The organism is Kitasatospora sp. NPDC087271 (assembly GCF_044744605.1).
Lineage (GTDB): Bacteria > Actinomycetota > Actinomycetes > Streptomycetales > Streptomycetaceae > Kitasatospora.
This window is the reverse complement of the sequence record NZ_JBIUYQ010000003.1, coordinates 226,558-284,105: the sequence shown is the minus strand read 5'-3', so window position 1 is coordinate 284,105 and position 57,548 is coordinate 226,558. Positions and strand designations below refer to the sequence as shown.

Annotated in this window: 47 protein-coding genes (2 of these 47 only partly in view); 34 read left to right on the top strand and 13 right to left on the bottom strand. The window is 72.9% G+C overall.

Annotated features, from left to right (window positions below; genetic code table 11):
- Positions 1–1,274, top strand: the 3' portion of a protein-coding gene (locus ACIO9K_RS07700; RefSeq protein WP_400327773.1) for a sporulation protein. The gene continues 118 nt to the left of window position 1, outside the view; the window shows 1,274 of its 1,392 coding nt (coding positions 119–1,392); its start codon lies off the left edge, out of view; it ends in the stop codon at positions 1,272–1,274.
- Positions 1,275–1,296: 22 nt separating this feature from the next.
- Here ACIO9K_RS07700 and ACIO9K_RS07695 read toward each other — a convergent pair whose 3' ends face one another.
- Positions 1,297–1,890, bottom strand: a complete 594-nt coding sequence (locus ACIO9K_RS07695; protein WP_400327771.1) for a TetR/AcrR family transcriptional regulator — start codon at positions 1,888–1,890, stop codon at positions 1,297–1,299.
- Between the two features lie 125 nt (positions 1,891–2,015).
- Here ACIO9K_RS07695 and ACIO9K_RS07690 point away from each other — a divergent pair, with 125 nt between their 5' ends.
- The 10 genes from ACIO9K_RS07690 to ACIO9K_RS07645 all read left to right on the top strand — a co-directional run bounded on the left by ACIO9K_RS07690 (position 2,016) and on the right by ACIO9K_RS07645 (position 14,092).
- The gene (locus ACIO9K_RS07690; RefSeq protein ID WP_400327769.1) at positions 2,016–3,143 is read left to right on the top strand and encodes an FAD-dependent oxidoreductase; all 1,128 of its coding nucleotides are present in this window, start codon (positions 2,016–2,018) and stop codon (positions 3,141–3,143) included.
- Between the two features lie 631 nt (positions 3,144–3,774).
- The gene (locus tag ACIO9K_RS07685) at positions 3,775–4,833 is read left to right on the top strand and encodes a DUF4190 domain-containing protein (protein ID WP_400327767.1); all 1,059 of its coding nucleotides are present in this window, start codon (positions 3,775–3,777) and stop codon (positions 4,831–4,833) included.
- Positions 4,834–4,915: 82 nt separating this feature from the next.
- Positions 4,916–5,392, top strand: coding sequence for a hypothetical protein (locus tag ACIO9K_RS07680; RefSeq protein WP_400327765.1), 477 nt, complete (start codon positions 4,916–4,918; stop codon positions 5,390–5,392).
- Positions 5,393–5,856: 464 nt separating this feature from the next.
- Positions 5,857–6,642, top strand: a complete 786-nt coding sequence (locus tag ACIO9K_RS07675) for an alpha/beta fold hydrolase (RefSeq protein ID WP_400327763.1) — start codon at positions 5,857–5,859, stop codon at positions 6,640–6,642.
- 53 nt (positions 6,643–6,695) lie between these two features.
- The gene (locus ACIO9K_RS07670) at positions 6,696–7,661 is read left to right on the top strand and encodes a 3-oxoacyl-[acyl-carrier-protein] synthase III C-terminal domain-containing protein (protein ID WP_363622043.1); all 966 of its coding nucleotides are present in this window, start codon (positions 6,696–6,698) and stop codon (positions 7,659–7,661) included.
- Positions 7,655–9,346 (top strand): AMP-binding protein, encoded by a 1,692-nt coding sequence (locus ACIO9K_RS07665; protein WP_400327760.1) that lies wholly within the window; start codon positions 7,655–7,657, stop codon positions 9,344–9,346. The genes ACIO9K_RS07670 and ACIO9K_RS07665 overlap by 7 nt, the downstream gene beginning before the upstream one ends.
- Positions 9,343–10,338, top strand: coding sequence for an NAD-dependent epimerase/dehydratase family protein (locus ACIO9K_RS07660; RefSeq protein ID WP_363622039.1), 996 nt, complete (start codon positions 9,343–9,345; stop codon positions 10,336–10,338). Before ACIO9K_RS07665 ends, ACIO9K_RS07660 begins: the two co-directional genes overlap by 4 nt.
- 37 nt (positions 10,339–10,375) lie before the next feature.
- On the top strand, positions 10,376–10,648 hold the full coding sequence (locus tag ACIO9K_RS07655; RefSeq protein WP_400327758.1) for an acyl carrier protein: 273 nt from the start codon (positions 10,376–10,378) through the stop codon (positions 10,646–10,648).
- Positions 10,645–11,868, top strand: a complete 1,224-nt coding sequence (locus tag ACIO9K_RS07650; RefSeq protein WP_400327756.1) for a beta-ketoacyl-[acyl-carrier-protein] synthase family protein — start codon at positions 10,645–10,647, stop codon at positions 11,866–11,868. Before ACIO9K_RS07655 ends, ACIO9K_RS07650 begins: the two co-directional genes overlap by 4 nt.
- Complete coding sequence (locus ACIO9K_RS07645) at positions 11,840–14,092, top strand: MMPL family transporter (RefSeq protein ID WP_400327754.1); 2,253 nt, start codon at positions 11,840–11,842, stop codon at positions 14,090–14,092. The genes ACIO9K_RS07650 and ACIO9K_RS07645 overlap by 29 nt, the downstream gene beginning before the upstream one ends.
- Positions 14,093–14,216: 124 nt before the next feature.
- Here the strand turns inward: ACIO9K_RS07645 and ACIO9K_RS07640 are convergent, their stop codons facing one another.
- Positions 14,217–15,284, bottom strand: a complete 1,068-nt coding sequence (locus ACIO9K_RS07640; RefSeq protein ID WP_400327752.1) for a hypothetical protein — start codon at positions 15,282–15,284, stop codon at positions 14,217–14,219.
- 229 nt (positions 15,285–15,513) lie between these two features.
- Positions 15,514–16,074, bottom strand: coding sequence for a hypothetical protein (locus ACIO9K_RS07635; protein ID WP_363622031.1), 561 nt, complete (start codon positions 16,072–16,074; stop codon positions 15,514–15,516).
- 294 nt (positions 16,075–16,368) lie between these two features.
- On the opposite strand from ACIO9K_RS07635, the gene ACIO9K_RS07630 reads away from it, so the two are divergent.
- Positions 16,369–17,298 (top strand): hypothetical protein, encoded by a 930-nt coding sequence (locus tag ACIO9K_RS07630; protein ID WP_400327750.1) that lies wholly within the window; start codon positions 16,369–16,371, stop codon positions 17,296–17,298.
- Positions 17,299–17,469: 171 nt separating this feature from the next.
- Here ACIO9K_RS07630 and ACIO9K_RS07625 read toward each other — a convergent pair whose 3' ends face one another.
- Complete coding sequence (locus ACIO9K_RS07625) at positions 17,470–18,219, bottom strand: hypothetical protein (protein ID WP_400327748.1); 750 nt, start codon at positions 18,217–18,219, stop codon at positions 17,470–17,472.
- A 51-nt stretch (positions 18,220–18,270) separates the two neighbouring features.
- Positions 18,271–19,581, bottom strand: a complete 1,311-nt coding sequence (locus ACIO9K_RS07620) for an MFS transporter (protein WP_400327746.1) — start codon at positions 19,579–19,581, stop codon at positions 18,271–18,273.
- A gap of 698 nt (positions 19,582–20,279) precedes the next feature.
- Between ACIO9K_RS07620 and ACIO9K_RS07615 the strand changes: the two genes are divergently transcribed.
- A complete protein-coding gene (locus ACIO9K_RS07615) occupies positions 20,280–21,269 on the top strand; it encodes a hypothetical protein (protein WP_400327744.1) in 990 nt (329 codons plus the stop codon).
- Between the two features lie 38 nt (positions 21,270–21,307).
- Here ACIO9K_RS07615 and ACIO9K_RS07610 read toward each other — a convergent pair whose 3' ends face one another.
- On the bottom strand, positions 21,308–22,660 hold the full coding sequence (locus ACIO9K_RS07610) for a tol-pal system YbgF family protein (protein ID WP_400327742.1): 1,353 nt from the start codon (positions 22,658–22,660) through the stop codon (positions 21,308–21,310).
- A 336-nt stretch (positions 22,661–22,996) separates the two neighbouring features.
- Here ACIO9K_RS07610 and ACIO9K_RS07605 point away from each other — a divergent pair, with 336 nt between their 5' ends.
- From ACIO9K_RS07605 to ACIO9K_RS07560, 10 genes are all read left to right on the top strand, one after another.
- Positions 22,997–24,076: an ACP S-malonyltransferase gene (locus ACIO9K_RS07605; protein ID WP_400327740.1), complete on the top strand. Its 1,080-nt coding sequence runs from the start codon at positions 22,997–22,999 to the stop codon at positions 24,074–24,076.
- A complete protein-coding gene (locus ACIO9K_RS07600) occupies positions 24,073–26,010 on the top strand; it encodes a hypothetical protein (protein ID WP_400327738.1) in 1,938 nt (645 codons plus the stop codon). The genes ACIO9K_RS07605 and ACIO9K_RS07600 overlap by 4 nt, the downstream gene beginning before the upstream one ends.
- A gap of 17 nt (positions 26,011–26,027) precedes the next feature.
- Complete coding sequence (locus ACIO9K_RS07595) at positions 26,028–27,140, top strand: 3-oxoacyl-ACP synthase III family protein (protein ID WP_400327736.1); 1,113 nt, start codon at positions 26,028–26,030, stop codon at positions 27,138–27,140.
- A 29-nt stretch (positions 27,141–27,169) separates the two neighbouring features.
- Positions 27,170–28,009 carry an SDR family NAD(P)-dependent oxidoreductase gene (locus tag ACIO9K_RS07590; protein WP_400327734.1) on the top strand — a complete coding sequence of 280 codons (840 nt, stop codon included), beginning with the start codon at positions 27,170–27,172 and terminating at the stop codon, positions 28,007–28,009.
- Positions 28,006–29,136, top strand: coding sequence for a beta-ketoacyl-ACP synthase 3 (locus ACIO9K_RS07585; protein WP_400327732.1), 1,131 nt, complete (start codon positions 28,006–28,008; stop codon positions 29,134–29,136). The genes ACIO9K_RS07590 and ACIO9K_RS07585 overlap by 4 nt, the downstream gene beginning before the upstream one ends.
- Complete coding sequence (locus tag ACIO9K_RS07580; protein WP_363622012.1) at positions 29,133–29,498, top strand: phosphopantetheine-binding protein; 366 nt, start codon at positions 29,133–29,135, stop codon at positions 29,496–29,498. Before ACIO9K_RS07585 ends, ACIO9K_RS07580 begins: the two co-directional genes overlap by 4 nt.
- The gene (locus ACIO9K_RS07575; RefSeq protein WP_400327730.1) at positions 29,495–30,739 is read left to right on the top strand and encodes a beta-ketoacyl-[acyl-carrier-protein] synthase family protein; all 1,245 of its coding nucleotides are present in this window, start codon (positions 29,495–29,497) and stop codon (positions 30,737–30,739) included. The genes ACIO9K_RS07580 and ACIO9K_RS07575 overlap by 4 nt, the downstream gene beginning before the upstream one ends.
- Positions 30,740–30,819: 80 nt before the next feature.
- Positions 30,820–31,173, top strand: a complete 354-nt coding sequence (locus tag ACIO9K_RS07570; RefSeq protein WP_400327728.1) for an antibiotic biosynthesis monooxygenase family protein — start codon at positions 30,820–30,822, stop codon at positions 31,171–31,173.
- A 127-nt stretch (positions 31,174–31,300) separates the two neighbouring features.
- A complete protein-coding gene (locus ACIO9K_RS07565) occupies positions 31,301–32,119 on the top strand; it encodes a maleylpyruvate isomerase family mycothiol-dependent enzyme (RefSeq protein ID WP_363622004.1) in 819 nt (272 codons plus the stop codon).
- Between the two features lie 366 nt (positions 32,120–32,485).
- Positions 32,486–33,949, top strand: a complete 1,464-nt coding sequence (locus tag ACIO9K_RS07560) for a DUF4157 domain-containing protein (RefSeq protein WP_400327726.1) — start codon at positions 32,486–32,488, stop codon at positions 33,947–33,949.
- A 273-nt stretch (positions 33,950–34,222) separates the two neighbouring features.
- Here ACIO9K_RS07560 and ACIO9K_RS07555 read toward each other — a convergent pair whose 3' ends face one another.
- The 4 genes from ACIO9K_RS07555 to ACIO9K_RS07540 form a co-directional block, all read right to left on the bottom strand.
- Positions 34,223–35,392, bottom strand: coding sequence for a pyridoxal-phosphate dependent enzyme (locus ACIO9K_RS07555; protein WP_363622000.1), 1,170 nt, complete (start codon positions 35,390–35,392; stop codon positions 34,223–34,225).
- A gap of 530 nt (positions 35,393–35,922) precedes the next feature.
- Complete coding sequence (locus ACIO9K_RS07550) at positions 35,923–36,459, bottom strand: hypothetical protein (protein ID WP_400327724.1); 537 nt, start codon at positions 36,457–36,459, stop codon at positions 35,923–35,925.
- Positions 36,434–37,006, bottom strand: coding sequence for an SMI1/KNR4 family protein (locus ACIO9K_RS07545; protein ID WP_400327722.1), 573 nt, complete (start codon positions 37,004–37,006; stop codon positions 36,434–36,436). The genes ACIO9K_RS07550 and ACIO9K_RS07545 overlap by 26 nt, the downstream gene beginning before the upstream one ends.
- A complete protein-coding gene (locus ACIO9K_RS07540) occupies positions 37,000–37,668 on the bottom strand; it encodes a DUF1963 domain-containing protein (protein WP_400327720.1) in 669 nt (222 codons plus the stop codon). The genes ACIO9K_RS07545 and ACIO9K_RS07540 overlap by 7 nt, the downstream gene beginning before the upstream one ends.
- A gap of 594 nt (positions 37,669–38,262) precedes the next feature.
- On the opposite strand from ACIO9K_RS07540, the gene ACIO9K_RS07535 reads away from it, so the two are divergent.
- Entirely contained in the window at positions 38,263–39,414 is a 1,152-nt protein-coding gene (locus ACIO9K_RS07535; protein ID WP_400327718.1) for a DNA gyrase subunit B, read from the top strand.
- Positions 39,415–39,757: 343 nt separating this feature from the next.
- Positions 39,758–40,462, top strand: a complete 705-nt coding sequence (locus tag ACIO9K_RS07530) for a TetR/AcrR family transcriptional regulator (RefSeq protein WP_363581175.1) — start codon at positions 39,758–39,760, stop codon at positions 40,460–40,462.
- A gap of 199 nt (positions 40,463–40,661) precedes the next feature.
- Here the strand turns inward: ACIO9K_RS07530 and ACIO9K_RS07525 are convergent, their stop codons facing one another.
- The 3 genes from ACIO9K_RS07525 to mgtA all read right to left on the bottom strand — a co-directional run bounded on the left by ACIO9K_RS07525 (position 40,662) and on the right by mgtA (position 46,926).
- Entirely contained in the window at positions 40,662–42,299 is a 1,638-nt protein-coding gene (locus tag ACIO9K_RS07525) for an amidohydrolase (RefSeq protein ID WP_400327716.1), read from the bottom strand.
- Positions 42,300–42,335: 36 nt separating this feature from the next.
- On the bottom strand, positions 42,336–43,754 hold the full coding sequence (locus tag ACIO9K_RS07520) for an APC family permease (protein ID WP_400327714.1): 1,419 nt from the start codon (positions 43,752–43,754) through the stop codon (positions 42,336–42,338).
- Positions 43,755–44,181: 427 nt separating this feature from the next.
- Positions 44,182–46,926 (bottom strand): magnesium-translocating P-type ATPase, encoded by a 2,745-nt coding sequence (gene mgtA / locus ACIO9K_RS07515; RefSeq protein WP_400327712.1) that lies wholly within the window; start codon positions 46,924–46,926, stop codon positions 44,182–44,184.
- Between the two features lie 429 nt (positions 46,927–47,355).
- On the opposite strand from mgtA, the gene ACIO9K_RS07510 reads away from it, so the two are divergent.
- From ACIO9K_RS07510 to ACIO9K_RS07470, 9 genes are all read left to right on the top strand, one after another.
- Positions 47,356–48,072, top strand: a complete 717-nt coding sequence (locus tag ACIO9K_RS07510) for a VIT family protein (RefSeq protein WP_400327710.1) — start codon at positions 47,356–47,358, stop codon at positions 48,070–48,072.
- 559 nt (positions 48,073–48,631) lie between these two features.
- Positions 48,632–49,693 (top strand): carbamate kinase, encoded by a 1,062-nt coding sequence (locus tag ACIO9K_RS07505; RefSeq protein WP_400327708.1) that lies wholly within the window; start codon positions 48,632–48,634, stop codon positions 49,691–49,693.
- Positions 49,690–52,089, top strand: coding sequence for a phosphoketolase (locus ACIO9K_RS07500; RefSeq protein ID WP_400327706.1), 2,400 nt, complete (start codon positions 49,690–49,692; stop codon positions 52,087–52,089). Before ACIO9K_RS07505 ends, ACIO9K_RS07500 begins: the two co-directional genes overlap by 4 nt.
- Before the next feature lie 210 nt (positions 52,090–52,299).
- A complete protein-coding gene (locus ACIO9K_RS07495) occupies positions 52,300–52,461 on the top strand; it encodes a YqaE/Pmp3 family membrane protein (protein ID WP_363581191.1) in 162 nt (53 codons plus the stop codon).
- A 39-nt stretch (positions 52,462–52,500) separates the two neighbouring features.
- Positions 52,501–53,532: a YihY/virulence factor BrkB family protein gene (locus ACIO9K_RS07490; protein ID WP_400327703.1), complete on the top strand. Its 1,032-nt coding sequence runs from the start codon at positions 52,501–52,503 to the stop codon at positions 53,530–53,532.
- 202 nt (positions 53,533–53,734) lie between these two features.
- Complete coding sequence (locus ACIO9K_RS07485) at positions 53,735–55,063, top strand: NAD(P)/FAD-dependent oxidoreductase (protein ID WP_400328051.1); 1,329 nt, start codon at positions 53,735–53,737, stop codon at positions 55,061–55,063.
- 5 nt (positions 55,064–55,068) lie between these two features.
- Positions 55,069–55,848 carry a DUF1365 domain-containing protein gene (locus tag ACIO9K_RS07480; protein WP_400328049.1) on the top strand — a complete coding sequence of 260 codons (780 nt, stop codon included), beginning with the start codon at positions 55,069–55,071 and terminating at the stop codon, positions 55,846–55,848.
- Positions 55,845–57,131, top strand: a complete 1,287-nt coding sequence (locus ACIO9K_RS07475) for a class I SAM-dependent methyltransferase (protein ID WP_400327701.1) — start codon at positions 55,845–55,847, stop codon at positions 57,129–57,131. Before ACIO9K_RS07480 ends, ACIO9K_RS07475 begins: the two co-directional genes overlap by 4 nt.
- A 67-nt stretch (positions 57,132–57,198) precedes the next feature.
- Positions 57,199–57,548 carry the beginning of a DUF1295 domain-containing protein gene (locus tag ACIO9K_RS07470; protein WP_400327699.1) on the top strand. Its footprint extends 484 nt past the window's final position, so 350 of the gene's 834 nt are visible here — the first part of the coding sequence; the start codon lies at positions 57,199–57,201; its stop codon lies beyond the right edge, outside the window.

Below are 57,548 nucleotides of genomic sequence, written 5' to 3'. Positions count from 1 at the left end.
AAGCCGGGCTGACCACGACCTACACGCACACGTCCGTTGCGAACTGGACGGCGCGCGGCATGGTGCCGGACTGGCCCGTGCCGAAGCTGCTGGCCCGGGCGATCGGCGAGCGGCTCGGCCGGCCCGTGGAACTCGGCGAGATCGGTATGGCCGATGCCGGGACACCGGACGCCGCGATGGGGTGGGATTTCCCGAGGGACCCCGCCGAGGCCGTGCGCACGGCCACTTCGTTCTGGAGCAGCGTGAACCGCCGAGACTTCCTCACCGGTGCGGGCTTCGCCGTCTCCGCGTTCACCACCCCGGTCACCCGCTGGCTGGTCACCCCCGCCGACGACACCGCCGCCCACCGCGGCCGCGGCCGGGTCGGCGCCGCAGACCTCGCCGAACTGCGGGACGCCGCAGACGAGGCCCGGCGCTGGGACTCCAGATACGGCGGCGGGAACTGGAAGGCCGACTCCGTCACCGCCTGCCTCCGGGAACGCGCGGTCCTGCTCCTGAACGGCTCCTTCGGCGACGAGGTCGGCCGCCAACTGTTCTCCGTGACAGCCGAGTTGTCCCGCCTGGCGGGCTGGACCGCCTTCGACGTCGGCCAACACGACGTCGCTCAACGGCACTTCATCCAGGCCCTCCGCCTGGCCCGGGCCGGCGGCGACGTCCAGCTCGGCTGCTATGTCCTGACCACGATGGCCATGCAGACCCTGCTGAGGGGATTCGCCGGCGAGGCCATCGACATGACCCAGGGCGCCTTCGAGCGGGCCAAGGGCCGGGCAGCCCCCAGGGTGCTCGCGTTCACCAAGCTCATCGAGGCCCGGGCCCACGCCCGGGACGACGACGCCCGGGCCGCCTCCGCCGCGCTCGCCGCCTCCGAGAGCCTGCTCGACCAGGCCCGCGACGGCGCCGAGGAGCCGGCGTGGATCGACTTCTACCACCACGCGCGGCTCTCGGCCGACGCCGCCGAGATCTTCCGCGACCTGAAGCACCCCGAGGCCGCCCTCGCGTGGAACGCGCAGGCCGCCGCCATGCCGCCCGGGGTGTTCACCCGCTCGGTCGGGATGCGGCTGGCCATCGTCGGAACCGCCCACCTCCAGAGCAAGGAGCTGGACCAGGGCCTCGCGCTCGGCCACCAGGCCGTCGACATCCTCGCCCGTGTCCAGTCCAGCCGGGCCAAGGACTACGTCCGCGAGTTCAACACCGCGCTCACCCCTTGGCGCCGCGAGCCGCGGGTCGTCGAGTTCCTCCGGCGGACCGGCAAGGAACTCGGCGTCGCGGCATAGGGCGAGAGGCCGCGCGGCCGGGTCAGGTGCCCGGGTGGGAGGCTGCCCAGCCGTGTTCGAGCAGGGCGAAGGCCTCGTCGGCGGCTCGGCGCGGTTCGGCGTGCCGCAGGATGAGGCTGCGGCTCTCAAGGGCGAAACGGGCGAGGGCGGCGCAGCTGACGTCGTCCGCGGGGGCGTTGACGGCCTCGGCGATGGCTCGTGCCAGGGCGGTTTCGTGGCGCGTCCACATGCGGTGGGCGTAGTCGCGCAGTGCGGGGGTCTCCTGCACCATGCGCGTGAAGTCGGCGAACCGCGGGTCCGCGGTGTGGACGGCGAACTGGGTCTGCGTCAGCAGGAGGTGCTCGCGCAGCGCCTGCGGGATCGACGTGCCGGGGGTGCGTTCGCGTACGGCGGCGACGAGTGCTGCTTCGATGTCGTCCTCCTGGTCGAAGACCAGGGCTTCCTTGCCGGAGAAGTGCTTGAACAGGGTGGTCACCGAGACGTCGGCGGCCTCGGCGACGTCCTTGACGCCGACCTGGTCGTAGCCGTGTTCGAGGAAGAGGTCGAGTGCGGCGTCGGCCAGGGACTGGCGGGTCTGGGCCTTCTTGCGCTCGCGGCGCCCGGTCGGTTCGGTCACGTGCCCACCATACCGACATAGTGCATCCGCTGCAAAAGTTTAGTCGTTGCGCTTATTTAGCGAGTGTGCTTTCTTGGTGGTGTCGGGCCTCCCAACGGCCCACCCACCTCCCGAGGGGCACTCCCATGAACTCTGCCCGCAATCCCCGTGATCCCCGCCGTCCCCGCATCGCGATCGTCGGCGCCGGCCTCGGCGGCCTCACCTGCGCCCGGGTCCTGCAGCAGCACGGTCGCTCCGTCACCGTCTTCGAACGCGAGGCATCCGCCGGCGCCCGCCCGCAGGGCGGCACCCTCGACCTGCACGCCGACACCGGCCAGGCCGCCCTGCGCGCGGCGGGGCTCCTCGACCGGTTCCACGCCCTCGCCCGCCCCGAAGGAGACGCGTGGCGCGTGCTCGACTTCGCCACCGCCGCGCTCCTGGCGCAGCAGGGGCCTTCCGCCGACGGCGGCCGGCCGGAGATCGACCGGGGCCAACTGCGCGGCCTGCTCCTGGACTCGATCGCCGAGGGCACGGTGCGATGGGACCGCGCCGTCAGCGGGGTCACCCCGCTGGCGGACGGCACCTGCCGGCTGCGCTTCGGTGACGGAACCGCCGAGGACTTCGACCTGGTGGTCGGTGCCGACGGCGCCTGGTCGCGCGTCCGCCCGGCCCTGTCGCCCGCCGTACCCGGCTACACCGGTGTCACCTTCGTCGAGACCGGATTCGACCACTGCGACACCCGTCACCCCGACCTCGCGCGGCTGGTCGGCAGCGGATCGATGCTGGCGAAGGGCGTCGGCAGGTCCCTGGTCGCCCAGCGCAACAGCAACGGCCACATCCGCGCCTACATCGCGCTGCGCGTGCCGGAGGACTGGCACACGGCCGCCGGTATCGACCTCGGCGACCAGCGGGCCGTGCGGACGCACCTGCTGAAGGCGTTCGACGGCTGGGACGAGAGCCTGCGCCACGTCCTGCGCGACAGCGACAGCGGGTTCGTCAGCCGGCCCCTGTTCGTCCTGCCCGCCTCGCACACCTGGCAGCACGTCCCCGGCGTCACGCTGCTCGGCGACGCCGCGCACCTGATGCCCCCGGTCGGACTGGGTGCCAATCTCGCCATGCTCGACGGTTCCGACCTCGCCCACGCCCTCGCCACCGAACCCAGCGTCGACGACGCCGTCCGCGCCTACGAGAGCATCATGCTGCCGCGCTCGATCGAGGCCGCGACGGGCAGCGCGCAGGGACTCGACCACCTCGTTCCCGCGACGGCCCCCTGAACCGACTCCACTCGGGCTCTGACTGTCTCAGCTCAGGCACCGGCTGTTCGGGCGCTCACGGCTGGAGTCGTCCGGGGCGGGTCGAGCGACTGTCGGCTTCCACGGGCTGTCCGGGCCCTTTGGTCGCTGCGTATTCACGCAGGTCAGGGCGGCGGCAGGGACTGAAGCGACTGAGACTGGGGATTGGGTGCACGTTGTCGCTCGGGGTGGGTGCCCGTCCCGGCGCGGTCGGGCGGCCGGCGACTCCGCCGTGGAGTGGTCGCGGGCGGTGAGGATGACGTGGTAGCCCTGTTCGGCGAGCTCGCGGGCGACGGCGAAGCCGAGTCCGGCCGGACGGCTGGTCCCGGTGAGGAGTGCGGTCCTGATGGCCGTGGCGGGTGTTTCCCTTTCAGGTGGCTCGGCCGTTCCTGGTTTGAGCTTGGACCGTGACGTCGGAGCTGTCACCGGGCACCTGTATGTTGATCACCCGCCGACCCTGTCGGTGTCCCGTCCCGGGGTGTCGACGTGCGGGTCCGGCCTGGGGTGGTGATCGCTTCGCGGAAATCCGGTCGCTGTCGTCGGGGGATCAGGTGATCCTTTGGCGTCGAGGCTGAACAGCCGCTCATCGTCTCAAGCGCTTGAAGGATTTTGCATGACCGTTCCTGCCCTGCCTGACAGCCCGCAGTCCGCCGAGGAGCCGGCCGACACCAACGCATGGGCGGCACCGAGCCCGGGTCAGGGTGAGGGCGAGGCCCGGGGTCAGGGCGAGGCCACGGTGCCTGCCCCGACCGCCACCCCCGCCCCTGCTGCGCCCCCCGCCGCGCCCCCAGTCGCGGCTCCGAACGTCCCGTACTGGCCGCCGTACGCGTATCCGATGCCGGCGCCGCAGCCTCGCAACGGGCTGGGCACCGCGGCCATGGTGCTCGGGATCGTCGGTGGCGTCCTCAGCCTGGCCGTCATCTTCTTCTGGCTGTCCTGGCTGCCGGCCCTGCTCGCCGTGGTCTTCGGTGCCATCGGCCTGGGCTACGTCCGCAAGGGCCTGGCGACCAACCGGGCGATGGCGCTCGCGGGCGTGATCCTGGGCATTTCCGGTCTGCTGGTCTCGGTCGGCGCCGGGGTGTTCGTCGTGACGCGGGTGCAGGCGGCCGACGAGGAACGGCGGGCGGAGGAGAACGCCGCGCGCGCTCGCGCCGATGCCGCGACTCAGGCCGCCAACGAGCGGGCGGCGAAGGAGCGGGAGCGGATCGAGGCCGAGCGGAAGAGGGCCGAGGCCGAGCAGGAGAAGGCGGCCGCGGACGAGAGGACCCGGCGCCTGTCGTTCGGCCAGTCCTACACGTACGGGGACGGCCTGAAGGTCACGATGGCCGCGCCGACGCCGTACGTTCCGAGTGACAGCGTGTCGGACACCCCCAAGAACGCCAAGATCATCCAGGTGAGGATCACCGTCGTCAACACCGGGTCGGAGGAGGTCTCGCTCAACGGGTCGGGGCTGCCCACCATCAGGGACGCCAAGGGCAACCTCGTCTTCACGCTGATCGACGGAAGCGGACGGATGAAGATCCTCAAGGGCTCGCTGGCCCCGGGCGAGGAGGCCACCGGTCTGACGGCGTACGCCCTGCCGGGCAGCGCGGCCGACCGGTTCTCCGTCCAGTTCGACTACGGTCTCGGGCGGCTGCGCAAGGACGTCATCTGGTCCGGCTCTCCGAGCTGACCCGGGGCCGCTCCCAGCAGAGACCGGGGCGCGGCACGTGCCGCGCCCCGGCCCGGTGCCGTGGGAGCCTCGGAGCTTGAATTTGAGGAGGAACCTGCTGCCCGGCAGGCTGCTGGGGTGCGTGGTGCTGCAGTTCGTGATGTCGGACCCAGGGGTGAGGGAGCCGGAGACGGAGACACCGGGCAGGACGGCGCTGTCGAGGGTGACCGTGCCGGCGTTCAGGCTGGGGCCGCAGTTCTTCACCAGGAACTTCTCGATGGTGCCGTCGTTCAAGGACACGTTGGTCGCGGTGGGGGTGTCGCAGATCGGCTGGGTGTTCTCGGCTGTGCCCTTTCCGACGCAGGCGAGCCGGAGCAGCAGGTCGGCCCGGGGTTCGGCGGCCCCGTTGGCCCCGTCGGTCGCGACCGGTGAGTCGGCGGCGACCGCGGCCGGGGCGGACTGCGGGAGGAACGCGGCCGTGGTGGTGGCCAGGGCGAGCGGGACGGTGGTGAGCCGCCGGCGCCGCACCGAGAGGCGCCTGGTGCGCGGCCCGGACAGTGCGCCCTGGGCAGTGGGCTGATCGCCCATAACGTCCTCCTTTGTTTGTGTGTACGAACTGCTGGTGTCGGAATCGTCGCCGGGGGACTGTCGTGCGATTCGGGCGGGCCGGATTCGCCTTTGCGGTGCGATATTGATCCGTCTGTCGCAGTGCGCCCGGGATTTCCTGCGAAGTCGCCTTTTTGCTACCACGGATCGTGAACGATCTTTGCTGTCAGGCAGTCGGGGGACGGCGGCGTGTACTTGCCGGGTCTTCCGTCGGCGCCGGGTTACGTTCTGCGGCAGACCTTTTCGGTGTCGGCCCGTCGGACCGCCCAGCGGATAAAAAGGGGAGACCCAGTGCTGCCCAGTCCACCCCTCCCGCCCGGCGGCCGACGAGCCCCGGCCGCGGATCGCCTGCCCGGTTTTCCGGGCACGGAGCACTGGCGGCGTGAGGAGAGATCCGGACTGCACTACGTCGACCACGGATCCGGCGACGTCGTGCTCATGTTGCACGGAAATCCGACGTGGGGATATCTGTGGCGGCGTCTGGTCACTGGGCTGGCCGGGAATTTCCGCTGCGTCGTGCCGGACCAGCTGGGCATGGGGCTCTCCCAGCGCAGGAACGGTGCCGGTCCGATTCCGCTCGCGGAGCGGCTGGAGCACCTCGACGCGCTGGCGGCCCACCTGATCGAGCAGCGCCGGGCGCCGTCGGCGGGCTGGACCCTGGCGGTACACGACTGGGGAGGGCCGATCGGCCTGGCCTGGGCGAGGCGGCATCCCGGGTTGGTCACGAAGCTGGTCGTGCTGAACAGCGTGGGTTTCCGCTGGCCCGAGGGCTACCGGCTGCCGCGCTCGCTGGCCCTGCTGCGCGACGTCCGACCGCTCGGCGAAGCGGCGCACCTGCTGAACCTCTTCCCCCGGGCGGCGCTGCGGGCCGGGGTGGTCCGGCCGCTGCCCGCCGAGGTCCGTTCCGCCTACCTGCGGCCGTACCGCGGAGCGTGGCAGCGCCGCGCGGTGCGGGACTTCCTGCGGCAGATCCCGCGCAGCGGCGCGGATCCCGCCTGGTCCCTGGTCGATCCCGGTGACGACAGCGCCGACCTCGCCGGGCTGCCGGTGTTCATCGGCTGGGGCCTGCGCGACCCGGTGTTCACACCGCTCGTCCTGCGGGAGTGGCGGCGCAGACTCCCGCACGCCGAGGTGCACGCCTTCGCCGACGCGGGCCACTTCGTCCTGGAGGACGCCGGCGATTCCCTGATCAGGCCGCTTCGGCGCTTCCTGTCCACGCGATGACGAACCATCACGGAAAGGTGCCCATGCCCTCGCCCCACAGCAGGATCGGTCTCGTGCGGGTCCATGTCCCCGAGGCCCGCCAGAGTTCCCGCGAGATCGAGGAGGAACTGCGCCGGCAGAGCCCCGGGGCCGCGCTGCCGGCGGGACTGCTGGAGCACATGTTCGGGCTGCGCGAGCGGTGCGTGGCGGCGCCGGGGGAGATGCCCTCGGACCTGGCGGCCCGGGCGGGCGCCGCCGTCCTGCGCGACGCCGGCCTCCCGCCCGAGGCCGTCGACCTGCTCGTCTACACCGGGATCAGCAAGGACCTCGACGAGCCGGCGACCGCGAACGTGGTGGCCGCCAAACTCGGTGTCACGGCACCGGTCTTCGATCTGATGAACGCCTGCAACGGCGTGCTCAGCGCGTTGGAGAGCGTGGACGCGCTGATCAGGCTCGGTTCCTACCGGCGGGTGCTGGTGGTCACCGGGGAGACACCCAGCCGGATCACCCGCTGGCGCGTTCCGGACCGCGGTCGGCTGGCATCGGCACTGGCCAGTCTCACGCTGGGCGACATGGGGGCCGCCGTGCTGGTGGAGGCGAGCGAACGGCCCGGCGTCCTCGGCAGCCGCTTCTTCGCCAACCCGGCCGCGTGGCCGAGCGCGGTACTGCGCAGCCCGTACGCCACCGGCCGGATGCACGAGTTGGAGGTCGACGACGCCGCGTTGACGGCCTCCTTCGCGGAGCTGCGGGAACAGGCCTTCAAGGCCGCGGGTGAACTGGTCGATTCCGTGGCCGACTGTGCGCTGTTCTGCGTCCACCAGCCTTCGGCGGCCATGACCCGCGACCTCTGCTCAAGCGCCGGTATCCCCGCCGAGGCCGTGATCTCCACCTTCCCCGACTACGGCAACGTCGCCACCGCCACCATCCCGCTGCAACTGGCACTCGCGCAGGAGCAGGGCCGGCTGCACGAGGGCGATTTGGTGGGAATCGTCGGCCTGGCCAGCGGCACCAGCCTCGGCGTCATGGTCCTGCGGTGGTGAGCGCGGTCCCCGGGGCGGCCGAGGAGCGGGACGCCTGGCCGGAGACGCTCGCCGCCCACCTGGCCGGATGGGCCGGCCTGCAGCCGGACCGCACCGCGCTCGTCTGGCCCGCTCCGCGCGGCCGGTGGCACACCGTCGACTTCGCGACGCTGGAGGCCGCCTGCCGGGCGCGCATCCGCGAACTGCGCGAGGCGGGCGTCGGCGCGGGGCAGAAGGCCGTGGTGATGGCCCGCGACCCGTACGACCTGGTGACCACCGTGTATGGGCTGCTCGCCCTCGGTGCGGTGCCGGTGCTGATCGACCCGGCGCTGCCCCGTCCGGCGTTGCGGGCCTGTCTGGACGAGACGCGGCCCGAGGTGTTCGTCGGCGACCCGCTCGCCCAGCTGGCCCGGCTGCTGCTCGGCTGGGCCCGCCCGCACGTCACCGTCTCACTGCTCACGGGCCGCGCGTGGCGCGCGTGGTGCGCGCGTCGGCCGGAGCCGGAGACGGGGCGGCCGGAACCGTCATGGCCGAGCCCGCCGCCCGCCGCCTCGCTCGCGCTGATCGCCTTCACCTCCGGCTCCACCGGAGTGCCCAAGGGCGTGGAGTACGAGCACCGGCAGCTGGCCGCCCAGGTCCGCTCCCTCGCCGGGCTGCTGGGACTGGGCCCGGGCGAGGTGCTGCTCGCCGGGTTCCTGCCCTTCGCCCTGTTCGGGCCCGCCACCGGTGCCACCACCGTCGTCCCGGCCATCGACCACCTCAGGCCGGCCCGCACCCGGGGTGCCGACCTGGCGCGCGCCGTCACCGAACACTTCACCTCGGTGGTGTGTGCCTCCCCGGCGGTGCTGCGGGCCCTGGCCGGGGAGTGCGAGCACGGCCGGCTGTCGCTCGCCCCGGTGCGGCTGGCCTGTTCCTTCGGCGCCCCGCCGTCCGAACGGCTGGTGCGTGCGCTGCGCCGGGCGCTGCCGGAGGAGGCGACGCTGCTCAGCGCGTACGGCGCCACCGAATGCCTGCCGGTCAGCGTGATCGACAGCGCCGAACTGGCCTCCGCGCACGCGGAACCGCTGCACGCCCACCGCGGGGTCTGCCTGGGCCGCCCGGTGCCCGGCATCACGGCCCACGTCCTGGTGCCGGTCGGCCCCGTGTCGTACAACCGGCCAGTTCCGCAAGGGAGTTACGGGGAGATCACGGTCGGCGGCCCGCAGGTCAGCCGGGCCTACCATGCCCGCCCGGGCGCGAACGCGGCCGCCAAGGTCGGCGCCGGGGAGGACGTACTGCACCGCACCGGCGATCTCGGCTGGCTCGACGAGAGCGGCCGGCTGTGGTTCCTCGGGCGCTCCGCGCACCGGGTGCACGGAGCCGGGTTCGCGCTCGACACCGCCGTGGTCGAGCGGATCGCCGACGCGGTGCCCGGCATCGGGCGCACCGCGCTGATCGGCCTCGGGCCCGCAGGCCGTCAACGGCCGGTGCTGTGCGTGGAGTTGGCGCCATCGGCGGCCAACTCGGCGACGGCCGTCCTCCAGGGGCTTCGGCACGCCCTGTCGGCGGTGCCGGGCGGCCACCGGGTTTCCACCGTCCTGCTCCACCGCCGGCTGCCCACCGACCCGAGGCACAACTCGCGCGTCGACCGCGACCGCCTCGCCCGCTGGGCCCGCCGCCGGCTGCGCCGACGACGCCCGGGCGGCGTGCGGGGAGGCGGGCGATGAGGGTCCTGGTCACCGGGGGCAGCGGCTTCCTCGGCCTGGAGCTGTGCCGCCGCCTCGCCGGGCGCGGCGACGTGGCGGTCTCGCTGAACCGCCGCTGGAGTCCGGAGCTGGAGCGCCTCGGGGTCCGTCAGCACCTGGGCGACATCGCCGACCCGGATACGGCCCGGCGAGCCCTCACCGGGTGCGAGGCGGTGATCCACAACGCGGCCCTGGCCGGGGTCCGGGGGCCCGAGCGGCCGTACCGCGCGGTCAACGTCGACGGCACCCGGCACGTCCTGACCGCCTGCCGCGCCCTCGGCATTCGCCAACTGGTCTATACCTCCACCGCGAGCGTGGCCTTCACCCCCGAGGGCATCAGGGGAGCGGACGAGTCCCTGCCCGGGCCCCGGAGCCACTCGGCCGCCTACCCCCGCACCAAGGCCGAGGCGGAGGCGGCCGTCCTCGCCGCCAACGGCCCGGACCTGGCCACCACGGTGCTGCGCCCCCATCTGATCTGGGGGCCCGGCGACCCGCACTTCCTGCCCGCCCTGCTGCGGGCGACCGAAGCCGGGCGACTGCTGATGCCGGGCCGCGGCACCAACCTCGTCGACACCTGCCACCTCGCCACCGCGGCCCACGCGCACCTGCTCGCGCTGGACCGGCTGCGACCGGGCCACCCGGCGGCCGGGCGGGCCTACTTCATCGCCCAGGGCGAACCGCGGCCGCTGCGCGAGGTGGTGGCCAGGCTCCTCACCGCGGCCGGACGCCGCGCGAGCTGGCACCCGGTGCCCTACCCCGTCGCGCTGGCCGCCGCCGTCCTGGCCGACGCCACGACGACGGTGCTCCGCCGCCACACCGACCACGGCCTCAGCCGGTTCCTGCTCCACCAGCTCACCCGGCCGCACTGGTTCGACCTCACGGCGGCCCGGCGAGACCTCGGCTTCGAGCCGCCCACCACCTTCGACCAGGCCATGGCCGAACTGACCCGCCACCACCGCACCGCCGGCGGCTGAGCCCACCTCCCCCACACTCCGGAAAGGAACCACCACCATGGACTCGACTCTCTCCGTGGACGACGTCTGCGCCACCGCCCGGACCCTGCTCGTCGAGCGGTTCGGCGTATCCGCCGACGTCATCAGCCCCGACGCCACCTTCGACGAGATGGACGTCGACTCGCTCGCGCTGGCCGAGTTCGCCTTCGTGCTCCAGGACGAGTTCGGCATCCTGATCAACCAGGAGGACGCCGACCGGCAGAGCACGCTCGTCGACGTCGCCCGGATCGTCCAGGGCCGACTCGGCGACGCGGCCGAACCCGTCGCGTGAACCGCCCCGAGATCGCCGTCACCGGCCTGGGGCTCGTCACCCCGGCCGGGATCGGCGCCGAGGAGACCTGGCAGCGGGTCTGCGCCGGCACACCCACCGCGTCACCGGACCCGGACCTCGACGCCGCCCCGGTGACGTTCTCCTGCCGCATCCCCGCCATGGACCTGGACACGGCGGTCGGGCGCAAGAAGGCCTGGCGGATCGGACGGTTCAGCAAGCTCGCGCTGCTCGCGGCCCGGGAGGCCGTCCAGAACGCGGGACTGGACACCGGCGGGTGGGACGGCGCCCGGGTCGCCGTCGTGCTCGGGGTGGGCTTCGGCGGCGCGCCGCACTGGGAGGACCAGCTGCGCCGACTCCACCAGCGCGGGCCGGCCCACGTCTCGCCGACGGTGATCCCGATGGTCATCGGCAACATGGCCGTCGGCGAGGTGGCCCAGGAGTTCGGCGCGCGTGGTCCCACGCTCGCCTGCGCCACCGCCTGCGCCTCCGGTGCCACGGCGCTGGCCATCGCCCACGACCTGCTGGTCGCCGGGTCCTGCGACCTCGTCCTGGCCGGTGGCGCCGAAGCCGCCCTCAGCCCGCTGGTGGCGACCGGGTTCCACCGGATGGGCACCCTGTCGGCGCGCGGGCACGACGTACCGGGCGCCTCACGGCCGTTCGCCGCCGACCGGGACGGCTTCGTCCTGGCCGAGGGCGCCGCCGTGCTCGTCCTGGAGCGCGCCGCGGACGCGAAGGCGCGAGGTGCCCGGGCGCGCGCCGTGCTCGCCGGACACGGCGCCAGCAACGACGCCCACCACCCGACCGCGCCGCCCCAGGGCGCCGCCGGTGCGGAACAGGCGCTGCGTACGGCGCTGCGCAGTGCGGGCCTGGGCGCCGGCGACATCGGCCACGTCAACGCCCACGGCACCTCCACCCCGCTCAACGACGCCGCCGAGGCAGGTCTGATCGCCCGCGCCCTGCCGCACCGGCCCAGCGTCACCGCTCCGAAGGGCGTGCTCGGCCACAGCCTCGGCGCGGCCGGAGCGATCGAGGCGGCGCTCACCGTGCTGACCATCGAGCGCGCACTGGTGCCGCCGATCGCCAACCTCACCCCCGACACCGCCGAGTTCGACATCGACTGCGTCACCGGGACCGCGCGGAGGCAGCGGATCGATGCCGCGGTCAGCCACTCCTTCGGCTTTGGAGGCCACAATGTCGTCCTCGCCCTGCGCCGGGACTGACCCCCGGGCGGGAACGGAACGAGGCACCCCGGCGCCGCCCGACGGCGTCGGGGCCCGGATCGGCGCACTCGTCGCCCGCCACCGCTGGGCGGTGCTGTGGACCACCGCCCTGCTGCTGGCCGTCGCCGCGGTCGCCGGGGCCGGGCTGCCCGCACGGCTGTCCCACGGCGGCTTCACCAACCCCGGGGCCGAGTCCGGCCGGGCGATCGAAGCCATCGAACACCACTACAACGCGGGCGGCACCAGTACGATCGTGATCTTCCGCAGCGAAACCCTCACCGTGGACAACCTGGAGTTCGGCGAAGCCGTGCGGTCCGCGCTCGCCACCGTGCCCAGGACCGTGCTGGCGGGTGCCCAGCACTACTGGAACACCGGCAAACGGGAACTCGTCTCCACCGACGGGCACGCGGCCTGCGTGGTCGTCGGACTGGCCGGAACCGGCGACCACGCCAAGGCCGCCTCCTACGAGCGGATGCGCGGTCTACTGCACGCCGATGGGTTCACCGTCACCTACGCCGGGCAGGTCCCGCTCGAGGCCGACCTGGACCGCACCGTCGACGACGACCTCACCCGGGCCGAACTCTACGTCTTCCCCCTGCTGCTCCTGCTGCTCCTGCTCTTCTTCGGCAGCCTCGCCGCGGCCCTGCTGCCGCTGGCCGTGGCCGGCGCGAGCCTCACCATGGCCTTCGGGGTGCTGCGGCTCCTCGCCCCGCTGGTGCCGGTCAGCTACGTCACCCGCAACGTCGTCGTCATGATCGCTCTCGGGCTGTCCGTCGACTACGCCCTGTTCGTCGTCGTCCGCTTCCGGCGTGAGCTGCGCCACCGGGGCGACCGGCACCGAGCCGTGGCCGCGACCATGGCCACCGCCGGGCACACCGTGCTCTACTCCGCGACGGCCATCTCGCTCGCCGTCCTGGGCCTGAGCCTGCTTCCGTTCCCCATCACCCGCTCCCTCGGCATCGGCGCCGCCGTCACCGTCGCGCTGGCCGGCGCCGTCAGCCTCACCATGCTGCCCGCAGTGCTGGCCGTGCTCGGCCCTCGGGTCGACGCCGGGCGCATCCGGCTGCCGGGCCTCGGACGGGCCGGTCTCGGACGGGCGTGGGCGGCGGACCAGGAGACGGGGTTCTGGTACCGGCTGGGCCGGAGCGCCGTCACCCACCCGTGGGCCTGGCTCACCGCCGCCGTCGCGGTGATCGCCGTGCTGAGCGCGCCGGTCGTCGGGCTCCACCTCGCGGCGAGCGACCAGCGGACCCTGCCCGCCGGGGCGGCCAGCCGCAGGGCCCAGGAACTGCTGCACGAGGACTTCCCGGCGGCCGCGCTCGACCAACTCCAGGTCGTCGCCCACCTGCGGGACGACATCGGCGGCGAGCCGGGCAAGGCCGAACTGGCCCGCTGGCAGGAGCGGCTCGCCGGACTGCCGGACGCCCAGGACGTCCGGCTGCGGGTCAGCACCGCGCACAGCGCGCTGCTGACCGTGGCCACCGACGAGGCTCCGGACGCTCCCGCCGCCGAGCAACTGGTGCGCGCCGTGCGGGCGCTCGACCCGCCCGACGGCGGCCTGGTCCTGGTCGGCGGACCGGCCGCCGCCAACGTCGACGTCCTGGACGCCCTGGGGGCCAGGCTCCCGGCGCTGGTCGGGTACCTGCTGGTGGTCACGCTCGGCCTGCTCTTCCTGGCCTTCCGATCGCTGCTGGTCCCGGTCAAGGCCGTCATCACCACGACGATGTCCCTCGGCATCGCCTACTCCGCCGTCACCTGGACCGTCCAGGAGGGCCACGGTGCCCGGCTGCTCGGCCTTCGACCCACCGGGTACGTCGGCGCGCTGGAGGCCGCCATCATGCTGATGTTCGTCTTCGCGCTCTCCGTCGACTACGAGCTCTTCCTGATCGCGCAGATCCGCGAACTCCACCGCGGCGGCATGGACAACGCCAATGCCGTGGTGACCGGCCTCGGGCGCACCGGAGGGCTGATCTCGGCCGCGGCGGCCCTGATCGTGCTGGTCGCCGCGGCCTTCGCGACCAGCCCCGTCGTCACCGTGAAGGAGATCGCCCTCGGTGTCCTGGTGGCCGTGGCCGTCGATGCCACCGTGGTGCGCATGCTGCTGGTCCCCGCCACCATGCGCCTGCTCGGCGAACTCAACTGGTGGACACCGCGCTTGCGGCGGCCGGCGGCGCCGAGCGGGCCCCGTCCGGCGCCGTTGCCGGGCCTGGAAGCGGTGGAGTGAGCGTACGAGTGGGTTCCGGGCGGGCCTGGCGCTCGGAGGCGTGCGGAGCGGGCTCGGAGCACTGGTGTCCTGCGCCGGAGATCCGGCGCAGGACACCAGGAGCAGTACCGGTGATCCGACCGGGCTACACGGGGGTGTTGATGACGGAGACCATGCCGAAGTGGTGGTGGGCGATGGAGAGGTCGCCCTGGGTGTCGCCGCCGGTGGGGGTGATCATGGCGGAGGAGACGGCGTACTTCCTCGGGCCGCCGCTCTGCATCAGGTAGGGGATGCCGATGGTGGCGGGGGTCTGCGGTCCGAGGGCGCCGAGCCCCGGGGGGACGGAGAGCCGGTAGACGGAGGGGATGGCGGGGTCGTTGTTCTCGTAGAGCGCGGTGAGGCCGGGTGGGCGGCCGCTGGTGGGGATCTGGGTGTAGAAGGGGGTGGAGAAGGTGAAGTTCGCGGGGCTCTGGGTGCCGTCGAACAGGGTGCCGGCGCCGTTGTAGAAGTGGAACGGGATCTCGGCCGACGCGCCTCCGGCGATCAGGGGGAGCTGGGGGGAGGTGAAGTAGAGGTTGGCGTTGCCCGGGGGTGGGGCGCCCAGGCTGGAGCGGACGAAGCCGAATTCCCACACGTTGCGGGTCAGATCGCTGTCCATGTCGGTGGTGTTGTTCGCGTCGGTGGTGAAGATCGCCCGGCCGATCGGGGGGATGTTGGGGGCGGAGGGCAGCAGAGCGAAGGTGACGGGAACGGTCACGGCCGTGTTCGCCGGGAAGCCGTTGAACGAGACCTGGATGACGGAGGGCACGTCGGGCGCGTTGTTCTGGTACAGCCAGCGGGAGGTGCCGCCGCTGACGGACGGCAGCGTCGCGACGTTGGCGTAGAACGGGGTGATGACCTTCAGCGACACCGGTCCGGTGGCCGCGGTGCCGCTGAAGTTGCCGATCGTGACCTGCACGGTGGCCGTCCCGCCGCCCATGTAGGTGCCCGCGTCCGCCGAGCAGTACAGGTTCACGCTGTTGAGCGCGTCCGGCCGACGGGCGGCACCTGCGGGGGCCTCGGACCGGTCCTCGGCTGCGGCTGCTGCGGGCACGGCTGCGCCCAGGCCCACCACGGCGGCACCCAGCCCTGCGGCCCTGAGAAGGCTTCGGCGTGCCACCGGTGCTGCCCCCGGCCCGCCGGACTCGTCCTCTTCGCGGATTCCATCGACCATGTCTGCGCCTCCATCGGCACGTAGCGGTGAAGCGGGCTTCCAGCCCAGCGGTTCGCACTCTGACATGTGGTCATGTCGCAGCGCGATCAACGCGCTTGACGGCATCCGGTCCGCCACCGTGCCGGAGTCGACGCGGCAACGGTGCACGCCTTCCAAGCAGTGGCCACAGGAATGGCGCGCCCCCGGGCGTCGGATGTTGCCCGGGGGCGCGGGAGCGCGTGCTGTGCGCTCAGAGCGAGGCGAGGCTGAAGTCCACCTCGTGTTTCCCGGTCAGGGCGGTCACCCCGGTGTCGCAGGAGCCGGTGATGCCGGACAGGTCGAAGCTGCCCTGGTAGCTGTTGAGGGGCAGGAGGGTGCTGGTCACGTCCGTGATGCCGGTCTCGTCGTTGGTCACCTCGCTGCCACCCGAGTTGCCCTTCTCCCCGCCCTGGAAGGAGACGGTGGTGCGGCCGAGGTCCCTGTTGTCGACGTCGTACCAGGTGAAGGTCGCCGTTCCGGAGAAGGGATGGTAGGACACGCAGGAGAACGTCCCGGTGCCGACCGAGGAGATCGTGCCGTGGTCGACGTTCGAGTTGGTTCCGGCGGCGCTGTAACAGTCGTCGAGGCTGCCTTCGACCGTGTACGAGTTCGATGCCGCCGCGTCGGTCACCGGGTTCTTGAACGTCAGCGTCACCGGCCCTGAGCAGGTCAGGTCCTTCAGTACCTCCGTCGCGTGCGCGGACCCGGCCGCCCCCGGGATCGCTACGGCCAGCAACCCGCCCGCGGTCGCCGCCACCATCAGACGCCTCATCGTGTGCTCTTCTTCCTGTTCGTCGGTGTCGTGCCTTGGCGCCAAGAATCCCCGGTACTCGATCAACCGGTACATGCGCGCTGCCGGCGCACTCCGTGTCTCATCCGGACAGGCGTACCCAGCCGACCGGGAAGCCTTGCTGCCGTTCGGCTGTTCGTCTACGTGCGCGAGCCCGGGGCGCCGCGGAGCGGGCGGGCCCGGTGGCCGTTGCCGGCGCCCCGCTGAGGGCGGGCCGGGTCACCCGATCCCCCCTCCGGCGTCGCGGGAGAACCGGGGCCGCAGCACTGTTTGAGCATGAGCGACGACCATGGTGTGACGGCCGGAGCCCGTGTGAGGCCTGCCCGCCCCCGGAGGGTGCGCGCCGCCCTCGGTTCCGGATGCCTCGCGGGGGCGCTGGTCCTGCCGGCCGGCGTCACCGCGCCCGCCCGGGACGCGACCACCCGGACCTTCACCAGCGATGCCACCTTCACCGTCCCGGACGGTGTCACCGGCATCACCGTCACCCTCGTCGCGGCGGGTTCCGGGGGAGGCGGCGGGGGCGGGGGAGGAGGCACCGGCCTCTTCAAGAGCGGCGGCGGGGGCGGGGCGGGAGGCGGCGGCGGGGGAGGCGCCCGGGTCACCTGCACCCTGGCCGTCACCCCCGGCGACGTGCTGACCCTCACCGTCGGCACCGGCGGAGCCGGTGGAGCGGGAGGCGCCAGCGGTGAGGAGGCCGACCCGGGTGCCGACGGCGGTGCCGGGGGCGCCGGGGGCCGGTCCACTCTCACCGGCGGCGCAGCCGTCCTGGCAGCCGTGGACGGCGGGTCACGGCCCGGGGGCGGGGGCGCGGGCAGCGTGCTCGGAGGCGCCCGGGGCGAGGGAGGCCACGGCGGAGGGAGCGTCCCCGCCTCCGCCTCCGCCTCCGCCTGCAAGGGCGGAGGGCCCGGCGGCACAGGCGGATCCGACGGTGACCTCGGCGCCGGTGGTGAGGAAGGCGTCGACGTGACACCGGCCACCGTCGGCGAGACCGTCCCCGGCAGCACGGGTGGCGTGGGCGGCGAAGGCGGTGCAGCGGGGGCCCCTGTGCCGGCCGCCTGCCCCGTGGGCACCGGCGACGGCGGGGACGGCGGGGACGGCGGCGACGGCCAGGACTACGTCGGCAACTTCGACGACCCCCAGACCCCCGGCGAGGACGGCACCGAGGGCACCGCGGGCGGCAGCGGCTGCATCACCCTCACCTTCTAGAACAGCGGGCCGGGCCCCGACGCCGGCTTGATCGGCGTCGGGGCCCGGCACTTCGTCAGGCCGCCGCGTCCAGGAGACTCGTCCGGTCCGGCCCGAGCCTGCCGGGCACCGCCCGCTCCGCAGCGAGGGGCGGGGCTTGCGGGAGCGCGGCGGTGGGGCGCCCGTTCGGGATCAGGCGTCCTGCGCGGGGACGAAGGGGACGGGCATGGGCCTGGCCGTGGGGGTGACCGTAGGCGTGGGGGTGGCGGTGGGAGTGGGGGTGACCGTGGGGGTGGCGGTGGGCGTGGGGGTGGAGGTCGGGCTGGATGTGGAGGTCGGTGTCGGTGTGGGGGACTGCGTGCCGGTGGGCAGCGTGATGGTGACCGTCCCGTCCAGCGTCATCGACTTCAGGCCGGTCGGGGTGCTGCAGGCCGTGAGGTCGATGTCGGACTTGACCGGGTCGAGGACCACCGTCCAGGTGGCGCCCTTGTAGCGGCCCGCGGTGATGCCGCCGCTGAGGGGGTTGCTCGACTTGAGCAGGTCCTGGATCGGCTGCATGTCCCAGGTGAAGTCGGTGGTGCCCGGGTCCTCCGTGGTGGGCTGGCCGTTCGCGGTCTCCCAGGTGACGCGCTGCAGGGTGCCGGGCGCGTTCTGGTAGTTGCCGGCCGCGCAGGTCACGCCGTTGCCGAGGCCGGTCCCCACGTAGTCGGCCTGGGTGATGGGGGCGTCACCGGTGCAGTTGAGCAGTTTGGGGTCGCCGAGGGTGGCCGTGATGTTGTCCTGGGGGACGAGCGTGAGGCCGGAGCTGAAGGTCATCGTGAAGCTGTCCTCACAGGTGATGACCTGGGGCACTCCGGCGGCGGAGGTGTCGTACACGAGCAGTCCGCCGACCAGGGTGCCTGCTGTGAGGGCGGCGGCCGCGATACCGATGGGGTGTTTCATGGGGTCGTGCCTTTCTCGGGGTGGGGGAACCCGGTGGTGCTGCGGGCCGGCTCACCCGGGGAGTCCGGGGGCCGGTGCTGGGGGACGGCTCGACGGGGTGGGGAGCCCGGAGCCCGACGGCCCGGCCGCTGCGGGGGAGCCGTCGTCCTCGCCGTGGCGCGCGAGGGTGAGGAGCGCCGTACCGCTGGCCACCAGGACGGCGAGGACGTAGAGCGGGGTCACGGCCGGGGACTTGAACCAGTCGGCGGCCTCGGCGGTCAGGTAGGTGGCGAGGGTGCCGCCGAGGAGTCCGCCCAGTTGGTAGCCGACGGCGGCTCCGCTGAGGCGCACGCGGCTCGGGAAGAGCTCGGAGACCAGGGCCGCCTGGGGGGCGTACATCGCGGCGAATCCCACCAGCGACAGCAGGTAGGCGAGCACCAGGACCGGGGGAGAGCCGAAGCGCAGCAGGGGCGCGAACGCGGCGGCCCAGAGCGCCATGGTGATGGTCCCGGCCAGGCAGACCCGTCGTCTCCCGTAGCGGTCGGACAGCGCGCCGAAGAACGGGATCAGGGCGATCAGCGCGAGCGGGGCGAGGAGCGAGAGCGCGATCAGGGCGTTGAGCGACAGGCCGGCGACGCGCAGCAGGGTCAGGACGTAGTTGAACGAGAAGCCGAAGAGCACGACGTCGGCTCCGGCGGTGATCGCCGTGGTGACGAGCAGCTGCCTGCGGTGCCGGGCGATCAGTTCGACGACCGGCCGTCTGCTGCGGGCCCCGGTGAGGGCGAGCGTCCGGAAGGCGGGGGTCTCCTCGATCCGGGCCCGGGCCCACAGCCCCACCACCACCAGCACGGCGGAGAGCAGGAAGGGCAGTCGCCAGCCCCAGGTCATGAACTGTGCGGGTGTCAGCGCGCCGGAGACCGCCGTCATGGCCCCGAACGCCAGCAGGTTGCCCGCCGGTGCGCCGATCTGGGCCCAGCTCGACACCAGCCCCCGGCGCCCCGGTTCGGCGCACTCGTGCGCGACGACGGTGGCGGCTCCCCACGCACCGCCCAGGCCGAGCCCCTGGAGCAGGCGCAGCGTGACCAGCAGGAGCGGGGAGGCGAAGCCGATCTGGCCGTAGCCGGGCAGCAGCCCGACCAGGCCGGTGGAGGCCCCGGTCAGCAGCAGCGCGCCGACCAGGGCGGGGCGCCTGCCGTGGCGGTCGCCGAGGTGCCCGAAGAGGGCCCCGCCGACCGGCCGTGCCACCAGCGCGGCCCCGTAGAGGCCGATGCCGGTGAGGGTCGCCGCGAAGGGCGAGAGGTAGGGGAAGAACTGGTGCTTGAAGACCAGCACGGAAGCGTTGACGTAGAGGAAGAAGTCGTACCAGACGAGCGTGGTACCCATGAGGCTGACGATGACCGAGCGGCGGACATCGCGTGTCGCGAAGCGCACATCGAACTCCATTGCGTGTGACTGTCGTCACTTCTAGCAATATTCCAGCGCCGGTGGCATCGCGCCACGCAGGCCGCCGTCGGCTGGACTATTCGCGTGCGCACCGTACCTGTGCCCCGAACTCCGGAGACCCGCCCGGGCGCCCGGCGCGACCGGTCGGCCCTTCGTTCAACTCGTCTCCACCGCAAGGGCATTCGCGGCCCACTTGGTCGACTCGGCCTCTTGTCCGAATGCGGCGTTCAGGTTAATCCTGTCGCTGGTGAACCATTGTGGTGTGGATTGGATTCCGGCCGTCCGACCGTCCGGACAATGCGACTTCCATTCGTAGACGGTGAACCATCGGGTCGGATTCATGGAGAATCCGACTTTCACATCCGGCCCGTCGCCCGCTCCAGCCCCCGCCGCCCCCGCCGGAGCGCTGCCGGCCGCGCCCGCCGGACACCCGCCGGCGACACCTCTGTCCACGGCGCTGTCCGCAGCTCGCCGACGCGGCTCCACCGGGCACACTCGGAAGATCACCAACGGCGTCCGCGACCTTCGCCGGAGCCGAACGACGTGGCCATCCACCCTGGGGAGGAGCCGGCATGAACCGGTCCCGGTTGACGGAGCAGTCCGACGTGGCATCGGGCCCTGACGGTCCGATCACCGTCTTGTCCGGCTACGTCCATCCGACGCGCGGACCGGTGACCTGCCCGGCGGCCCCGCTCGTGGCCGGGTGGCTCCACGAGCGCGGGTTCGCCGCCCGGATCGGTGCCGGCGGGATCCTGCCGGCGGGCCGGGGTGGGCGGCTGTTCGCCACGACCTACATCGACCTGGACGGGGCCGTGGTGGGGATCGCCGTGATCGCTCCGGCCCGCCAGGAGGCGGTGGCGGCGGAGGCCGTCCGCGTCTGGTCGGCCACGGTGCGGACCAGGCGGCTGATCGTCTGCGCGTCGGCGCCCGCGTGCGGGCCGACCCCGGTCGTCCCGTCCCAGCCCCTGGACCGGCTTCCCCCGTCCGCAGGGGGCGCCGGGCAGGCCGAGTGCCCGCGGGCGGCCGCGACGTGGGCCGCCGTCCGGCAGTACGAGGTTCGCGGGGACACGGTCCTCGTGCTCGGCGGCGGTTTCGCCCTGGCTGACCCCGCCGCGCAGCAGGCGGGGCGGGTCCGGGTGCCCGACGTGGCCGGGGCGCAGGCCCTGCGGTCCGTCGATCCCGAGCGGCTGTCCTTCGTCCAGCACCCGTGCTCACCGGTCGAGGAGGTCGCGGAGATCCTCGGGGTGCTGCGCGCGCGGTTCCCGCTGCTTCGAGGCCAGCACCCCGATCAGTGGTGCTACCGCTCCTCCGACCGGCGGCGCGCCGTCCGTGCGGTGGCGGAGTCCAGCGACCTGGTGCTGGTCTCCGCCGGCAGCACCCTGGCGGCGACGATCCGCTCCGGCGCGTTCGTGGCGTTCAACGGTCTGAACGCCCTGCGGCCGGAGGAGATCGCGGCGGCGGCGACCGTCGGTGTGATCGCCCCGCTGCTGGCTGCCGAGGGCGCTGTGGACGCGACGGATGCCGTGGTCGGGGCGATCGGCGGCCTGGGGCCGGTGAGTGTGGCCTACCACCGTACGGTCACGGAGGTCGCGACCGACGTCCTCGCGCGGACTCCGCGCCGGCCCTGACGGGGAGGAGGCCCGGCCGCTGCCGCGTGCGCGAATCGTCAGGCACGCCCCAGGGCGGTGGCCCGTTGGATGAGGTGGTCCGCGGCCGGCCGCCGGCGGTGGGGGAGCAGGAGCCCGGGCATCCGCGCCCTGGCCAGGTGGGCTCGGCGGGAGGCCAGCAGCGGGTAGACGTCGAGGAACTCGTGCCAGGTGGCGCAGGCGGCTTCGATGTGTCCGGCCGCCAGCTGGCGCTCGGCCAGTCGGCTGAGGACGACGGCACGGGAGCGGGACTCGCCCCGGGGCCTGCGGGCGGCGGACACCTCCAGGAGCTTGATCGCCCCGGCGGGGTCGCCGAGTTCGACTCCGACGAGGGCCCGCTGGTGGTCCCACGAGGCGCGGTGGTAGTCGCCGATCGGCGGTGGCGGGCCCGTGGCGTTCGTGAGGAGGTCGCGGGCGTCGCCGATGTGGCGCAGCGCGGCCGTCCGATCGCCGAGGGCGGCTTCGGACAGGGCGAGCTGCCCCAGGACGGAGGCGCGCAGCCGCGGCGCCGAGGAGCTGATGCGGCAGTCGGCGGCGGCCTGCGCCAGGCGCAGGCTCTGGCGCCGGTGGCCGAGTTCGTAGGCCTGGGTGGCCATGGCGCGCAGGGTCATCGCCTGGGCGGCCGTGTCGCCGGCGTGCCGGGCCAGGTCGAGGGCGAGGCGGTAGTACTGGCCGGCGAGGCCGTTGAGGTCGTCGTCGATGTGCATGAAGGCGCACAGGTAGCACAGTCGGGCGGTGGCTCCGAGGATGCCGAAGTGCCGGACGGGCGGGGCGGGTGCGGCGAGCATGGGCGCCGCCGTGGTCGCGAGGAACGCGGCGAGTGCGGTGCGGGCCTGGCCTCCGCCGTGGACGCGGTCGATCGCGGAGAAGACGGGCAGCAGCAGGGCGAGTGCGTCCGGCTGGGGCGGGGGCCCCTTCGCGCCCGCGGGTACCGGCGCGCCGGTCGGGGCTTCGGTCCGGCCTCCGGTCAGGGCTTCGGCCAGGCCGGTCGGGCTTGCGGGCGGTGCGGGCGGCGGCTGGTAGGAGAGGAGGTTCCCGTGGCGATCGGGTGCGACGGCCGCCGCCGCGAGCCGCGCGAGCACCGCCGGGGAATCCGGCGCCGGGGTGTCCGGCGGCGGGTCGCCGAATCCGGCGTCGGCCAGGGTGACGGGCCGTCGGAGCCGACGGCCCAGCGCCGCGCAGACGAGGTGGGGGGCGGGCTTGCGGGGAACGGCCCCGGTGAGCCACTGGTGCACCGAGGCGCGACCGTAGGCCCGGGCCCATCCGGATTCGGCGCCGATCTGATTGACGGCCCGGGCCAGTTGTTCTCCGGTCCATCGGGCTTCTTCGAGGAGTTCGCGAAGGCGGGCGTTCGGCACACGGCGGACGGCCATGTCTCTCCCGGCGGGTCGTCGACGCCGCGCTCACGGTGGCCCGGTCCGGCCTCCGCGGTACGCGGTCGCGCTGCGCACATCCCGCCATGCTATCCGCTCGCAGCGCCGCCGGGATGCCCGAATGGGATTCTCAACTCGATGTGATTCCTGGGAAGTTGACGCCCGGAAAAGTTTGACGGGCCGGCCGTCGAAAAGGGCCCGCGAGGGCGGCCGCAGCCTCCACCATCGGTGGCGTCGGGGCGTTTCCTTCGAACGTGCCCCAGGGTGGAGGCGGAATCCGTGATGTCCGGCCCGCAGCGTCCGCAGAGTCCCACGGCCACCGGAAAGTTCGTTCACATGTTCCCCGGGCAGGGGGATTTCAGCCTGACCCCGCTGTTGCGGACGCTTCCCCGCGTCGGGTCGCTGGCACGCGCGGTCGCCGAGGTCTTCGAGGAGGCCGACGTGGTCGCCGCCGAGTTCGGGGTGGCGCCGATCGGCCCCCGGCTGGCAGGCGGCTCCCACCTGACCGGCGGCTCCCGTTCGGGTGGCGGCTCCCACCTGGCAGGCGACTCCCCGCTCAGTGCCGGCGCGCTGGCCGCCGAGCCGGCCGGGACCGTACAACTCGCGCTGTTCGGTGTGTCGTTGGCGGTGCACCGCGCACTCGAAGCCGACGGCTGCCGGGCGCACCGTCTCCTGGCGGTCAGCTTCGGCGAGATCCCCGCGCTGACCGCGGCCGGATGCTGCTCGGTCGCCGACGGGGCCCGTCTGGCCTGCCGGCTCGGGCAGTTGCTGACCGGCCACGGCGGCGGCATGACACTGCTGGGCGCGGGCCCGGCCACAACCCGCCGGCTGCTCGCGGCCGCCGGGCCGGGCACGGGCGTGGTGGTGGCCTGCGTCAACCACGGCGGGGAGACGGTGGTCTCCGGCCCGCTCGACGGGCTCGCCGTCGTCGAACGGTCGGCGACGGCGCACGGCGTGGGGGCGCAGCGGCTGCGGCTCCCGTTCATGAGCCACCACCCGGCGCTCGTCCACGAGGCCGGTGCGTTCGCGCACTTCGCCCGGCGGCTGCGCCTGTCCCCGCCGCGCCGACCGGTGTACTCGGCGGTGGCGGGCCGGTTCTACCGCGCGGACAGCGATCTGCCGAGCGCGCTGTCCGCGTGCCTGGTCAGGCCTTTCGACCTGCCTGCGGTGTTCGGCGCGTCGATGGCGGACGCCTCGCTGGTCGTCGAGGCGGGCACCGGCAGCACCCTGGCGAACAGCGTGCGCAGGATCGACCCGCGGCAGGACGCGCTCGCGCCGGTCGCCGACGGCCAGTGGCCGACCGGCCCCCAGGCGCCGCTGCCGCCCCCGTGCTCCTGCCCGCCTCCCGCCGCGCCGGGGGAGGGCACGTCGCACCACCACCACCCGACCACGACGGCCGCACGGGGGGACTCTTGAACACCGAACGGAGGCCCGGCGAGGAGGCCGGCGCGATCGACGTCCTGACCCGCCTCTCGGCGCTGCTCCCTCCCCGGCGGGCCTCGGAGTTCGGACAGCTCCTGGCGGACCACCGGGCCGAACACGGGGCGGCGGCCCTGCGCACGGACGTCAGCGCGCACCGGCGGCTGGCCCGCCTGGCGGCCTCGCTGCCGCCGGCGGTCGAGGTGGTCGCCGACGCGGAACTGCTGGCCGCGCTCAGCGAGGCGACGGCGCTGGCGGATCCATCGCTCTACCAGACCTTTCTCTCCCACTACACCCTGTGCGTCGGCTCGCTGGTCCTCCTGGGCGGCAAGGCCGCGGACCCGGACGGCGCCCTCGCGCACGCACGCACCAAGGGATCCTTCCTGGTCACCGAGATCGGCGACGCCGGCAGCCACCTCGGGATCCGCACCGAGGCCCGGTTCGACCCGGCCCGCCGCGCGTTCACGCTGCACACCCCGGACCACCGGGCCGCGAAGTTCTCCTCCGTCGCGGCGTTCGGCCTGCCCCAGCAGGCGGTGGTCTGCGCACGGCTGTTGACCGGCGCCCGGGACGGGGGAGTGTTCTCCTTCCTCGTCGACATCACGGGGGCCGACGGCCGCCCGGCACCGGGCGTGTCCGTCTCCGGCCCGCTCCCGGTGGGCGCGCTCCCGCTGCCCTACGGCCTCGTCCGGTTCCACGGCGCCCGGATCCCGTACGACCGCTGGCTGGCGGACGGGGCCGGGATCGACGCCACGGGCGTGCTGCACGACCCGCAGCCGAGCGCCGACGCCCGCCTCCAGCGGACCCTGAGCTGCGGCCAGGGGCTGTGGGCCACCCTGCCGTCCGCGATGGCGGGCCTGGCGGGCCGCAGCGCGGCGATGGCCTGGCGGTTCAGCGCGGGCCGCCGCTCGCACGGCCGGCTGGCGCCCGGTCGCCCGGTCCTGGAGTACCGCACCCAGCAGCACGCCGTCGTCGGAGCGCTGGCCGCCGCCTTCTCCCTGCGCTGCACGGCCCGGGCGGCCCTGTCCACGTGGGCGGGGCTGCGCGCCGCGAAGCCCTCCGACGGGCCGGGCACGGCGATGACCTTCTCCCCCTGGGCCGCGGTCGACCGCTCGCTCGCCCTCCACAAGGCGCACAGCACCCGGGCCGTGGCGGAGCTCGTCGACTCCCTCCAGCACCGCTGCGGGGTGTCGGGCCTCTTCGACCACAACCGGCTGCCGGGCTACCTCGGCTTCGCCCGCGCCTTCGACAACGCCGGCGGCGACAACACCCTCATCCTGCTCGACGCCGGCCGCGCCCTCGCCGAGGAGCGGGTACGCCCCGATCGGCGGAGGGCCGGTCCGGGCCGGTTCCCGGCCGACCCGGGCCCGTCTTCGGCCGACCCGACCGACGCGGCGTGGTGGCCCGCGGTCGTCACCGCGCTGCAGGACCGGCTCGCCGACGACCTCGCCGCCGCGGCGTCGGCCCGTACCGAGGCGCTCCACGGCTCGCTCCAGCGAGACCTGGAGCTGTGGAACCCGCTGCTGGAGGACGCCCTGGAGCTGGGGGACGTCCAGGCCCGCCGGCTCGCGGCCGAGGCCGCGGTGGAGGGGACCGCCGCGCACGGGTGGCCCGTTCCGCAGGCGGCCGACCTCGCCGCGCTCGACGGCCTGCGCCAGGCCCGGCGCCTGGCCGGCCCCCTGCTGGCGACCGGCGTGCTCACCCCCTCGGCCGTACGCGCCCTGCCCGCCGCCATGGACGCCCTGTGCGACCGGTTGCGTCAGGCCCTGCCGGACATCGTGGCCGCCCTCGACCCCGGGGCGGGCCTCGCCCGCACCGCCCTCGACGAGCCCGACTACGCCGCCGCGCTCCTGGCCGCCCACGGCGCCCCTGCCGGCGCCCCCGCCAGTTCCTCCACCGGCTCCTCCGACCGCACCGGGAGCACGTCGTGAACCGAAGGAAGCCCCCCATGACCGGCGTTCTGGGCATGGGCACGTACCTGCCCGCCGAGGTCCGGGGCAACCACGAGGTCGGCCCGCCCGCCGGTGTCTCGGCCACCTGGATCACCGAGCGCACCGGCGTGGTCGAACGGCATCGGGCCGCACCCGACGAGGCCGCCTCGGACCTGGCAGCCGCCGCCGTACTGGCCGCCTGCGAGGCTGCCGGCATCCCGCCGGACCGGCTCGACCTCGTCGTCGCGGCGACCTCCACGCCCGACGAACTCGGGCCGGCCACCGCCTGCCGCGTCCAGGCCCTCACCGGCGCCGGCAACGCCGTCGCACTCGACGTCAGCGCGGCCTGCTCCGGCTGGCTGTTCGCGGCCAAGGTCGCGCACGCCTGGCTGGCCACGACCCCCGGCGCCCGGTACGCGGCGGTCGTCGGCGTCGAGGCCTACTCGAAGTTCGTCGACCCCGCCCACCGCGGCACCGCCGTCCTCTTCGCCGACGGCGCCGCCGCGGCCGTCCTGGGCCCCGTCCACGACGACGCCGGCTTCCAGGGCTTCCGCCTCGGCTCGGACGGTCGCGGCGCGCACCACGTGCTGATCCCCGCCGGCGGCAGCCGGATACCCGCCGGTCCCGGGAGCCTGAACGCCGGGCTGCACCACATCCACATGGACGGCCGGGTCGTGCGCGACTTCATCGCCGAGATCTTCCCCCGCCTCGTCGACCAGGCCCTCACCGACCACGGCCTCGCCCTCAAGGACATCGACGCCTTCATCACCCACCAGCCCAACCCGCTGCTCCTGCGCGCCGTCGCGGACCGGATCGGCATCCCGGCCGAACGCCTGCACATCACCGGAGACCTGACGGGCAACATCGGCGCGGCCTCCGCCCCCTTCGCGCTGGCCGACGCCGCCGCCCGCGGCCTGCTGGCCGACCGGGCCCGCGTGCTCGTCTGCGTCTTCGGCGCCGGCCTGACCTGGGGCAGCGCCCTGCTCACCTGGACGGGCGCCCGCGCCCTGCGCGCGCCCGTCCGGTCCAGCAGCGACCTGGACAGCACCGCCCGGGATGGGGCTGCCCAGGACAGCACCGCCCGGGACACTCCCGTCCGGGACACCCCCGCCCGGAACGCCACCGACTGACGCCCCGCCGGAACCGGAGGAACACCCCCATGACCATCCTCAACCGCTTCCGCCTCGACGGCCGCCGCGCCCTGGTGACCGGCTCCTCGCGCGGCATCGGCCAGGCCGTCGCCGTCGCGCTCGCCCAGGCCGGGGCCCGGCTCGCCCTCTCCGCCCGCACCGGGCCCGCGCTGAAGCACACCGCCGACCAGGTGGCCCGCTACGGGGGCACCCCCGTCCTGGTGCCCGGCGACCTCGCCGACACCGGGCAGGCCGCCATCGTCGACCAGGCCGCCCAGGCGCTGGGTGGCCTCGACATCGTCGTCCACAACGCCGGCATCCTGCCCACCAACCCCGACGGCAGCACACTCCTCGCACCGCTGCAGCACCTCCCGCAGCACGTCTGGGACGAGGTGGTCGCGGTCAACCTCAACGCCACCGCCGCGATCTGCCGGCACGCCCACCCGTACCTGGCGCAGTCGGACGGCGCCAGCCTGGTGCTGATGTCCTCGGTCGCGGGTCTGGTCGGCACGCCCATGATGGAGGTCTACGCCGCGACCAAGGCCGCCCAGGTCTCCCTCGCCCGCAGCCTCGCGGTCGGCTGGGCCCGCAGCGGGATCCGGGTCAACGCGCTGTGCCCCGGCTGGGTGCGCACCGACATGACGGCCGCCGTCCACACCAACGCCGCGCTCACCGACTGGCTGCTGGCCCACGTGCCGATGGGGCGCTGGGCCGAACTGGAGGAGGTCGCCGCGGCGGCGCTGTTCCTGGCCTCGCCCGCCTCCGGCTTCCTCACCGGGCAGGCGATCGCCCTGGACGGCGGCCTCTCGGTCCCCGACGGCGGCCTTGCGGGCACCCCCAAGCCGCCCTCCCCGTTCGCCGCGGCATGACCTCCCCACCCCCCGTCCCCGCCCCCACCCTCGCCTCCGCCCCCGGTCGCCGTGCCACGGCGGTGATCGCCGGCCTCGGTTCCAGCCTCCCGCCCCGGGAGGTGACCAACACCCAGGTCATCGCCCGGGGCGGCCTGGACACCACCGACGAGTGGATCACCGGCCGGACCGGCATCCACCGCCGGCGGCTGGCCGGACCCGGCGTCAGCACCGGGGACCTGGCCACGGCCGCCGCGCGCGCCGCGATCGACTCCACCGGCTCCCCGGGCCTGCGCCCGGACCTGCTCCTGCTGGCCACCACCACGCCGGACCGCCCCTGCCCGGCCACCGCACCGGAGGTCGCCCACCGCCTCGGCCTCGGACCGGTCCCCGCGTTCGACCTCGCGGCCGTCTGCTCGGGCTTCCTCTACGGCCTGGCCACGGCCTCCGCCCTGCTCCGCAGCGGCGCCTGCCGCACCCCCCTGGTGGTCGCGGCCGAGAAGTACTCGGCCATCGTCGACCCCTTCGACCGCGACACCGCACCGCTCTTCGGCGACGCCGCCGCCGCAGTGGTGCTCCGCCCCGGGGACACCACCGAACCCGGTGCCCTGCTGGAGACCGACTGGGGCAGCGACGGCGGCGAGAGCGACCTGATCACCGTGGCCGCAGGCGGCTCCCGACTCCCCGCCACCGAAGCCCCCGGGCGCGATGACCGCTACTTCCGGATGCGCGGGCGCCAGGTCTACGCCCACGCCGTACGCCGGATGGCCGCCTCCGCCGGGGCCGCCCTGGTCGCGACCGGCTGGCAGGCCCGCGAAGTCCAGGCCTTCATCGGGCACCAGGCCAACCAGCGGATCCTGGACGCCGTCGCCGACCGCCTCGGCATCCCGCCACGGCACCGCTTCGGCAACATCCGCGACGTCGGCAACACGGCGGGCGCCTCCGTACCGCTCGCCCTCGCCGACGCCGCCGCCCGAGGGGCCTGCCGCCCGGGCGCCCCGACCCTGCTCACCGCCTTCGGCGGCGGTCTCACCTGGGCCTCCGCCACCCTGCTGTGGCCGGAGGCACCCGTACGGACGGCCGCCCCGGAACCCCGGCCCCCGCGCCACGGCCACGACCACGACCACGAGGAGGTCAGCCCACCGTGAACCCCGTCCGCGAGCACCTGGTCACCCTGCTCACCGAGAAGTTCGACACCCCCTCCGACACGATCGGCGACGACGCCGCCCTCGACGACCTCGACCTCGACTCCCTCGCCCGGATCGAACTCGTCGTCACCCTCCAGGACCACTGGGGCGTCGCCCTGGACGACGACCTCGATTCCGCCGCCGACGTGACGGTGGGCCAACTCGTCGGCCGCATCCACGCCCTGCTCGCGCAGCCCGGCCGGCCCGTCGAGCCCGTCGCGTCCGTCGCGTCCGTCGAGCCCGACCCGTCCGTCGAGCCCGTCGCGTCCGTCGAGCCCGACCCGTTTGTCGACCCCGAGCAGCCGCCCGGCCCAGCCGCATGACCGCGTCCCGCCCACCGCTCGCCGTCACCGGGATCGGCCTGGCCACCCCGGCAGGTCACGGGGCGGAGCCGACCTGGCGAGGCGTCCTCGACGCCCGCAGCACGGCAGCACCCGACCCGGCGCTCGCCGGGCTCCCGGTCGTCCTCTCCTGCCGGGTCCCCGGCGACTCCGCCGCGCTGGTCGGCGGCCGCCAGCCCTGGCGGCTGGACCGCGCCACCCGCTTCGCCATCGCCGCCGCGCGGGAGGCCGTCGCCGACGCGGGCCTCGAACCCGCGCGCTGGGACGGCGCCCGGGTCGCCCTGGTCCTCGGCTCCGCCGCCGGAGGAGTCGGCAGCTACGAACACGCGGCGGAACGACTCCGCACCCTGGGCCCCTCCGCCGTGTCCGCACTGGCGCTCCCCGCCTTCCTGCCGAACATGGCAGCAGCTCAACTCGCCATCGAGCTCGGCACGACGGGCCCGGTGCTGCACACCGCCACCGCCTGCGCCTCCGGGGCCGCCGCCATCCACACCGCAGCCCTGCTGCTCCACGCCGGAGCCTGCGACATCGCCCTGGCCGGCGGCACCGACGCCATGATCACTCCGGTCTGCGTCGCCGGATTCGCCCGGATGAAGGCCCTCTCCCGCAACACCGACCCCGCCCGCGCCTCCCGCCCGTTCGACGCGGACCGCGACGGCTTCGTCATCGGCGAGGGAGCGGGCTTCCTCGTCCTGGAACGCCGGCCGGACGCGACGTCGCGGCAGGCCGCGCCCAGAGCCCTGCTGGTCGGCACCGGAACCGCCACCGACGCCTACCACCCCGTCGCACCGCACCCGGAAGCCCGCGGACTCGAAGCGGCCGCCCGGCTGGCCCTCGCCGAGGCCGGCGCCTGCCCCGACGACGTCGACCACGTCAACGCCCACGGCACGAGCACCCCGCTCAACGACTCCGCGGAGGCCCGCCTGATCGACCGGCTCTTCGCCCGGCGCCCCCCGTCCGTCACCTCCGCCAAGGGCACGCTCGGCCACACGATGGGCGCCGCCGGTGCCATCGAAGCCGCCCTGACGGTGCTCACCGTGCAGCACCAACTCGTCCCCGCCACCGCGGGGTTCGCCGTCCCCGACCGGGACACCGGCGCGATCGACCTGGTCCACGGCGGCCCCCGCCGCCAGCGCCTCCACCTCGCACTGAGCACCTCGGCCGGATTCGGCGGCCACAACACCGCCCTCGCCTTCGCCCCCGCCGCCACCCCCGGGAGCTGACACCGGGACGAGGACGTGATGCGCGTCGCCGTTCAGGAAAGAGCTGGATCGTTCGGCGCATCCCGCCTTACGGTGGCGCCATGAGTGATCACCCCGAAGCACCTGTCGTGCCCGTCGAGGCCTATGAACCCCCCTACTACCTGGCCGTCTTCACGACGGTGCGAACCCAGGAGCAGAGCGGTTACAGCGAGACCAACGCACGCATGGAAGACCTGGTGAAGGACGTCCCCGGGTACCTGGGGATGGACCACGCCCAGACCCCTGGCGGCCTGGGCATCACCGTCGGGTACTTCCGCGACGCCGACGCCCTCACGGAGTGGCGGAGCAACGTCGAGCACCGCGCGGCGCAGAAGCGCGGGCAAGCCGAGTGGTACCAGAACTACACGCTGCACGTGGCGAAAGTGGAGCGCAGCCACGGCTTCAGCCGCGTGTAGGGGTCTGCGGGCCCGATAGTGGGCTGACCGGCTCTCGTCGTCCGGGCCGGCCGCGATGGTCAGGGGCCGGCCCGGACCGTGTCGCGGGTCTGGACAGTGGTGCGGGGGTCGGCCAGTCTTCACCAGCATGACCCTCCCGCTCCCCGAGCACGTCCCCGGTGCCGCGCGCACCGCGCTCTTCGAAGCCGTCACCGCCGTCGGCGACGAGGCCGTCGCCCTGCTCGCCGGCGGTCGCGGTGACACCCCGATACCCGGCGCCGAGTGGACGGTCGGCGAGGCCGCCGCCCACCTGGCGATGGCCAACGAGCTGATGGCCGATTTGGCCGCCGGCGAGGAACGGCCGTACGGGGACGGCACTCCGGGTGCGCTGGCTGCCGCGAACGCGGCCTCGCTGGCCAGGCGGCCGGAGCGGGACCTGACCGTGCTCGGCGGGGAGATCGCCCGGCAGGCACGGGAGTTCACGGCGGCGGCCGGCGCGCGTGCCGGCACCGAGCCGGTGCTGACCCCGCTCGGCCCGATGGACCTGGACACCCTCGGCGCCTACCTGCTGACCCACATGCTGGGCCACCTCTACGACATCGCCCTCGCTCTCGGGCGGCCGCACCCGATCGACCGGCACCGCGTGGGGCTGACGATGCCCTTCCTGCGGACGGCGATGCCCCGGGTGCTGGACGCGCGCGCCGCGGCGGGCCACAGTGCCTGCTACCGGCTGCGGGTGCGCGGCCTGGACGGGTTCGCGGTGACCTTCACGGACGGTGTCGCCGTGGTGAGCCAGGAGCCGCCGCGCCGCCCGGACTGCACGATCCTCACCGGGCCGGTGGCGTTCTTCCTCATCGCGCTGGGCCGCTACACCGCCACCGGCGCCCTCGCCCGGGGCAAGGTGCTCGCCTGGGGCCGCAGGCCGTGGCTGGCCCCGGGCTTCCCCCGGCTGTTCGCGGCCCCCTGAACACGGCTCCCTGAGCGTGGCCCCCTGAACACGGCCGCCGGCCGGGCGCGGGACGCCCGTGTCACACCGACGCATCGTGACCTGGCCGTCGTGCCCGCCGAGCCGGCGAAGACGGAGGGAGCGCTCCTGCCGGACCAGACCGTGCTCGTCGTCGAAGTGACATCACCGTCGAACGGTGAAACCGACAGGACCGCCAAGCGCCGGCGCTGCTCGCAGGTCGGCGCTCCCACGCACGGGTGCGCGCCCCGGCCCTCTCCCGTGCCCTTTGGAGCACAGAACGGTGCCCGATCGTCCGTTGTGCTGCGCGACGACAGTCCGGCCGGATATGTCAGAGGGAACACCTGTCGCGCCTCTGGAGGGGTTCCCATGCACGCGAAAGACCCCGGCAAGCCGTCGGAGCCGCAGCGGCGCCGCGACCTGCCGCGCAAGGCCGCTCCGGCGGCCGACGGGCTGGGGCTGAGCCTCGGGGGCGGGTCTGCGCAGACGGCCCTCGCCTTGCAGCGCGGCATCGGCAACGCCGCGGTCTCGCGCGTGATCGAGCGGTCCAGGCACCAGCACGGTGCGGGGTGTGGTCACCCGCAGGCCGCCGTCGGGGCGGGCGCACCAGTACAGCGGTCCACCGTCCACGACGTCCTGAGCACGGGCGGCAGGCCGCTGGACGACGCCACCCGCACCGAGATGGAAGCCCGGATCGGCGCCGACTTCTCCGACGTCCGCATCCACACCGGCCAGGCCGCCCGAGCCTCTGCCGCTGAGGTCGGCGCCCGCGCCTACACCTCGGGCAACCACGTGGTCATCGGCGACGGCGGCATGGACCGGCACACCCTCGCCCACGAGCTGACGCACGTCGTGCAACAGCGCCAAGGCCCCGTCGCGGGCACCGACAACGGCGACGGCCTGAAGGTCTCCTCCCCGTCCGACCGCTTCGAGCGGGAGGCCGAAGCCAACGCGACCCGGGTGCTGAGCGGCGCTGTCCCCGCCCAGCGGAGGACGGGGGACGCACCAGCCGCCCGCCCCGGTGCGCCGGTCGTGCAGCGCGCCATCACCTACGCCAAGGCCGACTGGTCACGGCGGCACCTCTCGCCGGACCGTTTCGCGGAACTGTTCCACCAGGCGTCCGGCGAGCAGGAAGGCGACGGATTCAGCGTCCCCTACAAGGAGTTGTTCAAGGCCCTGGAGGAGTCCGCCATCACCATCGAGATCGACGAGCAGACGGATATCAAGAGTGCGCGCGCGTTGTTCGCGCTCAGCAACGAGGGAGAGGGCGGCGCGCTGAGGATCACCCGGCCCGAGGACGACGCCTCACCGCTCGAACTGCGGGAATTCGCCGCGACCGTGACCCACGAGATGCAGCACGCGCTCGACTCGGTCACCGGCCGTTTCAAGTCCCAGGAGAAGCCGCAGACGATGGCGCAGCGGAAGATCTCCACCGAGTTGCGCGCGTTCGGCGAAGAGGCGGCCGCGGCGCTCAAACTCGCCATGGGCGACGGCTACAGCAAGAGCCAGGGGAAGCTCTCCGCGATCCTGAAGACGATCCCCGGGGACCGGCTCACGCCCGAGCGCAGTCGACTCGCCGGCGAGTTCCACATGATGGACAGCTACCGTGCCGCCAACCGGGATCCCCTCGACGCCTTCGGGGCGGGGATCCCGATCCCCGACAGCGTGCTCCTGGAACGTGTGGCGGGCTACCTGTCCTTCTACAAGCTGGTCGTCGACACCCCGACCAGCGCGGAAGCACTCCAGTGGCTGCGCGCCACCCCGGCGGTGGTGGAGAAGGGGCTGGTGGAGGGGATCGTCCTGTTCCACAACCACCGCCCGCAGCCGGAGTGAGGCTGCGGGCGGTCGGGAGGGTGACAAGTGCGACACCACGTCCATCCGTTGCGGGCGGAAGCCCGGATCTGCGCGTTCACCGCGCAGTCGGCGTCGAATCCGGTGCCGTCCGCGGCTTCAGGGCTTGGGGGGAAGGCAGAGGGGACCGGGCAGGTCTGAACCCGGCTGACGCTGATGGCAGAAGACCTTCCGGGACGCCGTCCCGGAAGGCGGCCTGAGTCACAGATCCACCCGGCTGAAGCCGGAATCCCCCGGCTTCGGTCGGGGGAGCAGTCACATGTTCCACACGGCGGTCGTGGGGCGAGGCGTGGGGGGAACGGAGGTGGGCGGGGCCCAGACGCCGTTCTCGAAGAAGTCCTTGATGGTGGTGTACCAGGGCTTGTAGACGATCTTCTGATCCGCCAGCCAGGCGTCGTTGTAGTACTCGTTCGTGTAGCGGTCGCCCGGATCGCACATCACGGTGGCGACGCTTCCGAGTTGGGGGCCGTCGTTCATGCCGAGCAGGATCTGGATCGCGCTGAACACGCCGGTTCCGGTCGAGGGCCCGGCGTGGATGCCCCACTCCGTCCGGTCGGAGAGGTAGCGCATGGTGGCGACCGACGCCGCGTCGGCGACGCGGATCATGCGGTTGACCGTGGTCGGCACGAACGAGGCCTCGACCCTGGGCCGGCCGATGCCCTCGATGTGCGAGCCCTGGTCGGTCACCGTGGGGTCCTTCCAGTACCAGCCGTCGAAGTACGCGGAGTGCTCCGGGTCGGGCACGCACACCCGGAGCTTCTTGGCGGTGTACCGGGCGTACCGGGCCACCGAGGTCGTCGTGCCGCCGGTGCCCGCGCCCATGGTGAACCAGTCCAGGTTCGGTAGGCCCTTCAGCAGTTCCGCCGCGAGACTGTGTTCGCCACGCCAGTCGTAGGACCGCTCCGCGTACGTGAACTGGTCCATGAAGTGGCCGTCATAGCGCTTCGCCACCCGGTGGGCGTACTCGACGATGTCACCCGACACCGGGACCACGGTGCCGCCGTACTCCTCGATCTTCTTCTGCTTCTCCGGGGCCGTGGTCTTCGGCACGACCGCGTAGAAGTCGATGCCGAGCTTTTGGCAGTACCACGCCTCGGAGATGGCCGTCGAGCCGCTGGACGCCTCCACCACGGGGCGGCCTTCCGCCAGCCAGCCGCTGGCCAGGGCGTGGGTGAGCAACGCCGCCGCGAGCCGGTGCTTGTGGCTACCGGACGGCTGGTCGGCCTCTCGCTTGATGTGCAGCTTCAACCCGTTGAGCTGTGGGGGCAGCGGAATCTCCTTCACCGCCGTCTCCTTGGGAGCGAGTTCGCCGCGAATGCGCTGGATGCAGGCGTTCACCCACTCCCGGTCGTCCGGGTAGACGTCCGACTCGTCGTCCCCCTCCACCGCCAGGACCTTCTCGTCCACGCGTTCCATCACACTCATCAGCAGTCTCCGTCCAGTTCATCGAGCTCCACCCGCCCATGCTGGGGCGGCATCCGCCCCAGCATGGGAGGCGCGACGGCCCCTGGTGGGAACGTGGTGCTTTCGACACGCACTATTCGTCGAGACAGCGCAACGCGCCCGGTCCGCCCGAAGCCCTCGGGCCTCGGTTGTTGCCTCGTGCTCCGCCAGGATCGCGGCGAGGTCGGCACCTCCCGTCCACAACCGCAGCTCCCCGTGGGCCTTTTGGTGGTTCGAGGCCGGGTGCACGGCAGTGCGGACTGGGCGGGCCAATAGGCCCTTGATGCCGTGAACCGTCTTGTCGCCGGCGCGTGTTGGGGGAAGGTCGAGCACTGGTCGAACTGCCTCAGGCCCTGCGAGATGGACGTCCGGACCGATTGAGCAGCCCGAACGGTGGGCAATGTGCGCTCAGCCAGCTCAGCCAGCTCAGCCAGCTCAGCCAGCTCAGCCAGCTGGACCGGCGTGTGGCGGAGGCGACAAGTAGCCGAGGAGTGACCGAGACCAGCGGGAGGTCAGGGGCCGGTGACCCGCAGGCCGACGCGCGTCGGCTCGGGCTGGAGGACGATTCCGGTCGCAGTTGCGACCCGGGCGGCGAGGTCGGCGAGCGCCTGGTCGAACCCGGCAGCCGTGGTTGCCCCATGAGCGGTGACGGTGAGAGTCCGGCGTTCCGAGCAGCGCACGCCGTCGGCGACGGCCCGGCCGGGTCGGCAGCCGACATGCTCCAGGAGCCACCCGGCGCTGGCGCGGAGGTCGCCGTCGCTGTCCTGACGGACCGGGCAGCCGCGGTCGGACCAGTGTGTGACCTGGGCGGTGGTGCGGTCCTGGTCCGTGCTGGCCAGAACCGCGTCGGGGGCGGGGGTGCTCGGGACGACGTACGGGGCACCGAATGGTTCGGGATAGACGGCGTAGGCGCCACGGGCCATGGTGAGACCCGGCTGGTCGCCCTCGTCCTGGTCCGCAGGGCGCTGCTCAGGTAGTTCGTCGAGACTCCGCAGCGGCCCGGCCAGGCCGTTGAGCGCGGGCTCACCCGCGGACCTCGTAGCGTGCACCCGGCCGAGGCCAGCTGGAGTCCATGAAGTCGGGGCGGTCGATCCGGTGGAAGCAGCGGACCAGGAACTCGGTGAACGTTCCGGCGGTCTCGAACCACTCGCCCTCATCACTGCTGATGATGATCCGCCACTCAGTGGGATCGTCCTCGACCGCGCGGAAGAAGTACCGGCTGCCGTGCTCGTCGCTTCCCCATAGCAGTAGCACGCCTGATCGGGCATCGGACTCGTCCACCTCCCAGTAGCCCTCGGCGATCTCGCCGTACCAGGCTGGACGCTCGGGTGGAGGTCCCCAGTGGCGCTCCAACTCGGCCGGTATGGTGTCCATCGGCCGGTCGATTGTCAGGTAGCCGTCCACCGAGCCGGAGCCGTACAGGTCGAGGAACGCCTTGAAGTCGGCCGGCAGCCGGAAACCGAGGTATCGCTCGCTGGCATCCCAGATCGCGGGTCTGGCCCAGCCCCAGCACGAGGGTTCCCCGAGCAGCGTGCGTAGCTGCTCCAGCGCGGTTCGGCTCTCCGGGCGGGGGCGGAGGGTTGCTGCTGTCAGCATTGCCACAGGAACACGGCTTGTGCGCAGGGCTCGCACGCGAAGGCGTAGGCCTCGCCGCGACCGCCGAAGTTCATCGCTGTGGCGTGGTCCCGTCCTTCCTCGAGCTGGACAACGAGCTTCATCTGCCGTGCGCAGGTGGGGCAGGCAGGGGTCTCGTCGTTCTGCAGCCAGGCGGGCTGCCCACCGAGTTGGCCGAGGACGTCCAGAGGAGTCCGGTCCGGCCGGCTCGCCCACTCGTTGCAGGCCTGGCCGTAGTCCGCTGTCGTGGACGGAGTCTCGTACGTGACGGCGCTCACCGAGCCGAGGGGGACCGGCTCCTGGTCGTCGTCCTCGTCCAGCGTGTGCACCGGGATCGGCTGGAGTGCGGCTGCGGGGAAGATCAGCGCCCGGTTGCCGCCCGCCTGCGGATCCCACTCCTCGCACATGCCCGGATCGTTCTGGCACATGAACAGGGCGAGCGTGCCCCGTCCCTCGGCGGTGCCCTGGCCCGCGTGGCGGCCAAGGTCGTCCAGGAGTACCTGGGCCAGGAACTGCATCGGTCCGTCGCAGGTGGCGCACTGCGGCCAGGTAGTCCCGGCCGGGGCCAGCGGCACGCCGCCGGTACGGGTGGTCGGCGCGTCGGGCTCGGTGGTGCCCGCGTACGTCATCAGGGTCGTTGTCACAGATGGCGACTGTACGACAGGCCGCTGACACCATCTCGGCGTCCCGTCATGACAGCGGGAGATGCTGCACGCCGGGGTCAGCGCCACCGGGACCAGCCGGATCGCGGCGACGGCACCCGGACCACCGTCGACGACCAAGGGCAGCTGACGCCCTGGGCTCGGCTGATCGCCTCGCAACACACGCCCGACGCCACCCGAGGCCGCGGACTCAATCGCATGCGAAAACGCCGTGCCTCCACGTCCGGCGCCAGGAATCCGGACAGCTGGAACGGCCCACTCATCAGTCGAGCCGTCCGGCTCTGCGGGCCCGAATGGCCGCGGAGCCGGACGGTTCGGGCGTCATCCACGACCGCACCGGGGCGACGTGAAAATTTCTGAAATTCGTGGCCCCGCAGCCGCCCGGAACAGTGCCGCAGACGCCCCTCGGAGGGCCGCGGCCGGATTGCGGCGGCAGTGCGCACCCATCCCGGCCGGGCGCTCGCGATTGCCCCTCAGGGGCCCGTCCGCGGCCTCGCCAAAGTGGCTTTGACCTGGTGTTTTCTCGGAAATCTCGTAGGCTGGGGAGCTCTGTCGGACACCCTCGGAGGGGGCATCATGAGCGAGGAATGCAAGGCGTACGACGCCAGCGCGATCGTGGTTATCGAGGGCCTGGAGGCCGTTCGGAAGCGGCCGGGGATGTACATCGGATCGGTCGGTGAACGCGGCCTGCACTACCTGGTGTTCGAGGTCGCCGAGCGGGCGATGGACGAGATCCTCGGCGGCACCGCCAGCCGTGTCGAGATCGCCCTCACCGCCGACGGTGGCGTCCGCGTCGCCGACGACGGCACGGGCCTCCCGGTCGGGCACGCCGGCCACAGCGACGGCCCTGCGCTGGAGAGCCGGTTGGCCGTGCTCTGCTGCGGGGCACAGCCTGCCAACCGGCGCTCGCTGCTCGGCGGCTACTTCGACGTGGGACTGGCCGTCGTCAACGCGCTGTCGGGCCGTCTGACGGCCGAGGTGCGGCGCGACGGCGCCCGCTGGGTGTTGGAGTACGAGCGAGGCGTAGCTGTCGCGACGCCTACCCGCACCGGACCGGCCGACGACAGCGGGACCGCGATCACCTTCCGGCCCGATGCCGAGATCTTCGAGACACTGGAGTTCTCGTTCGACGCACTGGCCGAGCGCTTCAGGGAAATGTCCTTCCTGAACCGGGACTTGGACATCACCCTGACCGATGACCGCGACCCTGCGGCGCCCCGGGCCGTCCGCTTCCGGTTCCCGGGCGGACCGAGGGACCACATCGCGGAGCAGAGCGCCCCCCTCCACCCGGACGTGATCGGTTTCGAGCGCGAGTACTCCGAAATGGAGGGAACTGTCGAGGTGGCTTTCCGTTGGTGCGACACCCGCGAGGAGCGGGTCGCAAGTTACGCCAACAGCCGGCCGACCACCGGCGGCGGCACGCACGAGCTCGGCTTCCGCGACGGCCTGGCGGCCGCGGTCAACGCCTACGCCCGCGAGCAACAGCTGCTCACCCCGTCCGACCCCGACCTCACCCCCGCCCAGCTCGGCGCGGGCCTGACGGCGGTCGTGTCGGTGAAGCTCGATCGTCCCGAGCTCGAGGGGGCCACCCGCGACCGACTGGGCAACGGGCCCGTCCGCGCCTGCGTGACCGAGGCCGTCCGAGAGCACCTGGCTGCCTGGCTCCGCGCCAACCCGGCACAGGCGACCGCCGTCCTCGCCCGGATCTCGATGACCACCCGCCGCTGACAGCACACCGAAGGCACCGAAGCCCAGGTCGGGATTGGTCCCCGGCCTGGGCTTTTCGGTGGGCGCAGCCCGCCCCCGGCCGGCCGGACACCTGGCGCTCCCTCGCCGAGGCCTGGCGGGTCCGCCGGCGCCACCCACCTCACCGTCACCACCGACGACCTCTCCCTACTGGGCCCCCTGCACGCGGCGCTGACCGGGTAGCGCGCCGGCTCAGGACACGGAACCGCCGATCAGGCCATCGCACGGTCTCCAGAGGCCCGCGTGCGGCCCGGCGGCCAGCCGGGAGTGCTCCCGGCCGGCTTCCTCTGGTCTACGTCAAGTCTGTTGACCTAAGCTGCCAGGCATGAGCGAACGGGTAGTCCCCGAGCCCCGGCGGCAGCGTCGGCGGCCCACCAAGCAAGGCGTCATCCTGTCGAGGGAACTGATCGTCGACACCGCGTTGCGGCTCATCGAGCAGCACGGCGCCGACGCGCTCACCGTACGGCGGCTCGGTACCGCGCTCGGCGCCGATCCGAGCGCTGTCTACCGCTACTTCCGCAGCACGGACGACCTGTTGCTCGCCGTCGCCGACGAGCTCATCGGCCGCGCCCAGCACGGTTGGCAGGCCACTGGTGACTGGCGCGCCGACCTGCGTGCCATCGGCCTGCGAATCCACGCCGCCTACCAGGCCCACCCCCAGGCCGCGCTGCTCGCCGCCCACCGCACCACCGGCCGAACCTACGAGATCGCCGCCGTCGAGGCCATCCTCGGCGTCCTGCGCGGGGCGGGCTTCCCCGACCGCGAGGCCGTCCGGATCTACCACGCCTTCGTCGACCAGAGCCTCGGCTTCGCCGCACTCGACGCCGCCGCCCTCGCCCTGCCCGCCGCTGCCCAGGCCGCCGACCTGGAGGTCTGGCAGGCCTCCTACGCCCGGCTCGACGCCACCACGTACCCGCACATCGCCGCCACCGCCCGCCTCCTCACCAGCGACATGCGCCGCAGCGGATATCCCTACGCCCTCGACCTCCTCCTCGACGCCGCCGAGGCCCGCCTCCCGGCCACGGGCTGAGTGCGGGCGACGGACTGAGCGCTGCCGGATCCGGAGTGGCCCTCGGAGCCGGGCCGATCGCTCCCGGCTGCGCCGGCGACCGTCACGGTGCCGACGCAGCCCCGGGGCCTACGCGTTCCTGGGTACGTTTCATCACTTCGTGCGGGGGATCCTCGCAGTGCCCTGAGACCGCCGAGGCACCGACTCACCCCCGGGCGGCTCAGTCCGCCGCGTGGACGAGCCGGCCGCCGACGTAGGTGCGCAGGACGCGGGCGTCGGCGATCTCCTCGGCGGGGGCGGTGAAGAGGTCGCGGTCCAGGACGACGAGGTCGGCGAGGTGGCCCGTCGTGAGGGTGCCGGCGTCGTCATGGCCGTTGACGTGGGCGGTTCCGGCCGTGTACGCGGCGAGGGCGGAGGCCAGGTCGAGGCGCTGCTCGGGGAGGAAGACTCGGCCGTCGGTGGCCCCGGGCTCGCTCCGGTTGACGGCCACGTGGATGCCGGCGAGCGGGTCCGGGCTGCTCACCGGCCAGTCGCTGCCGGCCGCCAGGGTGGCGCCCGCGCGCTGGAGGGCGCCGAAGGGGTACTGCCAGGCGGCGCGCTCCGGGCCGAGGAACGGGATCGTCAGCTCGTCCATCTGAGGCTCGTGCGCGGCCCAGAGCGGCTGGATGTTGGCGATCGCGCCGAGCCGGGCGAAGCGGTGAAGGTCATCCGGGTGAACCACCTGGAGGTGGGCGAGGTGGTGGCGGGTGTCGCGTCGCCCGTTGGCGGCGCGGGCCGCCTCGACCGCGTCCAGCGCCTCGCGGACGGCCCGGTCGCCGAGGGCGTGGAAGTGCACCTGGAAGCCGAGCGCGTCCAGCTCGGTGACGTACCCGCGCAGCGCGGCCGGGTCGACGAAGCTGAGGCCGGAGTTGGCGGTGGCGCAGCCGCAGCCGTCCAGGTACGGGCTGGTCATAGCAGCGGTGAAGTTCTCGGCGATGCCGTCCTGCATGATCTTCACCGAGCCGGCCCGGAACCGCCCGTGGCTCAACCCTGCACGCCGCCCGACCAGTTCGGGGATCTGCTCGGCCCCTCGGCTGCGGTCCCACCAGAGCGCGCCGGTCACCCGGGCGGTCAGCGCGCCGGAGCGCGCGGCGGCCAGGTAGGCGTCGGACGGATCCGGCTGGCCGTTGAACTCGCCGAGCAGCGCGTCCTGCCAGCCGGTGATGCCGAGCGAGTGCAGCAGCCGCTGGGCGCGCAGCAGCCCGTCCAGCCGGTCGGCGGCGGTGGAGGGCGGGATCAGCCGGGCGACCAGGCCGGTGGCGCCCTCCTGGAGCGTGCCGCCCGGGGTGCCGTCCGGCTCGCGCTCGATCCGGCCGTCCGCCGGATCGGGGGTGTCCCGGGTGAGGCCGGCGAGCTCCAGGGCCCGGGTGTTGGCCCAGGCGCCGTGGTGGTCGCGGTTGGTCAGGTACACCGGGCGGTCCGGGACGACGGAGTCCAGCAGCTGCCGGGTCGGCAGCCCGCCCTCGAAGCTCTCCATCGACCAGCCGCTGCCGGTGATCCACGCCTGGCCGGGGTTGGCGTCGGCGTACGCGCGGATCCGCTCCAGGTAGTCGGCGACGCCGACCGTGCCGGTGAGGTCGCAGACCGCCAACTCGGCGCCGCCGAAGACCGCGTGGACGTGAGCGTCCTGGAATCCGGGCAGCAGCAGCTTGCCGGTGAGGTCCACGACCTCCGTCCCCGGCCCGATCAGCTCCCGGACCTCGTCGTGGCCGACGGCGGTGATCCGCTCGCCGGTCACGGCCAGGCTGGTCGCCCGGGTGCGGGCGGCGTCACCGGTGTGGACCGGGCCGCGGGTGAAGACCAGATCGGCCTCGGGCATGGGGGTGCTCCGTTCTCTCGTGGCTTCCACGGGCTGTCAGTCGGTGTCGGGCAGGAAGTAGGGCGAACGCCGCCGCCAGCGGGCCCAGGCGGCCGCCGGCAGTCCGGTGACGATCATCATCACCGTCACGGTCAGCTCGAACCACCCGTTGTCGGCGGCCAGTTCGAAGTGGTCGGCGGAGTCGTAGAACGACCAGGCGAGGTAGCCGCCGACGGCGAGCAGCGCGGCTGCGCCCAGCAGCGGGCCGACCACCGCGCGCAGTCCCTCCAGCGGGTCGCCGCGCAGCAGGTGCCGGAACCGGACGGCCGCCGCGACGGCCGTCAGTGCGTAGTACAGCGCGACGATGATGCCGATCGCGTTGACGGAGGCGGAGATCAGGTCGTTGACGGTGGGGATGGCGATCGAGGCCAGCGCGAGGGCCATCGCGATGCCGGTGATCAGGAGCGTGCCGACGGCGGGCGTCGTGTGCTTCGGGTGCAGCCGGGTCCAGACCGGGCCGAGCACGCCGTCGCGCCCCATCGCGTACATTCCGCGCGCCGTCGGGATCACGGACGACTGCAGGGAGGCCACCGCGGAGAACATGAGCGCGATCAACGGCAGGGCGGCCAGCGGCTGGTGGGCGAGCGTCGTGCCGAAGTAGGCGAGCCCGTGCGCGCCGTTGTCGGCCAACTCGTCGAGCGGCAGCACCCGTTGGAAGGCCGTGCCGGCGAGCAGGAAGAGCAGCAGCATCACCACCAGGGCGAGCATGCCGCCCCGCGAGGCGTCCCGGGGGCTGCGCACCTCCTCGCCGACGCTGAACACCGACTCGAAGCCCCAGTAGCAGAACACCGCCAGCACCATGCCCTGGGCGAGCGCGTCGAAGGACGGGATGTCGAACGGGTTGAACCACTGCAGCGAGAACGGCTGGTCGCCGGCGAACAGCCCGTACCCGCAGAAGCCGAGCAGCACCGCGTACTCGAACACCAGCAGCGCCTTCTGCAGCCGGGCGGCCAGGTCCAGGCCGCGCACCGCCACCAGCGCCGCGCCGACCAGGACCACCAGGCCGAGCAGGGTGCACTGGACGGTCGAGTCGGCGTCGAGGCGCAGGCCCGCGACGCTGCGCACGTGGGCCAGGTCGAGGAGCTGGATGATGGAGGACCCGGTGACCGTGGTGGTGTAGGCCATGAAGACCACGGTGCCGACGGTGTTCACCCAGCCGGTGAGGAAGCCCAGCCAGGGGTTGAGTATTCGGCCCACCCAGCGGTAGCTGCTACCGGCGTCCGGCTCGACGGCGTTCAGCCGCCCGTACCCGCCCGCGATGGCGAGCACGGGCAGGAAGGCCAGCAGCATGATCGCGGGCAGGTGCAGGCCGACGACTCCGGCCATCAGGCCCAGGCCGATGCCGATGCTGCTGGTGGCCGCCGTACTGGAGGCGGCGATCGTCGCCCCGTCCAGCAGGCCGATGGACTTGTGCATGGTGACGTGGGGGCTGCTCGCGTCCGGTCTCGGAGGGTTGCCCGTGGCCTTCACCGTCGGTGTCAACGGATCACCGCCTTGCTCGTGTGGGGGAGGGGTGCGAGACATGAAACCGGTGGCGTCCTTACACGTCAATGCTGTTGTCATAAGAGCTGGGGCGTGGGAGTGGGGCGAGGCGGCCGCAGGGGCGGGTGCGGCGGGTGCGGGGCGGAGACGGGCCCTTCCCTCACCGGGGAGCGGCGGCTGCCCCCATGCGCGCCCGAGGGCATCGATTCGCGGCTCGCCAGGTGAGCGACCCTGCTGGTCGGGCAGGGCGCCGGAGCGCTCCGCGGACCCGGCCGGGTGGCAACTCGCCCGTGACGAAGAAGGTCGTCATCGAGCGGCTCCACGCGTGCTCGTCGATCCTCGACTCCGAGGGCCGGCAGTCCTACTGCGGCCGTCTCGGCGGCCGACTGCCCGCCGGCGGCGAGGACGGCGCGAAGCGCTGCGCGACGTTGTGCGGGGAAGCGGGTCGTGGCGTGCCGGACGCGGCCGCGCGCTGGCGGGCCGCGGTGCTGAAGTACGCGGCGCGCCGCCGCAGGTGGCGCAGGGCGCCGTAGCGCGGCGGGGCCGGGACGGTGGTGGCGGCTGCGCCGTAGAAGAGGCGTTTGCCGACCTCGATCAGGACGAGGTAGGCGATGATCATGCCGACCAGGGTGGCGAAGAACGCCCCTGGTAGCGGCTGGAAGCCGAGGGTGTGGGCCAGTGGCGTGGCGGGCAGCAGGGTGCCGACGGTGACGACGCCGAGGGCCGACAGCGTCAGTGGCAGGCTGGGGTGACTGCGGAAGAACGGGATGCGCCGGGTGCGGATCGCGAAGATCACCAGGGTCTGGGTGGCCAGCGACTCCACGAACCAGCCCGAGCGGAACTGCGCCGGGCCGGAATGGAAGACCCAGAGCATGACGCCGAAGGTGATGAAGTCGAAGACCGAGCTGAGCGGGCCGAAGCAGATCATGAAGCGCCGGATGAAGGCGATGTCCCAGTGCGAGGGCTTGTGCAGCTGTTCCTCGTCCACGTTGTCGGTGGGGATGGCCAGTTGGCTGGTGTCGTAGAGCAGATTGTTCAGCAGGATCTGCGAGGGCAGCATCGGCAGAAACGACAGGAACAGCGAGGCGCTGGCCGCGCTGAACATGTTGCCGAAGTTGCTGGAGGTGCCCATCAGCACGTACTTGATGGTGTTGGCGAAGATCCGCCGGCCTTCGGCCACGCCGTCGGCCAACACGTCCAGGTCCTTCTCCAGCAGGATCACGTCCGCGGCGTCCTTGGCGACGTCGGTGGCCGATTCGACGGAGATGCCCACGTCGGCCGCGTGCAGGGCCAGGGCGTCGTTGACGCCGTCGCCGAGGAACGAGACCCCACCGCCGCTGCGCCGCTGGGCGTGCACGATGCGGGCCTTGGCTTCGGGGCTGACCCGGGCGAAGACGGTGGTGCTCGTGATCGCCTCGGCCAGCCGGGTGTCGTCCAGGGCGTCCACCTCGGCGCCGGTCATGGCCTCGCCCCCACCCAGTCCGAGGTCGTGGCAGACCTTGGCGGCGACTGCGGCGTTGTCGCCGGTGACGACCTTCACGGAGATGCCTAGCGCGGCCAGCCTGCTGAGTGCGGCGGCCGCGTCCGGTTTGGGCGGGTCGAGGAAGACGAGCAGCCCGGCCAGCTGAAGACCGTTCTCGTCCGCCGGCCGGATCTGCCCCGATCCGGCGACGCCGGGCCGGGTGGCGACCGCGATCACCCGGTTGCCGGCGGCGAACTCCGCCGCCAGCGCGTCACGGGCTGCGGCGGGCACGTCGGCGCAGCGTTCCAGGATGCTTTCCGGAGCACCCTTGGTGACCAGGGTCGATACGCCGGCCGTGTCCCGCACGAGGACGGAGACCATGCGGCGCTCGTGGTCGAAGGGGAGCACCCCGAGCGAGGTGTAGCCCGCCAGCGCGGCCCGCTCGCCCGCGGCGGCGGGCGAGCGCCACAGGGCCTGGTCGAGCGGGTTCCCGCCCACGTCCTGCTCGTCCCGCGCCGCGTTCTCGGTGCACAGCAGCCCCCATCGCAGCACCGTGTCGGGACCGTCGGCGCCGACGGGCACGGCGCGCATGTAGTCGATCCGGCCGAGGGTGAGGGTGCCGGTCTTGTCGGTGAACAGGACGTCGACGTCGCCGAGGTCCTCGATGCAGACAAGCCGTTTGACCAGGACCTTGCGGCGGCTCATCCGCCGCGAGCCCGCGGCCAGGCTGGTGGAGACGACGGCGGGCAGCAGCTGCGGGGTGATGCCGACCGCGATGGCCAGCGAGAACAGCAGGGCATCGATGATCGGTTTGTGCAGCGCCACGTTGATCACGAAGATCGAGGTGGTCAGCGCGCCCGCGACGTAGACCAGCAGCAGGGAGAAGCGGCGCAGGCCGACCTGGAACTCGGTGTCGAGCTGGTGGGTGCCGAGCCCGGCGGCGATCTTGCCGAACTCGGTGCGGGCCCCGGTGGACACCACGACCCCCCGGGCGCCGCCGGTGCGCACCACCGTGCCCATCAGGGCGCAGCCGGACAGCTCGGCCAGCGGTGTCCCGGCCGGGACGGCGGCGGTGCCCTTGTCCACGGGCAGCGACTCGCCGGTCAGGAGCGACTCGTCGCACTCCAGTCCCGTGACCTCCAGCAGCCGCAGGTCGGCCGGGACGATGTCGCCCAGGTGCAGCTCGACCAGATCGCCGGGAACCAGCGCGGTGACATCCACCGACACCGGCCGTCCGTCGCGCACCGCCACCGTCGTGTGGCGGATCTGCGAGTGCAGCGCCTCGGCGGCCTTCTCGGCCCGGTACTCGTTGACGAGGCCCAGCCCCACGGACACCGCCACGATCACCCCGATGATCACGGCGTCACTGCGCTCGCCGACCAGGAACGATGCCACGGCGGCGCCCAACAGCAACCCGAGCAGTGGCGAGCGCAACTGGTGCCACAGCACGGGGAAGAAGCGGGCCCGGTGCGAGGAGACCGCGTTGGGGCCGAACCGGGCCCGGCGCCTGGCCACTTCACCGGAACTCAACCCAGCCTCGGCATTGACGTCGAGCCCGTGCAGAACCTGTTCTCCAAGCAGTGTCGCCGAGGCTGCCACCCCGTCCGCGGGCCCGGCCGACCGCACGGGAGCCGCGGCGCTCATCGCGGGTGGTCCCCGGTCCCGCCCGTCACCGTCCTCGGCATGCGACGGCACGCCGACAGGATGCGGGGGAGTGGTGCTGCGTCATACGGATCGCCGCCTCTGGGCACATGCCACGCCCGGGGAGGGCACGGAGTCCGAACAGACCCGGGCGCGCTACGTTTCTCCAGGGTCGCACGGGTCGATCGCTTCTTCCCTCCGGTGCCTGGCTCGGCGCTCACCGGGGCGCCTGTTCTCCCCGGCGCGGCCTCTGGTGGCCGACGCGTCGCTGCGGGACCAGAGTGGAGCGGACGGGGTTCGCGAGGGTGCTCCGCACCCGGGGCGGCGATCCCGGAGCCCGGTGGGACCGTTCCGCCGACGGCGCGGTGCCGGCTCGCGTCGAGGCCGCGCCCGGGTCGGCCGGTGCCGCCGGCGCGGGAGGAGGTACCGACGGTGGCAGGACAGGCCGGCAAGCAGGACGAGCCGCACGGTCGTGCCCTGGGACGCCGTCTGAACTGGCTGCGGGTCGGGGTGCTCGGAGCCAACGACGGGGTCGTCTCCACGGCGGGCCTCGTGATCGGTGTGGCCGGTGCGACCACCTCCCACGTCGCGCTGCTGACGGCCGGGCTGGCCGGGCTGCTGGCGGGCTCGATGTCGATGGCGGTGGGCGAGTACGTTTCGGTCAGCAGCCAGCGGGACTCCGAACGAGCCGCACTGCTGGTGGAGCAGGGTGAACTGGCGGAGGCGCCGGAGGCGGAACTGGACGAGTTGACCGGTCTCTACGAAGCCAAGGGGCTGCCTCCGGCACTGGCGCGGGATGTGGCCGAGCAGCTGACCGAGAGGGACCCGCTGGCCGCGCACGCGGACGCGGAGCTGAAGCTCGATCCGGACGCCTTGACGAGCGCCTGGCAGGCGGCAGGAGCGAGCTTCGTGTCCTTCACCGCCGGCTCGCTGCTGCCTCTGCTGGTCATCCTGCTGCTGCCGGTGTCGTCCCGGGTCCCGGTCACGGCTGCTGCCGTCCTCGCGGTCCTCTGGGCCACCGGGGCTGTCAGCGCCCGCCTCGGAGGGGCGCCCCCCGGGCGGGCCATCCTGCGCAACGTTCTCGGCGGTGGGCTGGCGATGGCCGTCACCTACGGGGTGGGGGTGGCCCTCGGCGTTGCCGGTGTCTGAAAGTCGTTCCCGCATCCGGCGCCCCCGGCCCGGCCGAAGGCCCTGTTCCTGTCGGCGGCGTCCTTCGCACCGGGGGCGCGGGTGCAACCGCTGGCGTGGACAGCACGCACAAGCCGCGGGTAGCGTCGAAGCAGCGGGTCGGTCGTCGCCCCCCCCGGGCCCTCTGCCATCACGCCGGCTCGCAGTGGCCCCGCTCGCAGCCGGGCAGGGCCCGGTGAGTGGCGGACACCGTGGTCACGTCGGACGGCCGGGTACTCGGACCAGTCGGCTGGCCGGTCACTTCTCAGGAGGCGGCCGTCGGCGCGTTCGCGTTGACTCGGCCGGCTCGCCGCCCGGGCTGCGCCGTGATCAGGTCCACCGGGCAGCCCCACTCATCCGGGATCGGCACCGGACATCAACGGCATCGGGAATCTGGACGCCGTGCGGAGGAGCCTCGTGAGTAGCCAAGCCCGACAGTTGGTCACCGACACCGCTCCCGCGCTGGGCCGGCGGTGCGGCGCCGTGACGGGCGCCCGGTGTGCGCCCGAGGCCGTGGGCGCGTATGTGACGGTGCCCTGACATGCGTATCGTGGCCGCGCTCGGTGGCAATGCGCTGCTTCGCCGTGGTGAGAGGCCTGATGCCCGCGTCCAGTTGGGGCACGTGCGCACCGCCGCGCGGGCTCTCGGTCCGCTGGCCGCCCGGCACGAGCTGGTGATCTGCCACGGCAACGGGCCGCAGATCGGCATGCTCTCCCTCGAAAGCGAGAGCGACCCGGCGCTGTCCCGTCCCTACCCGTTGGATGCGCTCGTCGCCCAGACCCAGGGCATGATCGGTTACTGGCTCACGCAGTGCCTGCGCAACGACGGCCTGGCCAAGCCCGTCCTCAGCCTCGTCACCCAGACGCTCGTCGACCCGGGCGACCCGGCGTTCGCCGAGCCGACGAAGTTCGTCGGCCCCGTCTACGACCACCGGCGCGCCCGACAGTTGGCCGACCTGCACGGCTGGACCATCGCCGCAGACGGTGACCGGTGGCGCCGGGTCGTGCCCTCGCCCGAGCCGCAGCGGATCATCGAGCAGGACTCGATCACCCACCTGCTGGATACCGGCTCGGTCGTCATCTGCGGCGGAGGCGGCGGAGCCCCGGTCACCGATGACGGCTCCGGCCGGCTCCACGGCGTGGAAGCCGTCGTCGACAAGGACTCCACCGCGGCCCTGCTCGCCACCACCCTCCACGCCGACCGGCTCCTCGTCCTCACCGACGTACCCGCCGTGATGGCACACTTCGGCACCCCGCAGGCCACCGCGCTGCGCCACCTCGACCTGGACGACCTGGCGGGCATGGAGTTTCCCGCCGGGTCGATGGGCCCCAAGATCGCGGCCTGTCGGCACTTCGTGGCGGCCACGGGCCATCCGGCGGCCATCGGGCAGCTGCCCGATGCGAGCGCGATCCTCGCCGGTGCCGCCGGCACCACCATCACCACCGCCCACGCACACGAGCCGGGCAGCCGTCCGCGCCGGCAGCAGCCGGGCGAGGGTGCCTCGTCGCCGGAGGGTCGGCCGAACACCGGCCCCAGCCGTACGCACGACCTCAGCACCGGCGGGACACGGCCGCGTCCGACCGACGGGAGCCCCGAGCCATGACCGGACCAGCGCTGTCACCGGAGCTGCTCCACCGGATGGACGCCTACTGGCGGGCCGCCAACTACCTGTCGGTGGGTCAGATCTACCTCTACGACAACCCGCTGCTGAAGACACCGCTGGAACTGTCGCATGTGAAGCCGCTGGTCGTCGGCCACTGGGGTACGACGCCGGGTCAGAACTTCATCTACACGCACCTGAACCGGGTCATCAAGAAGTACGACCTGGACATGGTCTACGTCGCGGGGCCCGGCCACGGCGGGCCGGCACTGGTGAGCCACACCTATCTGGAGGGCACGTACAGCGAGGTCTATCCGGACGTCAGCCAGGACGAGCCGGGGATGAGGAAGCTGTTCACCCAGTTCTCCTTCCCCGGCGGGATCTCCAGCCACGTCGCGCCGACCACGCCCGGGTCCATCCACGAGGGCGGCGAACTCGGCTACTCGCTCAGCCACTCCTTCGGCGCCGTGTTCGACAACCCCGGCCTGATCGTGGCCTGCGTCATCGGTGACGGCGAGGCCGAGACCGGGCCGCTGGCGACAGCGTGGCAGTCCACCAGGTTCCTCGACCCGGTCGGTGACGGGGCGGTGCTGCCGATCCTGCACCTCAACGGCTACAAGATCAGTAATCCCACGGTGCTGGCGCGCATCGAGGACGAGGAGCTGACGCAGTTCCTGCGCGGCTGCGGCTGGGAGCCCCACATCGTGGCGGGCGACGAACCCGAGGCGATGCACCAGCTCATGGCCCGGACCATGGATACGGCCGTCGAGGAGATCCGGGAGATCCAGGACACCGCGCGCGCCCGCACGGACGCCGGCCGCCCGCGCTGGCCGGTGATCGTCCTGCGCTCGCCCAAGGGCTGGACCGGGCCGAAGACCGTCGACGGCCTGCGGGTCGAGGGCACGTTCCGCTCGCACCAGGTACCACTGCTGGTGGACGCCGACCACCCCGAGCACGTCGGGCAGTTGGAGGCCTGGATGCGGAGCTACAAGGCGGACGAGCTGTTCGACGAGGGCGGCCGTCTCGTGCCGGAGCTGGCCGACCTCGCTCCGGTGGGTGAGCGGCGGATGGGCGCGAACCCGCACGCCAACGGCGGCGTCCTGCTGCGGGACCTGCGGATGCCGGACTTCCGTGCCCACGCCGTGGACGTCCGCTCTCCCGGCACGGTCAGCGGCAAGGACACCCTCGTTCTGGGACGGTTCCTGAGAGACGTGGTCGCCGCCAACGGGGAGCGCCGCAACTTCCGGATCTTCGGCCCCGACGAGACGCTCTCCAACATGCTGGGCGCCGTCTTCGAGGAGACCGACCGCCAGTGGGACGCCCGCACCATGGAAGGCGACGAGTTCCTCGCCCCTTCGGGCCGGGTGCTGGACTCGATGCTCAGCGAGCACCAGTGCGAGGGCTGGCTGGAGGGCTACCTGCTCACCGGACGGCACGGGCTGTTCAACTGCTACGAGGCGTTCATCCACATCGTCGACTCGATGTTCAACCAGCACGCCAAGTGGTTGAAGGTCACCAAGCAGCTGCCCTGGCGCCGCGACATCGCCTCCCTCAACTACCTCCTCGCGTCCCACGTATGGCAGCAGGACCACAACGGCTTCACCCACCAGGACCCCGGCTTCCTGGACCACGTCGCCAACAAGAAGGCCGACGTGGTGCGGATCTACCTCCCGCCGGACGCCAACTGCCTGCTGTCCGTGATGGACCACTGCCTGCGCAGCCGGCACTACGTGAACGTCGTGGTGGCGGGCAAGCGTGCGATGCCGCAGTGGCTGTGCATGGAGGACGCCGTCGTGCACTGCACCCAGGGTGTGGGCATCTGGCCGTGGGCGAGCAACGACGAGGGCGGGGAGCCGGACGTCGTGCTGGCCTGCTGCGGCGACACCCCCACCCTGGAGGTCCTGGCCGCGGTGTCCATCCTGCGCGAGCACCTGCCCGAGGTGAGAGTGCGGGTGGTCAACGTCGTCGACCTGATGAAGCTGGAGCCCGACACGGTGCACCCGCACGGGCTCAGTGACCGGGACTACGACTCGCTCTTCACCAGGGACAGGCACATCGTCTTCGCCTTCCACGGCTACCCCTCGCTGATCCACCGGCTCACCTACCGGCGCACCAACCGCAACCTGCACGTGCGCGGGTACAACGAGGAGGGCACCATCACCACCGCCTTCGACATGCGGGTGCAGAACCGCCTGGACCGCTTCCACCTCGTCCAGGACGTCATCGACCGGCTGCCCCGACTCGGGGCACGGGGCGACTACGTGAAGCAGCGGATGCGCGACAGGCTGGTCGAGCACAAGCTGTACATCGACAAGCACGGAACGGACCTGCCGGAAATCCGGGACTGGACCTGGGTCGGCACCACCAGCAGCGTTCCCCGCCCGGCGGAGGACGGCTGACTCGGGTCACCACCCTTCGACGCCTCCACGGTGCCTCTCGATGTCCTCAGCCGGGACTGCGGCGTGCCCGGGCGCGGGCCACCGCCTCGTCGAGCATGCCGGGCGCGCTGTGCGGTCCGGCCGACTGCCCGCCGGGCGGCCGACGGTGAGACGATGAGGAGACGGGTCACCGTGCCGTCGGCCACCGCACCTTCGGAACGAGGGATGATCATGGGCAAGGTCCTTCTGGTGCTGTTGTGCCTGGTCCTGCCGTTCCTGGCGGTACTGATCAAGGACGGGCCGAGCATGAAGGTGCTCTGGGCCTTCCTCCTCCAGCTCTGCGGCCATGTGCCCGGAGTCATCTACGGCATCTACCAGGTGGTCAAGGACTGAGACCCCGAAACAGACACCCGACACGCCGGGTTGGCACCCATGTCACGACACGAGAACGAACACCGGCACACCAGCACGGCCGACAGGGCCGGGCCCGCCACCAACGGAGCCGGGCCCACCGAGAGCCCGACCGACCTGTCCAAGAAGTCGTGGTGGGGAGTCCTGAAACGCACCACCAAGCAGTTCAAGGCCGACAGCCTCAGCGACGCGGCGGCCGCGCTCACCTACTACGGTCTGCTGGCGATCTTCCCCGCCCTGCTCGCGCTGGTGTCGATCCTGGGACTGGCCGGCAGCTCCGCCACCAAGCCGCTGCTCGACCGCCTCCGCGACCTCGGTCCCGGATCCGTCCGCCAGCTCCTCACCACCGTGGTGCAGCAACTCCAGACCGACCAGGGCAGGGCGGGCTTCGCACTGGCCATCGGGATCGTCCTGGCCCTGTGGTCCGCCTCCGGCTACGTCGCGGCGTTCATGCGCGCCGCCAACCGGGTCCACGACACCGCTGAGGGCCGGCCGCTCTGGAAGACCCTGCCCACGCGGCTCGCCCTGACCGTCGTCATCATCGCGCTCCTCGCCCTGACCGCCACCGGTGTCGTCTTCACCGGCGCACTGGCCACCCGGACGGGGAAGATCCTCGGAGTCAGCGAGAACGCCGTACAGGTGTGGGACATCGCCAAATGGCCCGTCCTCGTCATCATCGTCATCGCGATGGTCACCCTGCTCTACTGGGCCGCTCCCAGCGCCGAAGCGCCCAAGCTGCGCTGGATCCTCCCCGGAAGCCTGGTCGCCGTCGCGCTCTGGGTCATCGCCTCCGGCGCGTTCGCCCTCTACGTCGCCAACTTCAACAGCCTCAACAGCACCTACGGCAGCATCGGCGCCGTGATCCTCTTCCTCCTCTGGCTCTGGGTCTCCAACGTCGCGATCCTGCTGGGCCTGGAGTTCAACGTCGAACTGGAACGCGGACGAGCCATCGAAGCCGGCCACCCACCCGAGGACAAGCCCCACCCCGAACCCCGCGACACCCGCACACCACCACCCGACACCCCACAGGACCACGACGGACCCGGTCGCTGACTCCCGGCTGTGCTCTCACCACTTCGCCTCTCAACCCGCCCAGTGGCACACCAGCCGACCGCGCAGCTCACCGGCGCGCCGTTCACCCGAGTTCCCCGCAACTGGAAGGTCGGGCCAATCCGCGCCCGAGCCGGTTCCGAAGGTTCGGTGCAACGACAATGCGGGCCGCGTTGCGGCCCCGTCGGGAGGGGCTCTTGTGACAATGTTCGGCACCGACTTCACCACCCGGACTGCCGCCACCGCAGATGGTGGTGCACGTCTGCGCCGGGTGGCGGTGGTGGGCTCCGGCGTGGCCGGACTCACTGCGGCGTACGAGCTGTCCCGGGCCGGGGTGGAGGTCGAGCTGTTCGAGGCCGACACCCGCTTCGGCGGCCACGCCCACACCCAGGAGGCGACCACCGCAGACGGGCGGGTGCTGGCTCTGGACACCGGTTTCCTGGTCCACAACGAGCGGACCTACCCCCACCTGGTGCGGCTCTTCACCGAACTCGGCATCCGCACCCGGGACAGCGAGATGAGCATGTCCGTGCGCTGCGACGGGTGTGGCCTGGAGTACGCGGGCGCCCGCGGGCCGGTCGGCCTGTTCGCCAAGCCCGCCACCCTGGCGCGCGGCCGCTACCTGCGGATGCTGGCCGAGGCGCCGCGTTTCCACCGGCTGGCTCGCCGCCTCCTCGCTGACCCGGCGGCGGGCGACCCGAGCCTGCGCGAATTCCTCTCCGCCGAGGGCTTCTCATCGTACTTCGTGAACCACTTCATGACCCCGGTGGTCTCCGCCGTGTGGTCCTGCGCCCCCGACCTGGCGGGCGACTATCCGGCGCGCTACCTGTTCGCGTTCCTCGACAACCACGGCATGCTCAGCGTGACGGGCTCACCGACGTGGCGCACCGTCGTCGGCGGCTCCCGCACCTACGTCGAGAAGATCACCGAGCGGCTCACCGCAGTGCACCGCTCCGCCCCCGTACGGGTGGTGCGCCGCCACTCGGACGGCGTCACCGTGGTGACCGGGAACGGACACCGCGCCGAGGCCGACGCCGTGGTGGTCGCCACTCACGCCGACCAGGCGTTGCAACTGCTCGCCGACCCGACCGACTCCGAGCTGGAGGTCCTCGGCGCCTTCACCTACTCGCGCAACCCGACCGTGCTCCACCGCGACCCCACCGTCCTGCCCGCTGCCCGATGGGCCCGCGGATCGTGGAACTACCGGATGCCCCACTGCACCGCCCCCTCCGACCGGGTACGGGTCAGTTACCACCTCAACCGGCTGCTGCGGCTGGATGCCGCCGACGACTACCTGGTCACCCTCAACGAGGACCGCCAGCGCCCCGTCCCCGAGCACCTGGTGGTCTCCCGCACCGTCTACGAGCACCCCGTCTACACCGCGCGCACCGTCGCCGCTCAGCGCCGGCTCCCCGAACTCGCCACCGCCCGCACCGCGTTCGCCGGCGCCTACCACGGCTGGGGGTTCCACGAGGACGGCTGCCGCTCCGGTGTCGACGCGGCGCGGTCCCTGCTGGGGGTGAGCGCGCAGTGACCACCCTGCCAGGGCCCTGGGGCGCTGTCCTCTACGACACCCTCACCACGCACGTACGCACCGTTCCCGGGCGGCACGCCTTCCGCCACCGCGGTTACCTGTGGCTGGTGGATCTGGACCGGCTCCCGTCCGTGCCGTGGCCGCTGCGGCCGCTGGCCGCCTTCCGGGCGGGCGACCACGCCTCGGACCCCGCCGGGACGGGGCCGACGATCCGTCGGGACCTGGAACGCCACCTCGCGGAGCAGGGCATCCGACTCGGCGGCGGACAGGTGCTGATGCTGACCCAGGCACGTTCGCTCGGACACGTGTTCAATCCGCTGACGGTGTACTGGTGCCGCGACGACGAAGGCCGGCCACTGTGCACGGTCGTCGAAGTCCACAACACCTACGGCGGCCGGCACCGCTACCTGCTGCCCCCCGATCCCACCGGCCGTGGCGAGACCCGCAAGGACTTCTACGTCTCACCGTTCTTCCCCGTCGACGGCCGTTACCGGATGCTGCTGCCCGAACCGGGGAAGCGGCTGAGCCTGACCGTCCACCTGGAACGGGAGGGCGGCCGCGCCTTCACCGCCACGGTCCGCGGCACCGGCCGCGCCGCAGGCCCGGCAGCCCTGTTGCGTGTCGCGCTTACACACCCGTTCGCCACCTGGGCCGTCAGCCTGCACATCCGCTACCGGGGCATCCGGCTGTGGCTGAGCGGCTTGCCCGTCCACCCCCGCCCGGCTGCCGGTTCGTCCCTGTCAGCCGGTGAACCAACGCTCACAGAAGAGGTGCCCATCCCATGACGAGCACGGTTTCCCAGCCGGTGACGTCGGCGCCAGCCGTCGACCCCGCCCGCTGGCCGGATGTCGCCCGGGTGCCGCACGTTCCGTTGCGCGCGGCCGTCGCGGGACGCCTGCTGCACCGGGTGGCCGCGCGGCGCGACCTGCGCGTCGAACTCCCCGGCAGCCGAACCCTGCATCCGGCCCCGCCCGGCGCACCGGTCCTGCGCCTGCACCACCCTCGCGCCTTCCTGCACCGTGTCGGAGAGAGCGGCCTGATCGGCTTCGGTGAGTCCTACCAGGCCGGCGACTGGGACAGCCCCGACCTCGTCGCGCTCCTCACCGAACTGGCCACCGCCCCCGAGACCCTCGTACCGACCGGCACGCAGTGGCTGCGCCGGTTCTACGTTCAGCGCCCGCCGTCCGGGGAACTGTCCACCGCCGCGAACGCCCGGCGCAACATCCACCGCCACTACGACCTGTCCAATGACCTGTTCGCCCTGTTCCTCGACCCGACGATGACCTACTCCTCGGCGCTCTTCCCGACCGGCCCGGACCCAGAGCCGAAAGCGACCTGGAACGGGCTGGCCCCGGCGCAGCACCGCAAGATCGACCGGCTGCTGGACCTCGCGAACGTCGGCTCCGGCACCCGGTTGCTGGAGATCGGCACCGGCTGGGGCGAACTCGCCCTGCGCGCCGCCGCCCGTGGTGCCCGGGTAGTCAGCCTCACCCTCTCCGAGGAGCAGCTCGTACTGGCCCGCCGGCGCATCGCCGCGGCCGGGCAGGAAGAACGGGCGGAAGTTCGGCTCTGCGACTACCGTGCCGCCGAAGGCGAGTACGACGCCGTGGTCAGCGTGGAGATGATCGAGGCCGTCGGGCGACCGTTCTGGCCGGAGTACCTCGCCACCCTCGACCGGGTCCTGGCCCCCGGCGGCCGGGTCGCCCTCCAGTCGATCACCATGCCGCACGACCGGATGCTCGCCAGCAGCCGCACCTACACCTGGATCCTCAAGTACATCTTCCCCGGCGGCCTCATCCCGTCCGTGCGGGCGATCACGGAGACGGCCGCGCGCCACACCCGGCTGAGGGTCACTTGTGCGGGCGCGTACGGGCCGCACTACGCCGAGACCCTGCGCCTGTGGCGCGAACGCTTCACCGAGCAGTCCGCGCAGGTCGCAGCCCTCGGTTTCGACGAGGTGTTCCAGCGCATGTGGGAGCTGTACCTCGCCTACTCCGAAGCCGGGTTCCGCACCGGCTACCTCGACGTCCACCAACTGCTGCTGACCCGCGAAGAGGTGACGGCATGAGCGCGGCGGCCCTCATCGACACAGCCCTCGGCAAACCTGTCCGGCGGCCCGCCCGGGAGGTTCTGACGTGAACGCCGGCGCCTTCGCGCTCAGCCTCGCCGTCACCGCCGCCGTCGCCCTTGCCGTCCTGCTCATCACGTTCGCGGTCGGAGTGCGCACCGGGCGCCACCGGGGCGTGGACGTCGCCTGGGGACTGGCGTTCACCGCCGTCGCGCTGACCGGCTACGCGCTCTCGGACGGCTACGGGGATCCCGGGCGAAGGCTGCTCGCAACCGTACTCGTCGTGGTCTGGGGCTTGCGGCTGTCCGCGCACATCTGGTGGCGCGCCCGAGGCGCGCCCGAGGACCCGCGCTACGCCAGGATGCTCTCCCGCGCTCCCGAGGGCCCGGCCCGGACCCGGTACGCGCTGCGAATGGT

What these genes read in the sequence shown, in the direction of transcription:
- ACIO9K_RS07595 (WP_400327736.1), top strand. Translation starts at nt 26,028, where the DNA reads ATGACCGGCGTTCTGGGCATGGGCACGTACCTGCCCGCCGAGGTCCGG.
- ACIO9K_RS07590 (WP_400327734.1), top strand. Translation starts at nt 27,170, where the DNA reads ATGACCATCCTCAACCGCTTCCGCCTCGACGGCCGCCGCGCCCTGGTG.
- ACIO9K_RS07570 (WP_400327728.1), top strand. Translation starts at nt 30,820, where the DNA reads ATGAGTGATCACCCCGAAGCACCTGTCGTGCCCGTCGAGGCCTATGAA.
- ACIO9K_RS07610 (WP_400327742.1), bottom strand. Translation starts at nt 22,660, where the DNA reads ATGGCCGTCCGCCGTGTGCCGAACGCCCGCCTTCGCGAACTCCTCGAA.
- ACIO9K_RS07485 (WP_400328051.1), top strand. Translation starts at nt 53,735, where the DNA reads ATGTTCGGCACCGACTTCACCACCCGGACTGCCGCCACCGCAGATGGT.
- ACIO9K_RS07685 (WP_400327767.1), top strand. Translation starts at nt 3,775, where the DNA reads ATGACCGTTCCTGCCCTGCCTGACAGCCCGCAGTCCGCCGAGGAGCCG.
- mgtA (WP_400327712.1), bottom strand. Translation starts at nt 46,926, where the DNA reads ATGAGCGCCGCGGCTCCCGTGCGGTCGGCCGGGCCCGCGGACGGGGTG.
- ACIO9K_RS07520 (WP_400327714.1), bottom strand. Translation starts at nt 43,754, where the DNA reads ATGCACAAGTCCATCGGCCTGCTGGACGGGGCGACGATCGCCGCCTCC.
- ACIO9K_RS07545 (WP_400327722.1), bottom strand. Translation starts at nt 37,006, where the DNA reads ATGCTGACAGCAGCAACCCTCCGCCCCCGCCCGGAGAGCCGAACCGCG.
- ACIO9K_RS07565 (WP_363622004.1), top strand. Translation starts at nt 31,301, where the DNA reads ATGACCCTCCCGCTCCCCGAGCACGTCCCCGGTGCCGCGCGCACCGCG.
- ACIO9K_RS07625 (WP_400327748.1), bottom strand. Translation starts at nt 18,219, where the DNA reads ATGAAACACCCCATCGGTATCGCGGCCGCCGCCCTCACAGCAGGCACC.
- ACIO9K_RS07605 (WP_400327740.1), top strand. Translation starts at nt 22,997, where the DNA reads ATGTTCCCCGGGCAGGGGGATTTCAGCCTGACCCCGCTGTTGCGGACG.
- ACIO9K_RS07530 (WP_363581175.1), top strand. Translation starts at nt 39,758, where the DNA reads ATGAGCGAACGGGTAGTCCCCGAGCCCCGGCGGCAGCGTCGGCGGCCC.
- ACIO9K_RS07575 (WP_400327730.1), top strand. Translation starts at nt 29,495, where the DNA reads ATGACCGCGTCCCGCCCACCGCTCGCCGTCACCGGGATCGGCCTGGCC.
- ACIO9K_RS07640 (WP_400327752.1), bottom strand. Translation starts at nt 15,284, where the DNA reads ATGGTCGATGGAATCCGCGAAGAGGACGAGTCCGGCGGGCCGGGGGCA.
- ACIO9K_RS07675 (WP_400327763.1), top strand. Translation starts at nt 5,857, where the DNA reads ATGTTGCACGGAAATCCGACGTGGGGATATCTGTGGCGGCGTCTGGTC.
- ACIO9K_RS07585 (WP_400327732.1), top strand. Translation starts at nt 28,006, where the DNA reads ATGACCTCCCCACCCCCCGTCCCCGCCCCCACCCTCGCCTCCGCCCCC.
- ACIO9K_RS07525 (WP_400327716.1), bottom strand. Translation starts at nt 42,299, where the DNA reads ATGCCCGAGGCCGATCTGGTCTTCACCCGCGGCCCGGTCCACACCGGT.
- ACIO9K_RS07560 (WP_400327726.1), top strand. Translation starts at nt 32,486, where the DNA reads ATGCACGCGAAAGACCCCGGCAAGCCGTCGGAGCCGCAGCGGCGCCGC.
- ACIO9K_RS07660 (WP_363622039.1), top strand. Translation starts at nt 9,343, where the DNA reads ATGAGGGTCCTGGTCACCGGGGGCAGCGGCTTCCTCGGCCTGGAGCTG.
- ACIO9K_RS07635 (WP_363622031.1), bottom strand. Translation starts at nt 16,074, where the DNA reads ATGAGGCGTCTGATGGTGGCGGCGACCGCGGGCGGGTTGCTGGCCGTA.
- ACIO9K_RS07490 (WP_400327703.1), top strand. Translation starts at nt 52,501, where the DNA reads ATGTCACGACACGAGAACGAACACCGGCACACCAGCACGGCCGACAGG.
- ACIO9K_RS07500 (WP_400327706.1), top strand. Translation starts at nt 49,690, where the DNA reads ATGACCGGACCAGCGCTGTCACCGGAGCTGCTCCACCGGATGGACGCC.
- ACIO9K_RS07620 (WP_400327746.1), bottom strand. Translation starts at nt 19,581, where the DNA reads ATGGGTACCACGCTCGTCTGGTACGACTTCTTCCTCTACGTCAACGCT.
- ACIO9K_RS07690 (WP_400327769.1), top strand. Translation starts at nt 2,016, where the DNA reads ATGAACTCTGCCCGCAATCCCCGTGATCCCCGCCGTCCCCGCATCGCG.
- ACIO9K_RS07495 (WP_363581191.1), top strand. Translation starts at nt 52,300, where the DNA reads ATGGGCAAGGTCCTTCTGGTGCTGTTGTGCCTGGTCCTGCCGTTCCTG.
- ACIO9K_RS07475 (WP_400327701.1), top strand. Translation starts at nt 55,845, where the DNA reads ATGACGAGCACGGTTTCCCAGCCGGTGACGTCGGCGCCAGCCGTCGAC.
- ACIO9K_RS07555 (WP_363622000.1), bottom strand. Translation starts at nt 35,392, where the DNA reads ATGAGTGTGATGGAACGCGTGGACGAGAAGGTCCTGGCGGTGGAGGGG.
- ACIO9K_RS07655 (WP_400327758.1), top strand. Translation starts at nt 10,376, where the DNA reads ATGGACTCGACTCTCTCCGTGGACGACGTCTGCGCCACCGCCCGGACC.
- ACIO9K_RS07505 (WP_400327708.1), top strand. Translation starts at nt 48,632, where the DNA reads ATGCGTATCGTGGCCGCGCTCGGTGGCAATGCGCTGCTTCGCCGTGGT.
- ACIO9K_RS07630 (WP_400327750.1), top strand. Translation starts at nt 16,369, where the DNA reads ATGAGCGACGACCATGGTGTGACGGCCGGAGCCCGTGTGAGGCCTGCC.
- ACIO9K_RS07645 (WP_400327754.1), top strand. Translation starts at nt 11,840, where the DNA reads ATGTCGTCCTCGCCCTGCGCCGGGACTGACCCCCGGGCGGGAACGGAA.
- ACIO9K_RS07535 (WP_400327718.1), top strand. Translation starts at nt 38,263, where the DNA reads ATGAGCGAGGAATGCAAGGCGTACGACGCCAGCGCGATCGTGGTTATC.